At 42.7% G+C, this 47157-nt stretch carries 53 protein-coding genes (1 of these 53 running past the window's edge); 19 read left to right on the top strand and 34 right to left on the bottom strand.

The window, feature by feature from the left end:
* Nucleotides 1–702: 702 nt before the first annotated feature.
* The 18 genes from rplQ to IT970_RS01405 all read right to left on the bottom strand — a co-directional run bounded on the left by rplQ (nucleotide 703) and on the right by IT970_RS01405 (nucleotide 11404).
* Nucleotides 703–1104 carry a 50S ribosomal protein L17 gene (rplQ, locus tag IT970_RS01490; RefSeq protein ID WP_004589197.1) on the bottom strand — a complete coding sequence of 134 codons (402 nt, stop codon included), beginning with the start codon at nucleotides 1102–1104 and terminating at the stop codon, nucleotides 703–705.
* 39 nt (nucleotides 1105–1143) lie between these two features.
* Nucleotides 1144–2130: a DNA-directed RNA polymerase subunit alpha gene (locus IT970_RS01485; protein ID WP_004589198.1), complete on the bottom strand. Its 987-nt coding sequence runs from the start codon at nucleotides 2128–2130 to the stop codon at nucleotides 1144–1146.
* A 24-nt stretch (nucleotides 2131–2154) separates the two neighbouring features.
* Entirely contained in the window at nucleotides 2155–2775 is a 621-nt protein-coding gene (gene rpsD, locus IT970_RS01480) for a 30S ribosomal protein S4 (RefSeq protein ID WP_036974007.1), read from the bottom strand.
* A 21-nt stretch (nucleotides 2776–2796) separates the two neighbouring features.
* Nucleotides 2797–3183, bottom strand: coding sequence for a 30S ribosomal protein S11 (rpsK, locus tag IT970_RS01475; protein ID WP_036974009.1), 387 nt, complete (start codon nucleotides 3181–3183; stop codon nucleotides 2797–2799).
* 13 nt (nucleotides 3184–3196) lie between these two features.
* Entirely contained in the window at nucleotides 3197–3553 is a 357-nt protein-coding gene (gene rpsM, locus IT970_RS01470; RefSeq protein ID WP_036974011.1) for a 30S ribosomal protein S13, read from the bottom strand.
* Between the two features lie 128 nt (nucleotides 3554–3681).
* A complete protein-coding gene (rpmJ, locus tag IT970_RS01465; RefSeq protein WP_002959476.1) occupies nucleotides 3682–3795 on the bottom strand; it encodes a 50S ribosomal protein L36 in 114 nt (37 codons plus the stop codon).
* A 22-nt stretch (nucleotides 3796–3817) separates the two neighbouring features.
* The gene (gene secY / locus IT970_RS01460) at nucleotides 3818–5146 is read right to left on the bottom strand and encodes a preprotein translocase subunit SecY (RefSeq protein WP_036974013.1); all 1329 of its coding nucleotides are present in this window, start codon (nucleotides 5144–5146) and stop codon (nucleotides 3818–3820) included.
* A 10-nt stretch (nucleotides 5147–5156) separates the two neighbouring features.
* Complete coding sequence (gene rplO, locus IT970_RS01455; RefSeq protein WP_036974015.1) at nucleotides 5157–5591, bottom strand: 50S ribosomal protein L15; 435 nt, start codon at nucleotides 5589–5591, stop codon at nucleotides 5157–5159.
* Nucleotides 5592–5595: 4 nt separating this feature from the next.
* Nucleotides 5596–5778: a 50S ribosomal protein L30 gene (gene rpmD / locus IT970_RS01450; RefSeq protein ID WP_016710201.1), complete on the bottom strand. Its 183-nt coding sequence runs from the start codon at nucleotides 5776–5778 to the stop codon at nucleotides 5596–5598.
* 3 nt (nucleotides 5779–5781) lie between these two features.
* Nucleotides 5782–6288, bottom strand: coding sequence for a 30S ribosomal protein S5 (gene rpsE / locus IT970_RS01445; RefSeq protein WP_036974018.1), 507 nt, complete (start codon nucleotides 6286–6288; stop codon nucleotides 5782–5784).
* 9 nt (nucleotides 6289–6297) lie between these two features.
* Nucleotides 6298–6648 carry a 50S ribosomal protein L18 gene (rplR, locus tag IT970_RS01440; protein ID WP_036974021.1) on the bottom strand — a complete coding sequence of 117 codons (351 nt, stop codon included), beginning with the start codon at nucleotides 6646–6648 and terminating at the stop codon, nucleotides 6298–6300.
* A 9-nt stretch (nucleotides 6649–6657) separates the two neighbouring features.
* Nucleotides 6658–7191 (bottom strand): 50S ribosomal protein L6, encoded by a 534-nt coding sequence (gene rplF, locus IT970_RS01435; protein ID WP_036974024.1) that lies wholly within the window; start codon nucleotides 7189–7191, stop codon nucleotides 6658–6660.
* 13 nt (nucleotides 7192–7204) lie between these two features.
* Nucleotides 7205–7597: a 30S ribosomal protein S8 gene (rpsH, locus tag IT970_RS01430; protein WP_036974026.1), complete on the bottom strand. Its 393-nt coding sequence runs from the start codon at nucleotides 7595–7597 to the stop codon at nucleotides 7205–7207.
* 21 nt (nucleotides 7598–7618) lie between these two features.
* Nucleotides 7619–7924: a 30S ribosomal protein S14 gene (gene rpsN, locus IT970_RS01425; protein ID WP_036974028.1), complete on the bottom strand. Its 306-nt coding sequence runs from the start codon at nucleotides 7922–7924 to the stop codon at nucleotides 7619–7621.
* Between the two features lie 10 nt (nucleotides 7925–7934).
* Nucleotides 7935–8474, bottom strand: a complete 540-nt coding sequence (rplE, locus tag IT970_RS01420; protein ID WP_036974030.1) for a 50S ribosomal protein L5 — start codon at nucleotides 8472–8474, stop codon at nucleotides 7935–7937.
* Nucleotides 8475–8490: 16 nt separating this feature from the next.
* A complete protein-coding gene (gene rplX, locus IT970_RS01415) occupies nucleotides 8491–8805 on the bottom strand; it encodes a 50S ribosomal protein L24 (protein ID WP_036974032.1) in 315 nt (104 codons plus the stop codon).
* Between the two features lie 10 nt (nucleotides 8806–8815).
* Nucleotides 8816–9184: a 50S ribosomal protein L14 gene (gene rplN / locus IT970_RS01410; RefSeq protein WP_010378257.1), complete on the bottom strand. Its 369-nt coding sequence runs from the start codon at nucleotides 9182–9184 to the stop codon at nucleotides 8816–8818.
* 276 nt (nucleotides 9185–9460) lie between these two features.
* Nucleotides 9461–11404, bottom strand: coding sequence for an AsmA family protein (locus tag IT970_RS01405; RefSeq protein WP_118843939.1), 1944 nt, complete (start codon nucleotides 11402–11404; stop codon nucleotides 9461–9463).
* Between the two features lie 224 nt (nucleotides 11405–11628).
* On the opposite strand from IT970_RS01405, the gene IT970_RS01400 reads away from it, so the two are divergent.
* The 4 genes from IT970_RS01400 (at nucleotide 11629) to IT970_RS01385 (ending at nucleotide 14538) form a co-directional block, all read left to right on the top strand.
* Nucleotides 11629–12048: a hypothetical protein gene (locus tag IT970_RS01400; protein ID WP_036974036.1), complete on the top strand. Its 420-nt coding sequence runs from the start codon at nucleotides 11629–11631 to the stop codon at nucleotides 12046–12048.
* Between the two features lie 8 nt (nucleotides 12049–12056).
* Nucleotides 12057–12257, top strand: a complete 201-nt coding sequence (locus IT970_RS01395; RefSeq protein ID WP_036974038.1) for a helix-turn-helix transcriptional regulator — start codon at nucleotides 12057–12059, stop codon at nucleotides 12255–12257.
* A gap of 149 nt (nucleotides 12258–12406) precedes the next feature.
* Nucleotides 12407–13573 (top strand): hypothetical protein, encoded by a 1167-nt coding sequence (locus tag IT970_RS01390; RefSeq protein ID WP_036974040.1) that lies wholly within the window; start codon nucleotides 12407–12409, stop codon nucleotides 13571–13573.
* 287 nt (nucleotides 13574–13860) lie between these two features.
* Nucleotides 13861–14538: a TorF family putative porin gene (locus IT970_RS01385; RefSeq protein ID WP_036974042.1), complete on the top strand. Its 678-nt coding sequence runs from the start codon at nucleotides 13861–13863 to the stop codon at nucleotides 14536–14538.
* A 70-nt stretch (nucleotides 14539–14608) separates the two neighbouring features.
* On the opposite strand, the gene IT970_RS01380 is transcribed toward IT970_RS01385, so the two are convergent.
* Complete coding sequence (locus IT970_RS01380; RefSeq protein WP_196857559.1) at nucleotides 14609–15502, bottom strand: aldo/keto reductase; 894 nt, start codon at nucleotides 15500–15502, stop codon at nucleotides 14609–14611.
* Between the two features lie 169 nt (nucleotides 15503–15671).
* On the opposite strand from IT970_RS01380, the gene IT970_RS01375 reads away from it, so the two are divergent.
* The 8 genes from IT970_RS01375 to IT970_RS01340 all read left to right on the top strand — a co-directional run bounded on the left by IT970_RS01375 (nucleotide 15672) and on the right by IT970_RS01340 (nucleotide 22741).
* The gene (locus tag IT970_RS01375) at nucleotides 15672–16382 is read left to right on the top strand and encodes a YIP1 family protein (protein WP_074989828.1); all 711 of its coding nucleotides are present in this window, start codon (nucleotides 15672–15674) and stop codon (nucleotides 16380–16382) included.
* A gap of 47 nt (nucleotides 16383–16429) precedes the next feature.
* Nucleotides 16430–17596 carry an efflux RND transporter periplasmic adaptor subunit gene (locus tag IT970_RS01370; protein WP_036974048.1) on the top strand — a complete coding sequence of 389 codons (1167 nt, stop codon included), beginning with the start codon at nucleotides 16430–16432 and terminating at the stop codon, nucleotides 17594–17596.
* Nucleotides 17596–18303: an ABC transporter ATP-binding protein gene (locus IT970_RS01365; protein WP_036974050.1), complete on the top strand. Its 708-nt coding sequence runs from the start codon at nucleotides 17596–17598 to the stop codon at nucleotides 18301–18303. Before IT970_RS01370 ends, IT970_RS01365 begins: the two co-directional genes overlap by 1 nt.
* Entirely contained in the window at nucleotides 18296–19534 is a 1239-nt protein-coding gene (locus tag IT970_RS01360; RefSeq protein ID WP_036974052.1) for an ABC transporter permease, read from the top strand. The genes IT970_RS01365 and IT970_RS01360 overlap by 8 nt, the downstream gene beginning before the upstream one ends.
* A gap of 120 nt (nucleotides 19535–19654) precedes the next feature.
* Nucleotides 19655–20497, top strand: a complete 843-nt coding sequence (locus tag IT970_RS01355) for an endonuclease/exonuclease/phosphatase family protein (protein ID WP_196857558.1) — start codon at nucleotides 19655–19657, stop codon at nucleotides 20495–20497.
* Entirely contained in the window at nucleotides 20494–20868 is a 375-nt protein-coding gene (locus tag IT970_RS01350) for a DUF5329 domain-containing protein (RefSeq protein WP_036974056.1), read from the top strand. The genes IT970_RS01355 and IT970_RS01350 overlap by 4 nt, the downstream gene beginning before the upstream one ends.
* Before the next feature lie 37 nt (nucleotides 20869–20905).
* Complete coding sequence (locus tag IT970_RS01345) at nucleotides 20906–21583, top strand: nitroreductase family protein (protein ID WP_074989825.1); 678 nt, start codon at nucleotides 20906–20908, stop codon at nucleotides 21581–21583.
* 90 nt (nucleotides 21584–21673) lie between these two features.
* On the top strand, nucleotides 21674–22741 hold the full coding sequence (locus IT970_RS01340) for a hypothetical protein (RefSeq protein ID WP_036974060.1): 1068 nt from the start codon (nucleotides 21674–21676) through the stop codon (nucleotides 22739–22741).
* Between the two features lie 16 nt (nucleotides 22742–22757).
* On the opposite strand, the gene IT970_RS01335 is transcribed toward IT970_RS01340, so the two are convergent.
* The 3 genes from IT970_RS01335 to IT970_RS01325 are packed head-to-tail and all read right to left on the bottom strand — an operon-like array spanning nucleotide 22758 to nucleotide 27396.
* Nucleotides 22758–23810 carry an efflux RND transporter periplasmic adaptor subunit gene (locus IT970_RS01335; RefSeq protein ID WP_196857557.1) on the bottom strand — a complete coding sequence of 351 codons (1053 nt, stop codon included), beginning with the start codon at nucleotides 23808–23810 and terminating at the stop codon, nucleotides 22758–22760.
* On the bottom strand, nucleotides 23800–27087 hold the full coding sequence (locus IT970_RS01330) for an efflux RND transporter permease subunit (RefSeq protein WP_196857556.1): 3288 nt from the start codon (nucleotides 27085–27087) through the stop codon (nucleotides 23800–23802). Before IT970_RS01330 ends, IT970_RS01335 begins: the two co-directional genes overlap by 11 nt.
* A 3-nt stretch (nucleotides 27088–27090) precedes the next feature.
* Nucleotides 27091–27396, bottom strand: coding sequence for an ArsR/SmtB family transcription factor (locus tag IT970_RS01325; RefSeq protein WP_036974065.1), 306 nt, complete (start codon nucleotides 27394–27396; stop codon nucleotides 27091–27093).
* A 134-nt stretch (nucleotides 27397–27530) separates the two neighbouring features.
* Here IT970_RS01325 and IT970_RS01320 point away from each other — a divergent pair, with 134 nt between their 5' ends.
* The 3 genes from IT970_RS01320 to IT970_RS01310 all read left to right on the top strand — a co-directional run bounded on the left by IT970_RS01320 (nucleotide 27531) and on the right by IT970_RS01310 (nucleotide 29912).
* On the top strand, nucleotides 27531–27719 hold the full coding sequence (locus IT970_RS01320) for a YgaP family membrane protein (RefSeq protein ID WP_036974067.1): 189 nt from the start codon (nucleotides 27531–27533) through the stop codon (nucleotides 27717–27719).
* 1 nt (nucleotide 27720) lies between these two features.
* The gene (locus IT970_RS01315; protein WP_036974070.1) at nucleotides 27721–28065 is read left to right on the top strand and encodes a rhodanese-like domain-containing protein; all 345 of its coding nucleotides are present in this window, start codon (nucleotides 27721–27723) and stop codon (nucleotides 28063–28065) included.
* A gap of 62 nt (nucleotides 28066–28127) precedes the next feature.
* Nucleotides 28128–29912: an alkaline phosphatase D family protein gene (locus IT970_RS01310; protein WP_196857555.1), complete on the top strand. Its 1785-nt coding sequence runs from the start codon at nucleotides 28128–28130 to the stop codon at nucleotides 29910–29912.
* On the opposite strand, the gene IT970_RS01305 is transcribed toward IT970_RS01310, so the two are convergent.
* Genes IT970_RS01305 through IT970_RS01290 form a run of 4 tightly spaced genes read right to left on the bottom strand, consistent with a single transcriptional unit; the run spans nucleotide 29909 to nucleotide 31662 of the window.
* On the bottom strand, nucleotides 29909–30448 hold the full coding sequence (locus IT970_RS01305) for a PH domain-containing protein (protein ID WP_196857554.1): 540 nt from the start codon (nucleotides 30446–30448) through the stop codon (nucleotides 29909–29911). The genes IT970_RS01310 and IT970_RS01305 overlap by 4 nt on opposite strands.
* A gap of 11 nt (nucleotides 30449–30459) precedes the next feature.
* Nucleotides 30460–31077 (bottom strand): LysE family translocator, encoded by a 618-nt coding sequence (locus tag IT970_RS01300; protein WP_196857553.1) that lies wholly within the window; start codon nucleotides 31075–31077, stop codon nucleotides 30460–30462.
* On the bottom strand, nucleotides 31074–31256 hold the full coding sequence (locus IT970_RS01295) for a hypothetical protein (RefSeq protein WP_036974085.1): 183 nt from the start codon (nucleotides 31254–31256) through the stop codon (nucleotides 31074–31076). Before IT970_RS01295 ends, IT970_RS01300 begins: the two co-directional genes overlap by 4 nt.
* Nucleotide 31257: 1 nt before the next feature.
* On the bottom strand, nucleotides 31258–31662 hold the full coding sequence (locus tag IT970_RS01290; protein ID WP_036974086.1) for a DUF3224 domain-containing protein: 405 nt from the start codon (nucleotides 31660–31662) through the stop codon (nucleotides 31258–31260).
* A gap of 78 nt (nucleotides 31663–31740) precedes the next feature.
* Here IT970_RS01290 and IT970_RS01285 point away from each other — a divergent pair, with 78 nt between their 5' ends.
* Entirely contained in the window at nucleotides 31741–33513 is a 1773-nt protein-coding gene (locus IT970_RS01285) for an ABC transporter transmembrane domain-containing protein (protein WP_075594165.1), read from the top strand.
* Between the two features lie 69 nt (nucleotides 33514–33582).
* Here IT970_RS01285 and IT970_RS01280 read toward each other — a convergent pair whose 3' ends face one another.
* Together IT970_RS01280 and IT970_RS01275 are read right to left on the bottom strand one after the other, a co-directional pair.
* Nucleotides 33583–34215 carry an OmpA family protein gene (locus IT970_RS01280; RefSeq protein ID WP_036974089.1) on the bottom strand — a complete coding sequence of 211 codons (633 nt, stop codon included), beginning with the start codon at nucleotides 34213–34215 and terminating at the stop codon, nucleotides 33583–33585.
* A 69-nt stretch (nucleotides 34216–34284) separates the two neighbouring features.
* Nucleotides 34285–35088, bottom strand: a complete 804-nt coding sequence (locus IT970_RS01275) for a substrate-binding periplasmic protein (protein WP_196857552.1) — start codon at nucleotides 35086–35088, stop codon at nucleotides 34285–34287.
* Between the two features lie 98 nt (nucleotides 35089–35186).
* Here IT970_RS01275 and chrA point away from each other — a divergent pair, with 98 nt between their 5' ends.
* On the top strand, nucleotides 35187–36326 hold the full coding sequence (gene chrA / locus IT970_RS01270) for a chromate efflux transporter (protein ID WP_196857551.1): 1140 nt from the start codon (nucleotides 35187–35189) through the stop codon (nucleotides 36324–36326).
* Here chrA and IT970_RS01265 read toward each other — a convergent pair.
* Genes IT970_RS01265 through speA form a run of 4 tightly spaced genes read right to left on the bottom strand, consistent with a single transcriptional unit; the run spans nucleotide 36323 to nucleotide 41306 of the window.
* Nucleotides 36323–37576, bottom strand: coding sequence for a mechanosensitive ion channel family protein (locus IT970_RS01265; RefSeq protein WP_065978380.1), 1254 nt, complete (start codon nucleotides 37574–37576; stop codon nucleotides 36323–36325). The genes chrA and IT970_RS01265 overlap by 4 nt on opposite strands.
* Nucleotides 37573–38496 (bottom strand): acyltransferase, encoded by a 924-nt coding sequence (locus tag IT970_RS01260; protein WP_075594167.1) that lies wholly within the window; start codon nucleotides 38494–38496, stop codon nucleotides 37573–37575. The genes IT970_RS01265 and IT970_RS01260 overlap by 4 nt, the downstream gene beginning before the upstream one ends.
* A 29-nt stretch (nucleotides 38497–38525) precedes the next feature.
* The gene (locus IT970_RS01255) at nucleotides 38526–39404 is read right to left on the bottom strand and encodes an acyltransferase (protein WP_036974093.1); all 879 of its coding nucleotides are present in this window, start codon (nucleotides 39402–39404) and stop codon (nucleotides 38526–38528) included.
* 21 nt (nucleotides 39405–39425) lie between these two features.
* Complete coding sequence (gene speA / locus IT970_RS01250; RefSeq protein ID WP_075594197.1) at nucleotides 39426–41306, bottom strand: biosynthetic arginine decarboxylase; 1881 nt, start codon at nucleotides 41304–41306, stop codon at nucleotides 39426–39428.
* Between the two features lie 197 nt (nucleotides 41307–41503).
* Between speA and speE the strand changes: the two genes are divergently transcribed.
* Nucleotides 41504–42367: a polyamine aminopropyltransferase gene (speE, locus tag IT970_RS01245; RefSeq protein WP_074989836.1), complete on the top strand. Its 864-nt coding sequence runs from the start codon at nucleotides 41504–41506 to the stop codon at nucleotides 42365–42367.
* A gap of 78 nt (nucleotides 42368–42445) precedes the next feature.
* Here the strand turns inward: speE and IT970_RS01240 are convergent, their stop codons facing one another.
* On the bottom strand, nucleotides 42446–44047 hold the full coding sequence (locus IT970_RS01240; RefSeq protein WP_118843928.1) for a methyl-accepting chemotaxis protein: 1602 nt from the start codon (nucleotides 44045–44047) through the stop codon (nucleotides 42446–42448).
* Between the two features lie 237 nt (nucleotides 44048–44284).
* On the opposite strand from IT970_RS01240, the gene IT970_RS01235 reads away from it, so the two are divergent.
* The gene (locus IT970_RS01235; RefSeq protein ID WP_196857550.1) at nucleotides 44285–46327 is read left to right on the top strand and encodes a glycoside hydrolase family 97 protein; all 2043 of its coding nucleotides are present in this window, start codon (nucleotides 44285–44287) and stop codon (nucleotides 46325–46327) included.
* Nucleotides 46328–46384: 57 nt separating this feature from the next.
* Here the strand turns inward: IT970_RS01235 and IT970_RS01230 are convergent, their stop codons facing one another.
* A protein-coding gene (locus tag IT970_RS01230) for a cysteine desulfurase-like protein (RefSeq protein WP_074989839.1) crosses the window boundary here: on the bottom strand, nucleotides 46385–47157 show its 3' portion. The gene runs 469 nt beyond the window's last position; only the last 773 of its 1242 coding nucleotides appear in the window; its start codon lies beyond the right edge, outside the window; its stop codon occupies nucleotides 46385–46387.

Genomic DNA, 47157 nt, shown 5'->3' with positions numbered 1-47157 from the left:
TGCGTATGTTCGATTTAGTTACGTGTTCGATGTAGTTACACGTTCTATATCGTTATAAGTATCGACAATGATAAGTTCATCAAAACTAATCTATTCACTACCATGAGCTTCTGCTATTTACTGATCGTTGTAATACGACTTAGCGAGCTCAACGCTCTATAAATAAGACCATTAAACAGACTAAACTTTAAAGCCGATGATTGTTCTAATGGTAAAGATTCATTACTCGCCTTGATCTCATTTTTATACCATTGTGCTTAATTAAGTGGTCTACTTTGAGGCAATAAAACCGCGTTAATAACAAGGCAAAAAAATGTCGTTATTGAGGTGTTCTCGGCAATTGCTCCTGCATTGCTCTACCTCCTGCATCTATGCAGTCGTAAATCAGACATTTTTAACGCAGCTAGCGACTGGTTTAATGACTCAAAATGATTAAGTATTATTGCGGATTAAAATAAGTACCAAGCAGAAATGTGGCTATTAATAATAAATGGTAAGCGTTATCGAATGTCTAAAAGAGCTAACTGTCGAAAACAATCTGCTGGTGAAAAGAATAGAGTGGACGAAACGTGCCTAAAAAAGAGGGGGCTGCTGTTTATAAGATACCTGACCACAATTTACTGAGAAATTAGATGGCAATAGATCGCATACCAAGAAAGTAAAAAGCCGAGCATAAGCTCGGCTTTTTGGTGTCTTTACGACTTACTCTGCAGACTGTGCGTCTTCTTGAACTTCTTCGTTTGTCGCTGGGCGACCAACTAGTTCAATATAAGCCATTGGTGCATTGTCACCAGCACGGAAGCCACACTTAAGAATACGAGTGTAACCACCTGGACGGTCTGTATTACGAGGACCGATTTCGCTGAACAATTTGCCAACTACTTCATTATCACGCGTGCGAGCAAACGCTAAACGGCGGTTTGCTACACTGTCAGTCTTAGCCAGTGTGATTAAAGGTTCAATTACACGGCGCAACTCTTTCGCTTTAGGCAAAGTTGTTTTGATGATTTCATGTTTCACCAAAGAACCAGCCATGTTGCTGAACATCGCTTTGCGATGGCTGCTGTTACGGTTTAATTGACGACCACTCTTACGATGGCGCATGACCCTATCCTTCTAACTAAACTAATATAGTGATTTAGATTATTCAGCTAGGCTTGCAGGCGGCCAATTTTCTAGGCGCATACCTAGAGATAGACCACGTGAAGCTAGCACGTCTTTAATTTCAGTTAGAGACTTCTTACCTAAGTTAGGCGTTTTAAGAAGCTCAACTTCAGTGCGCTGAACTAAATCACCGATATATTGAATTTGCTCGGCTTTCAAACAGTTTGCTGAACGTACTGTTAGTTCAAGATCATCAACTGGACGAAGTAGAATAGGATCGAATTCTGGCTTCTCTTCTTTCTCTTCTGGCTCAGTTACATCACGTAAATCTACGAATGCATCTAATTGCTCAGCTAAGATAGTAGACGCACGGCGGATCGCTTCTTCAGGATCTAAAGTGCCGTTCGTTTCCATATCAATGATTAACTTGTCTAAGTCTGTACGTTGCTCAACACGGGCTGATTCAACCGAGTACGCAATACGTTCAACTGGGCTGAATGATGCATCAAGCAGCAATCGACCAATTGGACGCTCATCGTCATCAGAGGATAAACGACTAGATGCCGGCACATAACCGCGACCGCGCTCAACACGAATACGCATGCTGATCTCGCTGCTATCTGTCGTTAAGTGACAGATAACGTGATCTGGGTTGGCGATAGTTACATCACCATCGTGCTGAATATCAGCCGCAGTCACAGGGCCTACACCAGATTTAGTCAGGGTCAGAAAAACTTCATCTTTGCCTTCTAAAGTTACTGCTAGACCTTTAAGGTTTAACAGAATTTCAATGATGTCTTCTTGTACGCCCTCTTTCGCGCTGTACTCATGCAATACACCGTCGATTTCTACTTCAGTTACTGCACATCCAGGCATAGATGATAACAGTATACGGCGTAAGGCATTACCCAGAGTATGACCGAAGCCACGCTCTAATGGTTCTAAAACTACTTTAGAACGCGTTGGGTTGATAGCGTCGATATCGACTAACCTTGGTTTTAGGAATTCGGTAACAGAACCCTGCATTTTATCCTCTCTTAACTCTTAACTTTACTTAGAGTAAAGTTCGACGATTAGTTGTTCGTTAATGTCCGCAGACAGATCTGAACGCTCAGGTAGGCGCTTGAAGCTACCTTCCATTTTCTTACCGTCAACTTCAACCCAAGTCGGCTTTTCACGTTGCTCAGCCAACTCTAGAGCAGCGATGATACGTGCTTGTGTTTTAGACTTCTCACGAATTACAACAGTATCTTCTGGTGTAATTACGTATGAAGGAATATTCACAACACGACCATTAACTAAGATCGCTTTGTGGCTAACTAACTGACGTGCTTCTGCACGTGTGCTAGCAAAACCCATGCGATATACAACATTGTCTAAACGTTGCTCTAAAAGCTGTAACAAGTTTTCACCTGTATTACCTTTAAGGCGAGCAGCTTCTTTGTAGTAGTTACGGAATTGCTTTTCTAATACACCGTAGATACGACGTACTTTTTGCTTTTCACGTAACTGTAAACCGTAATCAGATAAGCGACCTTTACGAGCGCCGTGCTGACCAGGTGCAGTCTCAAGTTTACACTTAGAGTCGATAGCTCTTACGCCGCTCTTAAGGAACAGGTCAGTACCTTCACGACGACTCAGCTTGAGCTTAGGGCCCAAATATCTTGCCATGTTATTTCTCCTAACCTATTGTTAAACGCGACGTTTCTTCGGTGGACGACAACCATTATGAGGGATTGGCGTCACGTCAGTGATGTTGGTGATACGGTAACCAGCAGCATTCAAAGCACGTACAGCAGATTCACGACCTGGACCTGGACCTTTAATGAAAACTTCTAGATTTTTTAAACCGTATTCTTGAGCAGCAGTACCTGCACGCTCTGCAGCAACCTGAGCAGCAAATGGAGTAGATTTACGTGAACCACGGAAACCTGAACCACCGGCAGTAGCCCATGATAGTGCATTACCTTGACGGTCGGTAATTGTTACAATAGTGTTGTTGAAAGAAGCATGAACATGAGCCATACCATCAGCAACTTGCTTTTTAACCTTCTTACGACGAATTGGTGCTTTAGCCATAATCTACCCCACCTTATTTCTTGATAGGCTTGCGAGGACCCTTACGAGTACGCGCGTTAGTCTTAGTACGTTGACCACGTAGTGGTAACGAACGACGGTGACGTAGGCCACGGAAACAACCAAGGTCCATAAGGCGCTTGATATTTAATGTAACTTCACGACGAAGGTCACCTTCTACAGTGTACTTGCCAACTGCTTCACGCAATACGTCAAGTGTTTCGTCTGAAAGCTCACCGATTTTTGTGGTCTCGGCGATACCAGTCGCTGCTAAGATAGCCTTAGAGCGAGTCTTACCTATGCCATAAATAGCAGTTAAACCGATAACTGCATGTTTATGATCAGGGACGTTAATGCCAGCGATACGGGCCACTAACACATCTCCTATATTTGAATTTGGTTATCATCTGTTTGAAAAGCCCGTAAGGATACTCAAACGAAGACCAAATCACAACTAAAAACACAGGCCGAGTAAATAACTCAGCCTGCACGACTGTTTAATTAGCCTTGCCTTTGCTTATGCTTAGGCTCACTGCAAATTACGCGTACTACACCAGCACGTTTAATAACTTTACAGTTACGGCATATTTTCTTAACGGAAGCACGTACTTTCATTGCTCAACTCCGTAAACTGACCTTATCGGCCGTAGCCTTTAAGGTTTGCTTTTTTCAGCACAGAATCATACTGATGTGACATCAGATGCGTCTGTACTTGTGCCATAAAGTCCATGATTACAACAACGATAATCAAAATTGATGTACCGCCGAAATAGAATGGCGTTTGCCATGCCATAGTCATGAATTCGGGCACCAGACAGATAAAGGTTATATACAAAGCACCTGCCAATGTCAGGCGTGTCATCACTTTATCAATGTATTTAGATGTCTGCTCACCTGGACGAATACCTGGGATAAATGCGCCAGATTTTTTCAGGTTATCTGCTGTTTCACGCGGGTTAAATACCAACGCGGTGTAGAAAAAGCAGAAGAAGATAATAGCCGCAGCTAAAACCATCGCATATAACGGTTGACCTGGAGTCAATGTTGTAGCGATTGCTTGTAGCACATCAGCGACCGGACCTTCACCCTGGCCGAACCAGCTTGCAATTGTACCAGGGAACAGAATTATACTGCTAGCAAAGATTGGTGGAATAACACCCGCCATGTTTACTTTCAGCGGTAAGTGCGTGCTTTGAGCAGCAAATACCTGACGACCTTGTTGACGCTTAGCATAGTTAACGACGATACGACGTTGACCACGCTCGAAGAATACAACGAGGTAAGTAACAGCGAATACGATTACAGCAATCAATAACAGTACAAGTACATTCAGATCACCTTGGCGCGCCATTTCGGCTGTCGAACCAATAGCAGACGGCAGGTTTGCTACGATACCAACAAAAATCAGAACTGAAATACCGTTACCGATACCGCGTTCTGTAATTTGCTCGCCCAACCACATAAGGAACATAGTACCGGTAACTAAACTCACTACAGCAGTGAAGTAGAAACCGATACCAGGGTTAACAACTAACCCGTCCATCATACCCGGTAAGCTTGTGGCAATACCGATTGATTGGATAGTAGCAAGCACAAGCGTGCCATAGCGTGTATACTGGCTGATTTTCTTACGCCCTTGCTCGCCTTCTTTCTTAAGCTCTATAAACGGCGGATACATATGCGTTAATAGTTGCGTAATAATCGAAGCCGAGATATACGGCATAATACCCAGTGCCAACACTGAAGCGCGCTCAAGCGCACCACCGCTGAACATGTTAAACATTTCAACAATGGTGCCCTTTTGTTGCTCGAAGAAATCGGCAAGTACAGCGGCGTCAATCCCAGGGATCGGCACGAATGAACCTAGACGGTAAATAATGATAGCACCTAATACAAATAGTAATCGACGCTTCAATTCCGAAAGCCCACTTTGTGCACTTTTCATATCTTGACCTGGTTTAGCCATTAGTACTTCCTTAGTCTTCTACCTTGCCTCCGGCAGCTTCGATAGCTTCGCGAGCACCTTTGGTCACTTTAAGACCTTTAACGGTAACTGCGCGTGAAACTTCGCCAGATTTTACTACTTTAACGAACTGGATGTTCTTTTTAACTAGACCAGCTGCTTGTAACGCGTTTACGTCTACTACATCGCCTTCAACTTTAGCGATTTCAAAAAGGTTTACTTCAGTAGATACTAATGATTTACGTGAAGTGAAACCAAATTTAGGTAGACGACGTTGCATAGGCATTTGACCGCCTTCAAAACCAACGCGTACTTTACCGCCAGAACGTGATTTTTGGCCTTTATGACCACGGCCACCAGTCTTACCAAGACCAGAACCAATACCACGACCTAGACGTTTCTTTTCAGTTTTTGCACCAGCAGCAGGTGAAAGTGTATTCAAACGCATCGAATTAACCCTCAACCTTTACCATGTAAGAAACTTGGTTAATCATACCACGCACACATGCTGTGTCTTCTAACTCAACAGTGTGATTGATACGACGTAAACCAAGACCGCGTAATGTAGCTTTATGCTTCGGTAAACGACCGATAGAGCTCTTTACTTGTGTTACTTTAACAGTTTTATTAGCCATGGTTTACCCCGTGATTTCGTCTACGCTAAGACCACGTTTAGCAGCGATTGACTCTGGAGAGTTCATGTTCTCTAGAGCTGCAATCGTTGCACGAACGATATTGATCGGGTTAGTTGAACCGTATGCTTTTGACAATACGTTCTGTACACCAGTTACTTCTAGTACTGCACGCATCGCACCACCGGCGATGATACCTGTACCTTCTGAAGCAGGCTGCATGTATACTTTAGAACCCGCGTGGCGACCCTTGATTGGGTGCTGTAGCGTGTTACCGTTTAGGTCTACACTGATCATGTTACGACGTGCTTTTTCCATTGCTTTTTGAATAGCAGCTGGAACTTCACGTGCTTTACCATAACCGAAACCTACTTTACCTGCGCCGTCACCAACTACAGTTAGTGCAGTGAAGCTAAAGATACGACCACCTTTAACCACTTTAGACACACGGTTTACCGCGATTAGCTTTTCAGCCAAATCAGGCTGTTGTTGCTTTGCTTCTACGTTAGCCATTGTCTACTCCTAGAATTGCAAACCGGCTTCACGCGCTGCATCAGCAAGCGCCTTCACACGGCCGTGATATTTAAAGCCACTGCGATCAAAAGCAATCTTTTCGATGCCTTTGTCAGCTGCACGTTCAGCAACCGCTTTACCAACTGCTTGAGCAGCTGCTACGTTACCTGTGCCTTTAACTGTTTCGCTAATTGCTTTTTCAACAGTAGAAGCAGCAGCCAGTACAGTACCCTCAGCAGTAACTACTTGAGCGTAAATGTGACGTGGCGTGCGGTGGATAACAAGACGCGTTGTGCCTTGTTCAATGTAATTTCTACGAGTGCGCTTAGCACGACGTAGACGAGCTGTTTTTTTATCCATCGTCTTACCTTACTTCTTCTTAGCCTCTTTACGGCGTACATTCTCGTCCGCGTAACGAACACCTTTACCTTTATAAGGCTCAGGTTTACGGTATGCACGGATGTTAGCAGCTGTTTGACCAACTAACTGCTTGTCTACGCCCTTAACTAGAACTTCTGTTTGGCTTGGTGTTTCAATCGTAATACCTTCAGGTACTTCGAAATTCACTGGGTGTGAGAAACCAAGAGTTAAGTCTAAAACTTTGCCCTTAGCCGCTGCACGGTAACCAACACCTACTAACTGAAGCTTCTTCTCGTAACCTTCATGCGTACCAACAATCATATTGTTGATTAGAGCGCGAGCAGTACCTGCTTGAGCCCATGCATTGACTACGCCTTCACGAGGTAAAGTTGTAATAACGTTGTCGTTAACTTGTACTTCAACAGCATCGTTGATAGTGCGAGTTAATTCACCGTTTTTGCCTTTAACTGTGATGTCCTGGCCTTTTAATGTAACTTCTACACCGGCAGGAACATTGATTGGTGCCTTTGCTATGCGAGACATAGTTCCCCTCCGATTAAGCTACAAAGCCAATGATCTCACCACCAACGCCGGCACTACGTGCTGCGCGGTCTGTCATTAGGCCTTTAGAAGTTGATACGATAGCGATACCAAGACCACCCATTACCTTAGGTAATTCGTCACGTTTCTTATAGATACGTAGACCAGGGCGGCTAACACGCTGGATATTTTCAATAACAGCTTTGCCTTCGAAATATTTTAATTCGATTGCTAGCTCAGGCTTCGCTTCACCGCTTACAGCGTAATCTGCGATATAACCTTCATCTTTTAATACTTTAGCTACTGCTACTTTCAGTTTTGAAGTTGGCATCGTTACTGATACTTTCTTCGCTGACTGACCGTTACGGATACGTGTAAACAAATCCGCAATAGGATCTTGCAAGCTCATAGTCTTACTCCCGTGATACTATTACCAGCTAGCCTTTTTAAGGCCAGGAATTTCACCGCGCATAGCTGCTTCGCGAACTTTAATACGGCTCATGCCGAATTTGCGAAGGTAACCATGTGGGCGGCCCGTAACGTTACAACGATTACGTTGACGTGAAGAGCTAGAATCACGTGGTAAAGCTTGTAGCTTTAATACCGCGTCCCAACGATCATCGTCAGATGTTTTCACATCACTGATGATAGCTTTTAGTGCAGCACGCTTTTCAGCATACTGAGCAACTAATTTAGTGCGCTTTGCTTCGCGCGCTTTCATAGAATTCTTTGCCATAACCCTACCCTTATTTCTTAAATGGGAAGTTAAACGCTTCTAACAACGCACGGCCTTCCTCATCTGTTTTCGCAGAAGTAGTGATAGTGATATCCATACCGCGTACACGGTCTACTTTATCATAATCAATTTCTGGGAAGATGATTTGCTCACGTACGCCCATGCTGTAGTTACCACGTCCATCAAAAGACTTAGCACTTACACCACGGAAGTCACGGATACGTGGGATAGCGATTGAAACCAAACGCTCAAAAAAGTCCCACATACGCTCGCCACGTAGGGTTACTTTACAACCAATTGGGTAACCTTCACGCACTTTGAAGCCAGCAACAGATTTGCGTGCTTTAGTGATTAGAGGTTTCTGACCAGAGATTGCTTCTAGATCTGCAACAGCATTATCTAGGATCTTCTTGTCAGCTAGAGCTTCGCCCACACCCATGTTTAATGTGATCTTTTCGATCTGAGGGACTTGCATGACAGAGCTGAAACCAAACTTCTCTTGAAGTTCAGCCACTACTTTGTCTTTATATACTTCATGCAGTTTCGCCATCATTCTACTCCAACTATTAGATAGTTTTACCAGTAGATTTAAAGATACGTAATTTCTTACCATCTTCAATCTTGAAACCTACACGATCTGCTTTACCCGTTTCCGAGTTGTAGATCGCAACGTTTGATACGTCGATAGACGCTTCTTTCTCAACAATACCGCCAGCTTGGTTCAACTGAGGAACAGGCTTTTGGTGCTTCTTGATTAAGTTGATGCCTTCGACAAATACTCGACCAGACTCAGTAACAACTGAAAGCACTTTACCGCGCTTACCTTTGTCTTTACCGGCTAGTACGATTACTTCGTCATCACGACGGATTTTTGCTGCCATGATAGACTCCTTATAGTACTTCTGGTGCTAGTGAAACGATTTTCATGAACTTTTCAGTACGAAGTTCACGAGTCACAGGGCCGAAGATACGAGTACCAATTGGCTGTAAGTTATCATTTAAGATAACAGCCGCATTGCTATCGAAACGGATCAAAGAACCGTCCGGACGACGAACGCCTTTTTTAGTACGCACAACTACTGCGTTTTTAACATCACCTTTCTTCACTTTACCGCGAGGAATCGCTTCTTTTACAGAAACTTTGATGATATCGCCAACCGCTGCATAGCGACGGTGCGAACCGCCAAGGACTTTAATACACTGCACTTTGCGAGCGCCGCTGTTATCAGCAACGTCCAGCTGAGTTTGCATTTGGATCATGTTAATGACCTCCGGTGTAGATATTACAACACGCCTTAATTTTGTTTAAAATCAAGACATTTCGGTTAAATTCCACTCAAAAAACACACGAGTTGTCTCTTAAGGGCGGGCAATTGTATCAGCAATAGCAATGAAGTGGTAGGTTATTTTTTAATTAATTTATAATAAAGGGTCGCTATATCAAGGTGGGCTTACAACCGTTGACTGGTTTGTTATTGATTATAAAACAAACAGGGCGCCGATGCGCCCTGCTTTAAGGATTAAATTAAATTTTTATTAATTTCCAAATAAGCCTTTAAGCTTATCTTTTATTTTATCTTTCGCTTTTTCTTTCACTTCTTCTTTGGCCGCATCACTCACATCGAGGCTATAACCCACATCATGGAATGGGCCTTTAATACGCAGTGGAATTTTAAAGCCTGTGCTGTCATCTGTAGTACCTTGCCCTTCAATTGAATCAACGATGCCTGTCACGAGACGATAATCAACGTTGGTCATCGGTAAATCCACCTTACCAGCCCCCGAAATTCGAATAAGCGGGCTTAATAATGACAAGTCACGGTTTTCACCCACCCCATTAGTGAAATTAAAGCTGCCTGTTAACGCTGAGAAATCTGTTTGCTCAGAGTTATCGAAGCCTGTATCAAGACCTTCTGATACGGCCCCTATGTTACCTTTGATTAGCTCTTTTGCTTTACGGACCATTTCAGCAATGTTTGCGCCTTTAACTGCCCCATCTGCAAATTCAAATGCTAATTTACCATTCAACGCATTAATAAAGCTTTTCTGGCTTTGACCCGTTGTCGTTAAATTCCAGTTTAATGAACCTTTACCCATTAACTTATCAAAACCTGCTGCGTCAGTTAATAATGGCTGCGCATCTATTTTATCTAAAGCGAAGTTAGTTGAGATTGTATAAGGAGCTTGCTTTGCATTGAGTGTAATAACACCTTTACCATTGCCCTCATAAGCAACAAATTTGTCTAGGCTTACTTTCGCTACAGCATTTTTAAGGTTTACAGTGAATTGGTTCTCACCGAGTGTGATCTTCTTGGCTCTTAGACCACTTGAGCGAACAACTACACTCGCATCCAAGGCATTTAAACCACTTAAATCAATTTTAGTATCATCCCATACGATAGGCTGAGCGGGTGCATCTTCTGCAGGTAAAGGTTGTGCCTCTTTTGCAACGCCTTCTGGAAGGTACGGATTTAAGTCGAGCATGCCTAAATCAATATCCGCATTGACCGCTAAACGATTACCAAGATTAATGTCGCTTTTACCTTTGATTTGTAATTCATCTAATGTTGCCAAAAGCTCTGTTAGTTTGAATTTGTCACCTTGTAGATGCATGGCCCCTTTAACATTAAAGGCATTAAAAGCATTGTCTTTGGCATTTAAGTCCACACCTTGCCAATTAGCAATATTTTTAACCGAATCACCACTGATAGACAATTGACCTTGTACATCTTGACCCATTTCAGCAATCGCACCTTTAAAAGTCATATCCACCAAACGTGAATCAACCTCTGTACTAACATTAAAAGTCGCTCCTTCAATCACTTTCACGGGTGTATCAAGGGTTACATCAAGTTCAAAGCGCTCCCCCATATAGGTAATCCCGCCTCTAAGCTCTAATGTTTTACGCAGTGATGGGAGTAAAATAGCCAGCTCTAAGTCACTGATCTGTTGTTTTGCGCCCGTTTTACCATCTAGATACGTGAAGGTTCCGCCATAAATTGCCACTTCACCTAACTGAATATCAAAGTTATCAGGCAAATTTACAGCTCCTGAGCTCTTTTGTTGCTCAGTCTCTGGTTGTTCGGCTACGCCATCAAACAACTGCCAGTTAGCTTTGCCATTTTTATCAGTTTCTAACAAAATTGTTGGCTCGTTGATAACGAACTTATCAAGTTTAAACTCACCACCGAAAAGCGACATCCAGGGAATATGAATGGCCAACTGTTGCATGCTTGCCATGTCTTTTTGTGAACCCGTTTGCATATTAGCAAAATGCACATCATTCAGTTCAAGCTTCAACGAAGGGAAAACCGACAGTTTTTTATCACCGTTAATGGTGAGGCTTCGACCCGTCGTTTGTTCAACTTGCTGCGAGACTTTGTTAAAGATTGCATCAGTTGGGATAAGAAACGGTGCGGCGATTACTAAGGCAATTAGTAATACGAATATGACACCAATAATCTTTAGTAAGGTTTTCATAATCATCCTTAAAAATGGGCAAACATTGTTCATATCATAGCGGGTGTTAAGCCGAAAATCATTGCTAAACAAATAAAAAGGCTATTCAGCAAGCTTAGGTAGACAAATATGAATCGTCGCTGAAATATTTTGAAACCTTTAGGTTACATTAAATAGTTGACTAGATGATACCCAAAGGTTACATTGATACCTAGAGGTTACAATTAAAATTAAAAGGAAGATTTATGTCAAAGCAAGATATCCAAACGGAAGAGAAATTTATGAGCCAAAATGCATGGTTTTCAGTGTTTATGGGGATCACTCTACTCATTATCAGTGTTTACCCTGCGCTTAATCAAACATCGGCCCCCTTGTTGTTTTTAGGCAGTGCTGCTTTTCTGGGATCATTCTGTATGTTTGTGATAAGAGGTGGATTTACATGGAAAATGAAATATCGCCTTACTTATAAAGATGAGTTTTTAAATACGATTGACACCATTGCCTATAAACATGTTGTACTTGGTTTACTCTTTAGTATGGGTGCGGTGTATTTATTGTCTGATGAGTTAGCTTTAGATGTTTCTCATAGCATGATGGCTACCTTTTACCTGGCTGAAATGAGTTTAATATATGGCATCTCAATTCTTTGGCAAAGTAGAGACTAGGAGCAATAGTGCAAAATCATATTGCAAAATATCGCAAAGCCGCAGGGCTTTCGCAACAAGAGCTAGCCGATGCTATCGCTGTTTCACGTAAAACAATTAGTACGGTCGAAACGTCTCGCTTTACGCCTTCAGTGATCATTGCATTAAAGATAGCCCGGCAGTTTAATACAACTGTCGAGCAATTATTTTCACTAGACGAAGCAGATTAACGCCTTTAAATGCAATCTTGTGCAGATTTAACTTATCAAGATTGCATCCCCTGTATTCTTCGGTATGATGCACGCCCCTGTTGCTGTTAGCTTATTTAAGCTAAAATAAAGTGACTAAAAAATATATCAAACTGGAGAGTCTACAAGGCATGAAGAAACTGCTTATTTCACCGTCAAAAATGGCGCTTAGCGAGCAAGAAAGTCAAATTTATCAAAATATTCTCAAGCAATCTTCAGAGCTAAGCCTCAACCTAATGGCCGTGAAAGTAGACAACCACCCAGAAGACTTTTTAGGTTGGTGCTATGAGCTACTCAGTGCAAGCCGCGATCGTATTAACTATGATTTATTAGAAGATAAGCAGTTACCGACATTAAAAAAACTTCACGACTTACTGATCTCTGCCATTAGCTTCTTGCAATTGAAAACGCTGCGCGTTGCACCTTGGCCTGTTGTTACTGGCTTTATTGAGCAACATAAAGAGCTCATTGCGCTTGATGAGCAATTACGTTTAGCTAACTACATTGGCGCAATTAAATCACAAACTTTAAAAGAAATGATTCCAGAAGACCGCTTGGCTTTTGCAGGCAAACACACGGCTTCTCTTGACCCAAGTAGCTATAACTTTGATGTTGAATGGTTTGCTTCAACCAAAAGTGCCAAAGGGTTTCATCAAATGCTGAGCGACCTGCCTGCGGCTTTTGACGAGGCCCTAGCGCACATTCCCCTAGAAGGCGATGTGACGCAAGAACACTATCAACATTTTATGGTTGCTTACTTTATGGCCTTTACAGGCAGCGAAGAAAAACCAACGCTTGCGCCTGCAACACGCTTATTAGCAATGCGCCGCCCAGATGTATTTACGCCTATTACAAATAGTAAGCTTGATGCGCTTTGCGCTTCGTTGGGAGTTCCTAAATTAAACAACCGTGATTTTGAACGTTATTGGCAAGACGTGGTTACTGCAATTCATAGCATGCCTTGGTTTAAAATGGCTGCTGCAGCAAATGATCATGAACAATCACTTATTGAGATAAAAGCGTTACTACCGTGCTTCTTCTATTATGCCGATAACACCACGGCTGATAACTCTAACTACATTAAACTGCTTAGCAAACCGAAGAGCACGGGCAGTTCTGCAGGCAAAAAAACCGTGCGTCGCGGCAAAGAGTCTGCTGAGATTTTAGTAGACCGCGCGCTTGCAAGTGACGATATCCCCGAGCATATAAAAGCAAAACGAGACTCTATCGTTAGCGAAGTTGAAAAAGGACGTAGCGTTGAAGAAACAATCAGCCTAATGCGTGCCATTTTTGGCTAAGTCTCTATCAAACAAGAAAAACCTGGTTGCTTCGCGATTGTGCAACCGGGTTATTTTTTGCACCACAGGTGTGCGCATGAACAATTCAAATAAATCTAAACTTTAAAAAATAACACGCTTAAAAGGCTGTTTTTAAAGCAGTTAAACATAAAATATCCCTTTCAGAATTAACTTGGCACAACCAGTGCTACATCGTATCCAGACAACACATAAAAACTGTCCTCAAATAATAACCAGACTGCAATCTGAAATGGGGCAAATCAACATAACAACAGGATACGAGAAACATGCTAAAACTAAAAAAAACGGTCGTAGCAAGCGCCATTGCGCTATTAACTTTGAGCTCAACATATAGTTATGCAGAAGTAACAGCAAACGCTGCGGCTACTTCAAACTATTTATGGCGTGGTCAAGAGCAAACTGGGGGTGATGCTGCAATTCAGGGCGGTATTGATTACGCAAGTGAATCTGGCTTTTACGCAGGTACTTGGGTATCGAATGCCAGCTGGGCTGACGACATGACTTACGAGCTAGACCTTTATGCAGGTTTTGGCGGTGATATCAATGAAACATTTAGCTACGATGTTGGCTACATTTATTATGCTTACCCTGATGCAGCATCTTATACTGACGCTGACTTTTCAGAGATCTACGGTAGCATCAGCATGGGTAGTTTCACTTTTGGTGCTGCAATCCTTGCTACATCAGCAGCCAGCGGTGACGGTACAGATTTTGGAGATTCTTTATACTTAAATGCTGACTATAGCTTCCCAGTTGGCAGTACCGGTGCAGAAATGGCTCTTCATCTGGGTCATTACTCAGGCGATTTCATTGGTGATGATAATATCATTGACTACGGTGTTTCTGTGTCAAAAGACGGCTTTACATTTGGCGTGTCTGACACAGACATTGATGGCTCTGATGTAAAAGTGTATGTCGCTTACGCAGTTGACTTTACGCTTTAAAAAAGAATGTGTTACTTGCTGCAACACGAAGGGCCGAAAGGCCCTTTTCTCGTTAAAGCGCACTTTAAAATTATGGCACACTGTGGCCTGTAGAGCCTTGCCAAATACGATACCATTGCTCACGATTCATTGTGAATTCTTTCGCTGCAACGGCTGATTTAACCCGGGCAATGTTGCCTGTACCCAATACTACTGATGGCAAACTTGGGTGCATGAGTAACCAAGTATACACAACTTGATCGATAGAGCTGGCTCCAATTTCGTTGCCAACTTGCTCCAACACCGCACGCAAACGCACTGCTTTTTCATCGTCATTTGAAAATAAACGCCCGCCCGCTAAAGGTGACCAAAGCATGGGTTTAATATCAAGTAATTGGCATTGATCCAAAGTCCCATCATCAAGCGCTTTCATCTCATAAGGCGAAAACTCTATTTGATTCGTGACTAAATCAAAGTCTAAACGAGACTGCAGTAAGCTGAGTTGTGACGGCGTGAAGTTTGAAACACCAAAGTCAATAACATCACCATTTGCTTTTAAAGTATTGAATGCTTCAGCTACTTCTTCTGCATTCATTAAATAATCAGGGCGATGGATCAATAACACATCTAATCGGTCGGTATTAAAGTGTTTAAGCGATTGCTGAGCGGATGCGATGATATGGGCTGCACTCGAGTCATAATGATTCGCTTTGCCTTGCAAGCCTAAACTGGGAAATGCGGGTTTAATTCCACATTTAGTGATTATTTTTATTTCATCACGAATACTCGGCTTTAGTTGTAACGCTTTACCAAATTCAGCTTCGCAGCCGTATTCACCATAAATATCAGCATGGTCAGTGTGTGTAACCCCTACTTCAATGGCTTGCTCTAAAAAGCTTAAGCATTGCTGTGGTGATATTTGCCAATCTAGCAAGCGCCAAAATCCCAGTACTAATTCATCAATACAACGCACATTGTTATTCACTATATATACCTACTTAATCTTGATTATTACACCTATCTTACTCTTTAAAGAATAACACAATTTCCCTATTCACAACTGTTAACATATAGTTACAAATCAGACTTCTAATTAATAATAAATCAGGGTATTTTAGTACCTAAAAATAAATGTTACTTAACAAGGAATAATAATGAAATCGTCGAATGCAGTGACAGCACTAGTTGATATTTTTATCAGCCCAAGCAAAGCGTTTAATGGAGTGAAGGAGGCAAAAGGCTGGTCTTTTGTTGCTTTCATATTACTTGCAGGCATGCTCGCGGCAAGTATGCTCGCTTTTTATAACAAAGCAGATCCTCAGTTTTTAATCGATCAGCAAGTCGCTGCAGCCAGTGTTGATGCCACAATTGCTGAGCAAAAAATGATCCGTCAAAGCATGGAGCAAACGCTTGATATGCAGGTATGGTTTGCGCTCTTTGGTGGTATTATTGGCTTAGCTGTTATTAATGCATTGATGGCCGGTTACTACCTATTTGTATCAAAGCAAGATCCAGAGGCTAACTATAGTTACGGTGCGTGGTATGGGTTTGGCGTGTGGACCATGATGCCAATGGTTATTTCAAGCTTGGGTATATTGATCCTCGTTTTAACTGCCAGCAACAACCAGCTTTCACCAACCCTCTTTAATTATGCCTCAATCAATCAATTGCTCATCGGCCTTGAGGTCGGTCATCCTTTTTATACCATGCTTGAAAGCCTAAACATTTTCTCTATCTGGGGCATTGTACTAGCGGCAGTCGGTTTAAAGTGTTGGACTAACTTCAACTTTAATAAAGCACTCCTGTTTGCTGCCCTACCCAGTATCGCGATCTACGGTATTTGGACAGTTATTGCAATCATCTAGCTATCAAATGAGCGGCATTGCCGCTCTTACTCCCACAAGGAAGTAACATGAAAAAAGCCATCATTATTGGCCTTGCTATCACGGCATTTGCAGCATTACTCATATCTAAGCAAATAACAAACAGCAAAAAAGTGCCTGAAATGCATGTAGCAAGCGTTGAACAAGGTAGTATTGCTGATTCAATTTTGGCCTCTGGTAATCTGGTATTTAACACCCAAGTACAGTTACGCTCAGAAGTCACTGGGCGGGTTGCGAAGGTATTTGTTGAAGAAGGTGAAAGTGTCACCGAAGGCGATATTTTAATGCGCCTTGATACCACTGCATTTGAATCTGAGGTGGCGCGAAACAAAGCGGTGTTGCGTGCAACCGAGATTGATATTAAACACAGCGAAACACGCCTGAAAAATATTGAGCGACAATTAAGTCGACAAAAAGAGCTCTACGAAGTCGGGCTTGCAGGCCAAGAAGTGTATGAAAACCTACAAAACGCGCGTGATTTAGCCGAAATTGATATTGAAGCGAAACGTGAAGCCTATCATCAAGCACAAGCGTCGTTACTGATTGCCGAAGACCGTTTAAATAAAAGTGTGTTTCGCGCACCCATGAGTGGGCTACTCGCTTCGGTCAACATTAAAGAAGGTGAGACCGTGATAGCCGGTACGACAAACATTATTGGTTCAGACCTAATGCTAGTCGCCGACCCCAGTGCAATTTTAGCGGAGTTACGGGTTGATGAAACTGATATTGCTGGCATAAAGTTAAATCAACATGCCGACATTTATGCAGCAGCCTACCCTAATCAACCCTTTACAGGAAAAGTCATAAACATTGGCACTTCAGCAAAAAACCAACCAGGTTCGCAAGGGCTATCGTTTAAAGTCAAAGTGCTGCTTGATGCCACTGAGCGTCAACTTTATGCTGGTATGAGTTGCCGAGCTGAAATTGCCACAAGCATTACCGAAAATGGTTTAAAACTCCCCATTGAAGCAATTCAAAAGGAAGACGATACCTACTTTGTATGGAAGCTAAACGCCGATAACACCGTCACTAAATCGCCTGTTAAGGTGGGAATTTCATCAGATATAGAGCAAGCGATAACACAGGGTGTAACGGTGGGTGAGCGCATTGTGATTGGTCCTGCAAGACCGCTTAGTTCATTAAAAGATGGCGATACCGTGGCAATTAAAGACAGCCTTGTAAAAGGGGCATCCTGATGTCTGTGGTAATCAAACTGACTAATATTAATAAACAGTACAAAATGGGCGAGCAAGTTTTCAAAGCCCTGGATGACATCAATATCGAAATTGCACAAAATGAGTATGTTGCCATCATCGGCCCATCGGGTTCAGGTAAATCAACCTTAATGAATTTGCTTGGCTGTTTAGATACCCCAACCAGTGGTGATTACTATTTAAAAGATAAGTTAGTTAAACAAATGAGTGAAACTGAGCTTGCTCATCAACGCAATGAAAGCGTGGGTTTCATATTTCAAAGTTTTAACTTATTACCCCGCGCTTCCGCACTGGAAAATGTTATGCAGCCGCTCGTTTATCGTTTTATCTCCGCGAAAGAACGCAAAAAAAAAGCGCTTGAGTCATTACAGCGTGTTGGCCTTGGCGATAAAGTGAACCATTTATCTAGCCAGCTATCTGGCGGTCAACGACAACGTGTAGCCATTGCCCGCGCGCTCGTAACCAAGCCACACATTCTACTTGGTGATGAGCCAACCGGTAACTTAGATAGCAAAACGACCACCGAGATCATGGCCCTATTTGATGAATTACATAACGAAGGCCACACCATTATTTTAGTGACTCACGAGCAAGATATTGCCGACCATTGTCAACGCGTTATTCGACTCGTCGATGGGAAAGTGGTGAGCGACACTCGTAAAGGTGAAGGAGCAAGGCTGCATGTTTAGATCTGCTATTGCAATAATGGAAGGAAGTAAAGCGGCACTCATGGCAATTAAAGCCAATGCCATGCGCAGTGCCCTCACCTGTTTAGGGATCATCATCGGGGTCGCTGCGGTTGTCACTGTGGTGGCCGTTATGCAGGGTTTTACCAAACAAATTAATGACCAACTCGCTGATATGTCTCCAGATGTAACCAATATAAAGCCCTATACCAGTGTTGAAAAAGAAATGGTGGGACAGCAAGCCAAGCTAACTTATAGCGACTTCTTAACCTTAAAGGCGCGAATAAAAGAAGCTGAAACCTTCACTGCATTAATGTTTACATGGCGATTTTCTGGCGCTGCTGAGTATGGCAACAAAAGCCACTCGTCACGAGTGATGGGCACCGAACAAGATTATCAAAGAGCCTACCGTACCTACCCTGAATTAGGCCGATTTATTCGCGCAGAAGATGACGAAAAGCGCCGTCGCGTTGCTTTTATTGGTCCATCGATAATTGAAAAGCTTAACTTACCCGACAACCCCGTTGGCGAGTACATTAAACTGGGCGGTGAGTGGTTTCGCATTATTGGTGTTGCTGAAAAGCAAGGGAGCTTACTTGGCTTTGATCAAGACGATTATATTAATATTCCGATCAGCACCATGAGTGCCCTCGAAGGGGGTAGCGTTGATACGAATGTACAAATGATGTTCCGCTTAAAAGACGACGCTAACGAAGCACAAGTGTTGGCTAAAATTCGTCGAATTCTCAGACAGCTTCATAAATTAAAAGACGGTGATGAAGACGACTTTGAATTTGAGACCGCGGAAAAAGTCCGTGCTAATGTTGATAAATTTACAGGTAGCGCAACTGCCATTACCGCTGGAATTGTAGGTATAAGCCTAGTCGTCGGTGGAATTGGTGTGATGAATATCATGCTGGTTTCGGTAACGGAACGTACCCGCGTTATCGGCACCTTAAAAGCCTTAGGGGCAACACCTGGTTTTATCATGCTGCAATTTCTAGTTGAAGCTGTCGTGCTATCGCTGTTTGGCGGCTTAATTGGTTTAGCGATTGGTTATGGCGCTGCCGCACTGATTTCAATATTAGTGCCGAGCATGCCAGAAGCCTACATACCGGGTTGGGCGATTATGCTGTCGTTTGGCTTTACTTCATTGATTGGTATTGTGTTTGGTTTAGCGCCCGCTATTAAGGCTGCGCGTTTAAACCCAATTGATGCGCTGCGTTATGAGTAAAACATCGCAGTGTTTATATGTGATTGAGTACCAGAAAAGCATCTCTTTTTTAGCATGCTTACTTTGAACTAAACTTAAGTTGTCTTCAACTAAGGGTTAGGTCAGCAATTTAGGGGCATTATGGCACCGTATCTGCACTTATTGTTTTTGAGTTTATTATCTTGGCACAGTCTTTCAAGTGAGCCACTTTCTGATGAACAACAAGGGATCACAAAAACGGCGGCTAATTTAGCTGGCTGCCAGCAACAATTAGCACAAAGCCGTCTGCAAACTTATGCGGGACACTATATATTGCCATATCAATTTGAACTGCTCAGTTGGAATATTTATAAAGCCCAAATTGACGGCTTACTCAACGACTTAAACACACTCAATGAAAGTGCAGATATTGTCTTATTACAAGAAGCCATTAAAGACTCAACCCTTACCAATCTAAAGCCTTATTGGCGTTTTGCCAAAGGCTATAAAAGTGGTAACGTGCAATCTGGTGTCATGACCTTAAGCCGCTGGCCAGCTACAGTACACTGTACATTAACGCATGTAGAACCGTGGCTGCGCAGCCCAAAAGCGACCAATATCGTTGAATATGCCTTACCAAATCAACAGTTATTACTCAGTGTTAACCTACACGCTATAAACTTTACCTTTGGCATTAGCGACTTAAAACAACAACTCGATGATGCTGCAGACATTATGCGCCATCACACCGGCCCCATTATATTTGCTGGCGACCTCAACACCTGGAGTGATGAAAGACAACAACTCGTCACACAAACACTCAAAAACCTTGGTTTACATGAAGCCATCTATTTAGACGATAAACGCACCAAAGCATTTGGATTAGCACTTGACCAAGTGTGGGTACGTGGTGTCAAAATAGAAACAACGGTTGTGCCTGAGCTTGAAAGTTCAGATCACAATCCCATAATTGCAACCCTCACGATAGAGCAAGAAGCACGATGAAAGTAATGATCAAAGGATATTGGCTACTGAGCCTGATGTTACTATCTGTTAGTCAATTAAGTTATGCCAACACTGCAGAGCAAGAGATTAATCATTTAATAGACTTTGTGGCGCAGAGCGATGCTATTTTTATTCGCAACGGGACCGAACATTCAAGTAAAGATGCCGCCGAGCACTTGGCGATGAAATACAGTAAAGCAACTCGTTACGCTAAAACCGCCGAAAAGTTTATAGAGAATCTCGCCAGTAAAAGTTCATGGAGCGGTAAGCCCTATAAAGTCAGACTTAGCAATGGCACGTTACTTACATCAAAAGACTGGTTAAGTAATGAGTTAGAAGACTACCGCCGAAACCTGCATACACAACTATAATGTGATGACATCATTAACAGATAAGAAGCGAAAAGCCATGCAAGAACACAAAAATAAGCCACTCAATGATTTTATTGAATACCCTCACGACGAAATGCTCAAGCGTGCAGAAGAATTTTTAGCCGTGAGTCAGCGACGACACAGTATTCGCAGTTTTAGTGACCGCCCAGTCCCAAAAGAAATAATTGCAACCTGTATTAAAGCCGCAGGTACTGCACCGAGTGGCGCAAACCATCAACCTTGGCACTTTGTTGCGATACACAGTCATGACGTTAAAAAACAAATTCGTGATGCGGCAGAAAAACTGGAACGCTCCTTTTACGAAGGCCGTGCTGGCGAAGAATGGCTGAACGCTCTAAAGCCACTTGGCACCGATGCCAGTAAACCCTACCTTGAGCATGCCCCTTGGCTTATTGCTGTATTCAGTCAAAAGAAAGGCGGTATTACATCCGATGATAAAAACACCAACTATTATGTGCATGAATCTGTCGGCCTTGCCACAGGCTTTTTGATTCAAGCCCTGCACAGAGCAGGACTTGCCACACTAACGCATACGCCAAAACCAATGAGCTTTTTAACCGAGGTTTGTGGTCGAGATAAAGATAACGAACGCCCTTATATGCTCCTTATCGCAGGCTACCCGAGTGCTGATGCAACCCTGCCTGAGCATGCCTTAGTGAAAAAGCCACTGGACGAGATAGCAACCTTTATTTGATTGACAAGATAAAAGTGCGCTCACTTTTTTATAATAAAAACACACTCACAAAGTTAACATCATAAGATTAAATCAAAGCAAGGAGCTACGATGAAACTATTCTTTTTTTATTTTTTACTTTTGACTCTTATAAGTAACACTGTAAGTGCTATTGAAAAAGATATTACTCTGCATTTATGTGAAAACTGCAGTTATAACGAAGCTAAGTATTATGCAAATCAAGAGTCACCACACATGCGTTGTGAGTCATCGAATCCAAAGCACGAAATAACTTTAGGAAATGAAGCGTGTTATGCCGACAGTAAAAAAGTAATTATTGCAGACACACAAAGCGATAACCACTTTGTTTTTTTGATTAGTTATAAAAACCAAGGCCTACCGGCTTTGAACCTTGAGAAATATAGTCAAAATATCTCACCAGCAAGTAATGATTTATCAGTTATAAACAAAGTCAAAATAACTGATAAAAACTTTTCTACTTTTATAAAAGAAGCTCAAGCGCAAATTAAGCAGCAACCTGTAAGCAGCTCTTCCGACACCACGAATAACTTCATGTCAATAAGCGAAACTAACTCTGAGACATGTCCTTCACACATAAAAAGCGCAGTTAATGCTGCATATGGCGGAAAAACAGCTTCAGAATTACAAACGAAGTTAAATCATAAAGTTTATCGAGATTTTAAAAACCCAGAATCTGCCTTCATGACAGATAAAATGGATTCAACGGGATTTTCGCTGTTTGCTTTAGGGTTTTCATATCAAGGTAGCTGGAAAAAAGTATCACGCAACTTCAATACCATAGTTGATTTACCTACCCACTCTGATGTACCTGACAGCACAGGTTATAAAGTGGTTTTTAATGTAAAGTGGATTAAAGAATTCAGGGGATTAGATGTCGAATTAAATCCATTATTTACGAAGTTCGAAGGATATACACTCTCTCTGCTAACTAAAGGGGGAGTGAAGGAGATCTCTTCTTGCCTGGAAGAAGCACTGGATCAAAATTTATCTCATTCATCTAAAACTCCCATAGGCAGTGGCAGCAGCCACTCACCTATTTTTGGAGGAAGTTCAGGAGGTTGGGATAATCATTTATGTGAAAAACACTATCATGACATTCAAGGCGAAAAAATAGCGACGGTTAAAGTCCCATGCTAAATATAAACTGGTTACATTAATAATCGACAGCCAGCACATCACCAGGGTTTAAGCCTGCAACGATGTGCTGCTTATTACCCACCATTTCGCCTAAGCGTACGTAGCGACGCACAATATGACCGCCTTCTTTCACATACACCATACTTAATTGACCATATTGATGCACCCAGCTTGGGTCAATCAATACGCCTTTGGCAGTGACCAATGGTAAACGTAATTGCGCATACAATCCCGGCATTAACCCTATTTGAGCCTGCGTTTCTAAGCGGATTTCCATACTGCGGGCTGCGCTATCAGCTACGGGAACAATTTCGGTTACCGTTGCGCTCATAGATGTCGATAATGCTGGAAGCGTTACTGTTAATGTTTGCCCAACAGCCAACTTAATAGCTTGCTGCTCCCTGACATTAAACGCCAATTGCAATTGTTGTGGGTTATAAAGCGCAAGTAACGGTTTGCCCGGAGTAGCGGTATCACCCGGTTCAGCAAATCGCTCTACGACCACGCCTGAAATAGGCGCTTTAATTTTTGTAAAACTCAATGCCACTTGCGCTTGAGTTTGCTGCTGCTTAGCAATGGCTAGATTTGCGCTTAAATTATCAAACCTTGCTTTCGCATCATCATAATCACTGACTGACACTAAACCTTGTTTGAAAAGGTCATTAACTCGCTTGAGCTGCTTTTCAGCTTGGGTAAGCGAGGCATTAATAGCATTAATTTGTGCGTCACTTTGAGCAAGCTGTGCTTTAAAATCGTCTTGTTGCAAGGTAATTAATACATCACCTTGACGCACAGTGTCACCAGCACGCACATTTAAACGCTCAACTTGCGCCATAACGCGCGATGATATTTGGGTATTTTGCTTAGCAATAACGGTCCCTGGCACAATTTCATCACGTGCAATATCAGCCAATGTCACGGTTAGTAACTGACCTGTGTACTCACTCGCCGCGGGATTTTTTATGCCTGGGGCTTGTTTATCAGAAAAGCTGCCAGCCATGTAAAGTACCGCAACAATAATGACCATTAACGCGATAATTGAACCAATAAGTTTCGATTTACCCTGCATGAGCGTGTTCCTCTTTGGCTGCATCCTTTGCAAACACTAAATAATAAACCAATGGCACAACAAACAATGAGAACAGTGTTGATGCCACAATACCAAAAATAATCGCAATCGCTAGGCCACTGAACACAGGGTCTAAAGTGATTACCAAGTTACCTAATAAAGTGGTGCCTGCGGTCAGTAAAACAGGTCGCATACGCACAGTACCCGCTGCAATAAGTGCTTCTTTAATAGCCATACCTTGCCCGCGCGCTTGATTAATAAACTCAACTAAAATAAGTGAGTTACGCACAACTATCCCCGCAAGCGCAATCATGCCTATCATGGCCGTTGCAGTGAACAGCACAGGCTCAGGGGCGCCAGCAATACTGCGCTCACCAAATTGATTCAATAACCAAAAACCCGGCATGATACCAATGACTGTCAAGGGAATAGCCGACATAATAATCAGTGACAAACTGGCAGAGTGTGTTTGAATACGCAGAATGATAAAAATGGCCGTTAATGCAAACGCAAACGCAATCCCCATGTCACGGAATACATCAATCGTTATGCGCCATTCACCTTCACCACTGAAAGTGACCTCTGTCCCCGCAGGTAATTGCCATGACGCGGTGCCACCGTTACTAAAAAAATGCCTGCTTTGCCAATCACTTTGCTTGAACGCATTACTGCTAACAGCTAAATCTGCATTAACATCGGCAATTACCTCAGCGGGTGTCCGGCCATTGAGTTCAGCCATGACGTAAATCACATTTCGCTGATCTTTACGCATAATCGGTTTTGCAACATCGCGATATTTAAATGCCCCTAACTCAGATAATGCCACCAGCGGACGTGGCGCACTTTGCAGCCCAAACTCATCGCTGGTTTTTGCAAGCTCTCTGTCGCCACGAACTTGCAATGCGAGTAACTGAGCAAATTGGTTACGATCTTGATATGGTAGCTGCAATTTAATAGCGACAGGGTTAGTTTCTCCACTAACATACAGCACACCGACATTTTCACCGTGCGAGGCAATCGCTAAAGCGTGTGCGATATCTTGGGTTGAAACAGCCGATAACGACGCTTTGGTTTTATCTGTTATGAAGCGTTGTAATGGCGCATTAGCAGCCATACTGGTATCAACTTCGACTACATGCGGTTCTTGTTTAAGTCTATTTGCAACAGCAGCTGCAGCCTGATGGTGCGTGTGTGTATCAACAAATGGATCACTGTATACTTCGGCCACCAAGGTGCTTAGGACAGGAGGCCCTGGCGGTACTTCAACCACTTTTAGCACAATACCCTCGGTTGCCAGAGGGGCTAATGCAGCACGTAAGCGCATAACCACACCATGAGATTGATGGTCACGCTCGGTTTTATCAACTAGTAATACTCTAAGCTCAGCAAGGTTTGCGGCTTCTCTTCGGTAATACCCACGGACCATACCATTAAAGTCCATGCTTGATGGCTGGCCAACATACGCTGCCGCTTCGCTCACTTCATTTAATTGCCAAGTGACCGATTGCACTTTTCGGGTAAAAGCGGCTGTTTGCTCAAGACTGGTGCCTTCTGGCATATCGATTAAGACTTGGAGTTCGTTTTTATTATCAAACGGTAGCAACTTTAATGGGACAGCGCGCATTACTGGCAACATGGCACTGGCGATAAACAACCCTAAGGTGATCCATAGTACTAGTTTTGCACGGCCTTTAGATTCAAGTAATGGCGACAAAATACGCTCATATAAACTATGAGGGTTGGCCTCTAATTGCATGTTGTCATCAACGGGGGCTTTGAGTAATTTCATGGCCAGCCATGGCGTCACAAAAAACGCCACCATAGTTGAAACCATTACACTAACAGGCACATTGAATGCCATAGGTGCCATGTAAGGGCCCATCATGCCAGTGATAAACGCAAGCGGAATGAATGCCACCATAATGGTTAGAGTCGACATAAATAGAGCCACTCTAATTTCACTCATGGCATCAACAATATTTTGTTTTTTATCACCTTTTTTAGTGATAAAACGGCTGATATTGTCGATTCCTGTAATAGGGTCATCAACAAGTAAGCCCAGAGATAAAATCAGTGCAAACAGGGTTACTCGGTTAATGGTATACCCAAATGCGAAGTCGAGCGTTAAAGTAATACCGTAGCAAATAGGCACCGCAAGACCGACCACAATAGCGGGCCGCCAGCCTAAAAACACGCCAACAAAAATAACCACTGTAAATACTGCAAACACCAAACTAGAAGTGAGGTTATTCACTTTTTCATTGGCAGTTCGGCCATAGTCACGCAGTACCGTGTAGCCAACTTCATCAGGCAATAATGTCACCGATAGTTGGTTCATCACATCATGCACTTGATTCGCAACAGCCACCGCATTTGTGCCTGCTTGCTTGGCAACACTAATCGTCACTAATGGCAGTTGCTGCTCAGTATCTGATTGAGCAAGCCATTGATAACTTTGGGCTTCGCTGGGGCCATCGGCGACAGTCGCCACATCATTCAAATAAACACTTTTACCATTTACTACGTTAACAACGAGGTGTTCAATTGCCGACTGAGTACGTAATACATCCCCCACTTGCAAAGCAATGTGCTGTTTACCATCTACAACACTGCCAACATTAACTAGCTGGTTAGACACCTTGAGGGCATAATATACGTCGTTTAAAGTGGTTTGGTGTGCCGCTAATGCGCTGGCATCAAGGTCGATAGTGAGCTGCCGAGTTCGACCTGCTATCACTTTGACTTCGCTGGTATTTTCAATGCGCTGTAAGCTTGTGGCAATTTCATTCGCAAAACGCGTTAACTGGTAGTCATCATAGAGTTTTGGGTCTTTGCTGAACAACCCAAGCATCACAATTGGCACATCATTCACCTCAACGGGGCGAATTTGCCACGATGTAATCACTGACGCCATAGTGTGCTGGTAACTGTAAAGCTTGGCATACGTATCGAGTATCGCTTTTTCGCGATCATGGCCCACTTCAAAGCGCAATGTAACCACAGCATTATTACTGTGTGTCGTCGAGTAGATGTGTTCAACACCGGTTAATTGCGCTAATAGCTTTTCTAATGGTTCTGTCACTAACCGAGCGACTTCTGGGGCTTCAACATTCGGGGCAGCAACATAAATATCGAGCATGGGCACCACTATTTGTGGCTCCTCTTCGCGTGGTGTTTGCTTTAGCGCCATGAGACCAAGCAGTATCGCCATTATAAAAATAATGACTGGAATTCGCCCACTTAAGCTATTTTTTACGGCATTATCGATAGCATTCATCCCTTAACTACCTTTACAAAATAAACCATGAAGTGTTTCTAAAATAGCCATCACACTTTTATCAACGACACGATAGTAAATTGTTTGGCTTTCACGACGAGTCGCCACAATTTCAGCTTTTCTCAGTGCAGCTAAATGCTGAGACAAAGCAGACTGTGCCAGAGGAACCGCTTCATTAAGCTCACTGACACTCAGTTCTCCCTCTTGCAATGAGCATAGAATCATCAAGCGATTTTTATTCGCTAAGATCTTTAATATTTGCTCTGCTTGTTCAACATTGTCGGCCATTGCCGCAAAATCGATGTTCATAATCACACCACTCTATATTCTTAAATATCCGTAAAGTATAGATAGATATATTAGAAAAGTCTAATATTAGAATTTACTAATGTAGAATTTTCTAATATATTAATTACATCACCCTTTGTTATTGAGGTTTAATTATGAAACTAAATGACGCGCTCCGCCTTATTGCTGGTGTAATGATCTGTATTTCATTGTTGCTCCAACAGTTTCACAATCCTATGTGGATTTGGTTTACGGTATTTATTGCTCTAAACTTAATTCAATCGGCATTCACTAAGTGGTGTCCTATGATCACCCTATTACGCAAACTTGGCATGGAGGATTAGTATGCTAACCCCAATTCCTGACCTAATGAAAATTGTTGCCCCTAATCAGCGCCGCATTAGTGCAGAGCAAGCAAAACAAGAATTAAGCGAAAATCATGGTTTATTAATTGATGTACGTGAGCCCGCCGAGCATGCCACAAAAGCCGCAACAGGTGCGATTAATATCCCGCGCGGTGTGCTTGAAATGAAACTAATGGAAATTGAAAAAGACCCTGCTCGGCCAATCTATTTGCACTGTGCAAGTAGCGCCCGGGCCACACTCAGTGCTGAAGCGCTAACCCGCGTAGGTTACGAGAATGTCACAGTAATTACGTGTAATGCTGAACAAATCTGCCACGTTTTTTAGCTTCACAGAACAGTAACACTGGTCGGATAAGCTCTTACTTTTCTTTTAACAGGTACAGAGCAATGACATTTACACGAAGACATTTTTTAAAAGCATCGGCGGCCGGATTTGGGGTCGCCGTTTTATCTTTAGGCTTAACGGGCTGCACTTTAGACGACGATGAAGATGTCAGCACCCATGTCAGTTTTGAGCATGGAGTTGCAAGTGGTGACCCACTGGCCGATAGCCTTATAATTTGGACCCGCGTTACGCCTCTTGATACCGCAACCTCCAGTATTAAAGTCAAGTGGCAAGCATCTACCGATGCTAATTTTGACACGATTAGCCACGATGGCGAGACCGACGTAACAGCGGCAACTGATTTCACCTTAAAAGTTGATCTACAAGGATTAACTGCAAACACCACCTATTATTTCCGCTTTATAAGTAATGGCAAAACATCACCTATTGGGAAAGGTAAAACACTCCCTACGGGCACCATTGAGCAAGTAAAATTTGCAGTTGTGTCATGTGCCAACTACCCCGCAGGCTTTTTCCATGTGTATGGTGAAATAGCAAAGCAAACCGATTTAGATGCGGTACTGCATTTGGGTGATTACATTTACGAATACGGTAATAACGGCTATGCCACAGAGGATGCAGCCTTACTTGGACGCTTACTGCCCAATGATAACAGTGAAGAAATTATTTCGCTTACTGATTACCGCAAACGCTATGCCCATTACCGTACAGATAAAGACTTACAAGCCGCACACGGTAATTGCGCATTTATAACGGTGTGGGACGACCACGAAATTACCAACGACACGTGGAAAAATGGTGCTGAAAACCATAACGAAGGAGAAGGCGATTTTACCGAACGTAAGCTGCACGCCTTACAAGCCTATTTTGAATGGATGCCAATACGCAATGTCGCCGATAAAGAACGAATTTATCGCCGTTTTGAATTTGGTAATTTAGTGTCATTGCACATGCTCGATACGCGTGTTTTAGCCCGTGATGAACAACTAAACTATGCCGACTTTGATTTAACAAGTGCACAAGGACAAAGCGATTTTGCCGCTGCAATCAGTTCACCATCGAGAGCCCTATTAGGAAACGAGCAACTCACTTGGCTTACCGACGGGTTAAGTACGGCAACAACACAATGGCAAGTACTGGGTCAGCAAGTATTAATGACTAAAATGCACTTACCTTTTGAAATACTGCAACTGTTAATGTCAATTCAAATAGCACAAGCCGGAGGCAATGATCCCAGTGAGTTACTTGCAAAAGCCAATGTATTATTCAGCGAACTTGCGCAAATTAAAGGACGCATTTTAGCGGGGGATCCAAGTGTGACAGCACAAGAACGAGCACGGGTAGAAACAACAGCACCTTATAACCTAGATGCATGGGATGGTTATGCTTACGAGAGAGAAGTGATACTTGGCACGGCAATCACTGCAGAGAAGAACCTCGTGGTCCTCGCTGGCGACACTCACAATGCATGGGCAGGCCAACTCGTTACCGATGCGAGTAATCCGTTTGCAGCGTCACTCACTGCCGGCGTTGAGTTTGCAACGTCTTCTGTATCATCACCTGGCCTTGAAAACTATTTGGCACTCAACAGCCAATCAGCCGAAACAGTTGCACAGATGGAACAAGTGATCGCATTACTGGTTAATGACTTGGCCTATAATAACCTAGTTGAACGCGGTTATTTAACAGTCACTTTCACCGAACAGCAAGCGCATGCAGAATGGCAATTTGTAAGCAGTATTAAAACGGCCAGTTACACCATGCTCAATGATCGCAAAAAAGCCTTTACGCTAAAAGCTGGCAGCACAACGTTGCAATCTGTTTAACGCTTTTCATCTAATAGCGTAACTAACATTTGCTCAATGTTTTTTACGCTATAGGTCAGTGAACGCAAAAGCGCTAACTGGTTATCCTCAGATTGTGGCTCAGCCTTAGCGCTTGTTTGGCTTATTTCATCCTTTTGCTTTAGGATGGCTTCACGAAATTCAGCAGCATCAATCACGCCGAGTAAAGACACCAAAGCCCCCTGACCAGATTGCCCAGCCGTTTCGAAGCTGAGTCGGTACAAACCAAACTGGCGCATTAAAGGCCCTTGGCTTAATGCCACATCAGTGATTTTTTCAAGCGGTATTGATTTTTCTTCTTTGAAGAACACACCCCGTTTAACGACCAGTTTTCGCGTTAATAGCTGTGCCGACATAGCAGCTAGAATACGCCCTGCCACCAGCCAAATAATAAGAGCAACAATAGGGATAAAAGGAATACCTATCATACTAATCACACAGGTAAACATACCCAGTAATAACCAATACTGTTTTACTTTAGGATTAAAGCGGGCGCTCAATATACTTGTCTCTGACATCACAGGCTCCTTTAAAGTGTTTTCACGACACGCACTGCAAGTGCGATAAAGATCATGCCGAGTAGTTTTTCAAAAAGTGGATTCGCTTTAGTAAAACCAAAGCGCTTTTTTGATATTTCTGTGAGTAAGGCAACCAACAAATACCAGCCAGTATCCAGTACAAATACAGTTAAGCACATGATCAAGCCAACCTGTAACGTGAGATTTTCTGGGTCAATAAACTGTGAGAAGAGCGCTAAAAAGAACACCGCAAGTTTGGGGTTCAAAAACGCAATAGCAAAACCATCTTGTAACGCAGCGCGTTGACTAGGTATGGCTTGTTCAACTTTCACGGCTTGCGAACTGGGTTTTGCCAGTAATATACGTATACCTAAATAAGCAAGGTAGGCGGCACCACCATACACGAGTACGTTATAAAGTGTAGGTAACTTGGTCATCAGTGCACCTAATCCAAGCAAAGAGGCGCTCGCATAAAACCCCACTCCCACACCATGACTCACGGCCGCCAGCATGCCGTTTTTCATACCACCGTGAAGGCTATGCTTTAACACAACCGCTAAACTTGGCCCTGGCGACATAGCACCCATGATACAAATTAACACTAAACTCAACCACTCTGTGAGTGTCATAATTCATTATTCTCTACTAACAATAAAACGGCCGTTATTTGACCATAAAAACCGGTGGCTGTGGTGATTGTTTTAACCTGCCAGCCAGATTGGCCTAACTCGTACACTTTCTGATTTAACGCAGTGATATCAAGTCCACCCAGAAAACGTTTCTTTTTAAATTCAATAATTTTTTGCATATTAGCTTGTTAACTCATACTCAAAATCATAGTAATGAATTCCCGCCTCAATGCGGATTGCCATTTTACCCGTAAGCCCCACCAATTCACCAGCGCCTGAATCTGGCACGACTTCTAAAATTAACCTGTCTGTGCCTTTATCCATGGTGCCAAAATGTTGTAATACAAAGCTACCTTGTTTGCCATTCAGACTACCAACCACTTGTTCAATAGCAACATATCCTGCACTGCCTTGGGTTGCCGTCATTGCGCTCAGCATCTCTCCTTGGCTAGTTGCTTCCAGAGCGCCTGTAAACGTTTTATCTATCGACATACGGCCAAGATTCACGCCATCTTGACCTGTCGCATACCCCCCAATTGGGTTTAATTTCACGTTAAATTGACCGCTTATCACTGTTGATTCCATACTAATCCCTTATTTTACTGTTGATTTTTAAAGCGATGATAACCATATCTATACCCTATTCACAAATAAGAATCTAGCATGGCAATTAACAAAGAAAAGGCCGCGTTCAGTAGCCTGTTACCCGTTTTAGCGTTTATTAAGCCCTACAAATGGGTGGTATTTGCAGCCCTTGGGGCATTATTACTCACCGCAGGCGTTAACTTGTCACTCGGCCAAGGAGTGAAGTTTGTTATTGATCATGGCTTTATTGCAGGCTCTCAAGAACAACTTCAACAAGCAGTGATGGTTCTTATTGGCCTTATCAGCCTATTAGCAATCGGCACATTTTGTCGTTTTTATTTAATGTCGTGGATAGGTGAACGAGTCAGTAATGATATTCGTAACGCGATTTTCGAGCGAATTGTAACGTTACACCCAAGCTACTTTGAAGAAAACCGTAGCGGCGAGCTGATGTCACGACTCACCACCGACACCACATTGCTGCAATCGATTATTGGCTCATCATTTTCTATGGCGCTTCGTAGCAGCTTAATGTTAGTGGGTGGCCTTGCTATGCTGCTAATTACTAATTTAAAACTAACCTTAGTGGTCGTTGCCTGTGTACCTATGGTGTTAGTTCCTATGCTAATTTTTGGTCGTAAAGTGCGTAAACTAGCAAGTTCGAGCCAAGATGCCATTGCCGATATCAGTACTTATGCAGGCGAAATTATTCAAAATATTAAGGTCGTACAAAGTTTTAGTCATGAAGCGCGCGAAAAAGCGGCTTTTGCTGAAGAAACGAATAAAGCATTTTTAGTCGCAAAAAGTCGTATTAAACAACGCTCACTTTTAATTGCTGCAGTGATCTTTCTAACCTTTAGTGCCATCAGCGTGATGCTTTGGGTAGGCGGCAGTGATGTGCTCGCGGGTACCATGACGGGCGGCGAGCTAGGTGCCTTTGTATTCTATGCCATTATGGTGGCTATGTCGGTTGCAACAGTTGCCGAAGTGTACGGTGAGTTACAACGCGCAGCAGGTGCGGCAGCAAGACTGTTAGAGCTGCTCGCTGTTGAAAGTATGATTCAAAACCCCGCACACAATAAAGATGATCAGCTCGAATTAAATAAAGCTGACCACCCTGCTATTCGTTTTGACAATGTATCATTTAATTATCCATCTAGACCCGATAATGCAGCACTTAGTACACTTAATTTAGAAGTAAAACAGGGTCAAACAGTCGCCATTGTTGGTCCCTCTGGTGCAGGCAAAACAACATTATTTGAATTATTGCAACGATTTTACGATCCGAGCGCAGGGAGTATTTCATTAGCTGGCATTAATATTAAAGAATTATCTCTTCACTGTTTACGCCAACAAATGGGCATGGTGGCACAAAACCCCATTTTGTTTAGCTGCGATGTAATGCATAACATTCGCTATGGCAATCCCCATGCGAGTGACGAGCAGGTATACACGGCAGCCAAATATGCACACGCCGATGAATTTATCACGCAGCTACCGCAGGGCTATCACAGCTTTTTAGGTGAACAAGGGGTACGTCTTTCTGGTGGGCAAAAGCAGCGGATTGTGCTTGCTCGCGCTATTTTAAAGGATCCAGCTATTTTATTACTCGATGAAGCAACCAGCGCACTTGATGCACAAAGCGAGTCTCATGTGCAAGCGGCACTCGAGCACTTAATGAAAGACAGAACAACACTCATTATTGCCCACCGCTTAGCCACCGTAAAACATGCTGACGTCATCGTGGTAATGGACAAGGGTGAAATTATAGCGACAGGTACACACCAGCAGCTATTGACTAGTAACCCACTGTATAAGCAGCTTTGCGAATTGCAATTTAATCGGGATTAATATCCAAGGAGGGATGTCAGGTTTGAAAGGGCATATCAAACCTGACCACAAATCTAGACTACATTAAGCCTAACCTTGTGTGTTTGGTACGATTTGAATCTCTACACGGCGGTTTAAAGCACGACCATTGGCTGTATCATTACTCGCTACAGGGCGTGTTTCGCCATAGCCACGTGTGCTAATACGTGCCGACATAATTTGATGATTAACTAAATAATCTTTAACACTTTGCGCACGTTGCTGCGACAGTGTCATGTTATAGCTGTCTTTACCTGTGCTATCAGTGTGACCTTCAACACTTAAGTAGGTTTTTTCGTATTTGTTCATCACTTGTGCAATGGCATCAAGGGTGCTGTGAAAGCCTGATGAGATATAAGATTGATCTGTCGCAAAAGTGATGTTTGATGGCATAACTAAGCGAATATTATCGCCTTCACGTACCACTTCAACACCCGAGCCTGCTAGCTCGTCACGGAATGCTTCTTCTTGCTTATCCATGTAGTCACCGACAGCAGCACCCGCTAACGCACCAATGGCCGCACCAATAAAGATACGCTTATCATCATGATCGCCTGTTGCTTTACCTAATACCGCACCTGTTGCGGCACCGATTGCAGCACCTTTACCTGTGTTAGTTGTTTCACACCCCGTTAATAAAACGGCTAAAACACCCACTGTTAAAATCGACTTGCTGAAACTCATGTGTCTCTCCATGGCATTTAGTAATTTTGATCTATTAACAATTATGAACACTAAATCATGAACATTAGGTTAATAGTTCTCTTTAATAAGTGTAACAGCTGGTAGGTTATACGCTTTAACTAATTCTGTTAAACGTCCATTACGTACAAGAGCGTGTAACTGAGATTGAATTTCCTTTGCTAACGAGGTGTCGGCAAACTTTTTACTAACAGCCATATGGCCGTAAATAATGTCTTTATAGCGATAAGGCATTTTGACGATCTGCTGTGAAGGGAGTTGTAAATAACCCGAGGCATGATCCGCGGTATCTTCAACTGAAATAACGAGTTCGACGCGATCTTTAAGCAGCATTTCAAACGCATTACCTTCACTCAAAGCCTCCACTTTAGTGAGTGAGCTGTCATTATCAAAACGCGAAAAATAAGCGGCTCCTCGCATGACCGCGATGCGCTTTCCTAGCAAGTCTTGGTAACGATTTATAACGATGTCACGGTCTGCTCTTGCATAGAACCCAAAAGAAGAAGACAACATCATGTACGGAGGAGACATAAACTGCATTTTTTGCTCACGCTCGCTGGTACGAATTAACCCGCCCATCACATCCACTTCATTTTGTTCGAGCATTTTTAAACAGCGAGAAAATGGGCAAGCGACAAATTCTAATTTCATCGGTATGGTACGTTGCAGCTCACGCATAATATCGACCACTGCGCCACTCACATGCCCTTTTTCAGACACAACGCCGTAGGGAGGAGAATGATCAACCGCAACAATAACCCTCTGCACAGGTTCTGCATACAAGGAGCTTGATATAAGTACTAATAATAGGCTTACGATACTCAGTCTCATAGGGTTACTCGTTACTACGTTCATACCTTACTATATATCCTAGCGATGTGTATGTCATAAAAACCACAAAAATGTCATAGAAATTTGTCATAATTAGGTGATTAGATTCGATGGCGAAAACAATGTTACTAGTTATATTTAAGCAATTTTTTTTATTAGGCTGCATGAGTTTCGGTGGCCCCGCAGCGCACTTAGGCTATTTTAAACGTCACTTTGTCGATAACTTAAAATGGTTAAATAGCGAGCGCTACGCACAACTAATAAGCTTAAGCCAAGCATTACCAGGTCCGGGTTCAAGCCAAGTAAGCTTTGCGATTGGGGTTGAGAAAGGCGGTCTATTGGGCGGTTTGTGTGCCTTTATTGGGTTTACTCTACCGTCTTTTTTAATTATGTTTTTTTTGGCACTGAGTGCCCACCAATTTGGTAACATTTATTTTGCTGTTATTGCGGGACTTAAATTATTTGCTATCGTTATAGTCGCTGATGCAACTTACAGTATGGCGGTGAGCTTTTGTAAAACACATTTACTTAAACTTATCGCGGTATTAAGCACGTTATCGTTGATTATTTTTTCACAGTTTTCCAGCCAAATTTTTGTGTTAATTATTGCTGCGATTATTGGCTGGCTTTATCCACAACATAAACTCCCTCAGCATGAGAATGTAAGTAAACCCGTTAAAGTATCGTGGTTACCTTTTATCATTTTTGCAGTACTGCTTATCGCGAGCTTTTTACCCTTTGGCGAATGGTCCTCACTATTTGCTCCATTTTATCAAACAGGGGCAATGGTGTTTGGTGGGGGGCACGTTGTGCTACCTATTTTGCAAGCAAGCATACCAAGCCTTGAAACCGAGCAGTTTTTGTCAGCCTATGCCAGTGCTCAAGCAATTCCTGGCCCTCTGTTTACAATAGCGACCTACTTAGGGGCTGAACTAACACCTCATTCTCCCCTATTGGGAGCACTTATTGCGACGCTATTGATTTTTTTACCGGGCTTTTTATTGATGCTTGCATTTTTAAAAAGCTGGCTACAATTGGCTGATAAACCACGCTTTGCTGGCAGTATTGCCGCTCTCAATGCTGCGGTAGTCGGGTTTTTAGCGGCAGCACTCTACTCGCCGATTTGGCTCAGCACAATCAACAACATATGGCAGATTGTATTAGTGGTTACAGCCTTCACATGGTTAAGGGTCGCTAAGCCCCCTATTTGGTGGTTATTACTTGGCTTTATTGGTATCGCTTTGGCAGTGCAGTCGCTCTAGTCTTTACTTTTAGGCGCCGCGTTAACCACTTTAATACTTGGTTTATCTACGACATGCTGCTCATTAGCCGAAAATTGCCCCGTCACACTCTGATATGGGCGCAATCCAAAAATAGGCAATACTGCAAGCAGGTGATCCATGATCTCTGCTTGTAGATGTTCGTACGATATCCAACGTTTGTCTTCGCTAAAGCAATAAAACTCAATTGGTAAGCCATGATTAAATGGCTGAAGTTCTCGCACCATGAGGGTCAAATCACGGTTAATTCTTTCATGCTGTTTCAAGTATCCTTCAGCATAACGACGAAATAAACCTAAATTCGTAACAGGATCAGGTAACGTTGTCACACGAATGTAGTCGTGCAGAGGTATCGCGCTATTTATTTGCGTATGGAAAGCCTCATCAACTAAACGAATGCTGTTCATATCTATATTTAAAGAGCGTTTAATTCGACGACCACCCGACTCCTGCATACCCCGCCAATTTTTAAATGAACCGGCCACCAACATGTAGGTAGGAATGGTGGTAATCGTGTTATCCCAGTTACGCACTTTTACCGTGTTCAAACCAAGGTCGATAACCTCACCATCAGCGCCATAGCTATCAACTTGAATCCAATCACCATAAGTAACTAAGCGATTAGCAGCAATTTGAATACTGGCAACAAACCCCAAAATAGTGTCCTTAAACACTAACAAGGTCACCGCTGCAATGGCACCAAAACCAGATAAAATATAGGTGGGCGACTTTTCAAGTAATATACTGACGATCAAAATAGCGCAGATCATGAAGGTGATCAGTTTCACAACTTGAATCAAACCTTGTATGGGCACTTCTCGGGCAAACTCCAGCTGGTTATAAATGCCCCCAGCAATACTGACAATGCTGCTGATGATAAAACCGCCATAAATAATCAGAACAATTTGACCAATGGTTTTTAAAACTAACGCTGCCACCTCTGTGACAGGGTAAACATTGTCGAATGTTGCTAAATACAACACGCAACATAAGGTGCCTGCAAAACGTCTATTAAGTTTAGTTAGCATGGGTGCTAATGCACCAATGCGTTCTGGCGAAAGGCGCGTTACAACACTTTGTATTCCAGGAAGCATTAAGCGCCGAGTAAAGACATACACCAGCAATAAAGCACTCACACCAATTGCGGTGGCTGTCAGCGCACTGAAAAGCTCCGCATCTGGCATTGCTTCAAACCAAGGCATAACCAATTGTTGCAAGTGAGTTTGCTTCATGGTGCTTCAACTTCCTTACTGATATTTGCTACCAGACTACCTTGTTTGGCCTGATAATAATTAAATAATTGCGCGTCTTTTTGAAGCCAAATTTCATTGATTCGTTGCTGAAATGCGGTTCTAAATTCACGGTCATGTTGATAATCACCAATCATCTCAGCACTGATAGCCTGCACATGTATATCTACTTTAATGAGCGCTAATCGGCCACGCATTAAGTTGCGACAAATATGACTGCCCTCACCTTGGTAAATAATAGAAGTATTAAGTAACGCATCAAACTGTTCACCCAGCACTTCCAGCGCAAACGCAATCCCTCCCGCTTTGGGCTTGAGTAAATAACCAAATGGACTGTTCTGTTTTGTATGCTTTTGCGGGGTAAAACGTGTCCCCTCAACAAAATTAATAATGGTGGTTGGGTGATTACGAAAATCACGACAGCTTCGCTTGGTACGTTCAACATCAAGGCCTTTAAGCTTTGGGTTTTTAGCCAGCTGCGACTTACTGACACGCTTCATAAAAGGCATTCCCATCGCCCACGCACCCGTGCCTATGAAAGGCACATATTTTAGCTCATCTTTTAGAAAAAACTTTGGCGCCGGTAATACATCAATCGCACTAAGCACCACAATATCTAACCAACTCATATGGTTAGAAATAAGTAAGTACCAGCTATCGCGATTAACATTGCCTTTAATATTAATTTCAATATTCGGGCAACCTAGCCACAGAGCAAAACGATTTCCTTTGCACCATCCCCGATAAGCACCATGCAAAATGTGACTAATGATGTTGAATGGTAAAATAAGTTTCAACACACCAAACAGCAACACAAGGGTTCCCCAAAGAATGACATTGGCAAACAGCACAATACTGACCAACAATCCGGTTAACCAATTTGGTAAAAATTTCTTTAACATATGTGTGCTCTCAGCTGTGCCAGCAGCATCTACTCAGCTTGCGATTCAAACTGGGCAAGCTGCTGGTTTTTCTCTTCCCAAATACGATTTAACTCCGCTTGAAAATTCACTCTAAAGTCTGCATCACCAGTGTAATCACCTATTAAATTAGGACTGACATCCATCACTTCAACGCGAACATCGATTTGCTTCACTCGGCCACTGGCAAAATCCACAAAACTTGGAATACCACCCGGGTAGTGAATGGTGACATTTACAACTTTTGAGATCTGCTCACCCATAGCTTGCATAACAAACGCCACACCACCCGCTTTCGGTTTTAATAAGTACTGAAAAGGGCTCTTTTGACGCGCATGTTTTTCAGCGGTGAAGCGCGTGCCTTCCACAAAATTTACGATGCTTACAGGCATTTCTTTAAATTTTTCACAGGCTTTACGCGTTGTTTCTAAATCTTTTCCGCGCAACTTTGGATTTTTCTTAAGCTGTGACTTGCTAGTACGCGTCATAAATGGAAAGTCTAACGCCCACCATGCAAGCCCTAGAAAAGGAACGTATATCAATTCCTTTTTCAAGAAAAAGTTTAAAAACGGGATACGGCGATTAAAAATACGCTGCATAACTAAAATATCAACCCAGCTTTGATGATTAGCAATCACTAAGTACCAGTCTTTTGAACGAAGTTGCTCAAGGCCCGTTACATTCAGTTGATAAGAAGCAAATACATTTTGGTTTATACCATTGCACGTAACCCACACTGTGGCACATTGCTTAGCAATCCAACTCATCAACTTTTGTAATGGTTTAATTGGAATGAGTTTAACCAAACCACACAAAAAAATAGGCACGAACCAAAACAGCGTATTTAGGGTGTAAAATAAAATACTCAATACACAACGAATAACGGACATTACTACTTATTCCTTTAACCTTTAATCTTCAAAATACGTATAGCCAGCAAGGCCCGCATTTAATTCAGACAAATATTGTGCCTTAGATTGCGCATCAATTTCCAGCTCATCCACACGTTTTGCGAAGTTGGCAGCCAGAATATCGCTATCATAATCAACGAACTTTAATACGTCCTTAACACTGTCGCCTTTAATCGCATTGGTTAATTGGTAGCCAGCCTCTGTCAGCTCTACATGCACTGAATCGGTATCACCAAATAAATTATGTAAGTCGCCTAAGATTTCTTGATAAGCACCAACTAAAAACATGGCAATGTGGTACTGCTGACCTGATTTATACTCAGGGATAGGTAAGCTGCTTTCAATGCCTGTTCCCTCAACATAATTGCGAATTTGACCGTCTGAATCGCAGGTAATATCTTGAATGATCGCGCGTTGAGTGAGTGGTTTATGTAAATTTTCAACAGGCATTACAGGGAATAATTGCTGGATCCCCCACACATCTGGCAACGACTGAAACAGTGAAAAGTTAACAAACAACTTATCGGCAAGCTTCTCATTTAAATCGTCGAGCACTTCACGGTGTGCACGCGCATTGTCGCTCAGTGAAGCGCGAACGCGATGTAAAATAGTAAAATAAAGTTGCTCAAGCTTCGCCCATTCCAGCATCGTCAGAAGACCATGGACATATTGATCATGTGCTTCGCTAAATAAATGCATTGCATCATGATAAATCTCCAGCGCCATGCGAGGTGTTAAGCGCTGTAAGCATTGCCACATTTCATCTAGCACTAAAACATTGTTTGACTCTGGCGGAGTTGGATTTACATGATTTGGCGCACGCTCGACATCAATCACATCGGTAATCAATACCGCGTGATGCGCCGTTAGCGCACGCCCTGATTCGGTGATTATTGCAGGCTGCTTTAAGCCATGTTGTTGGCACACTTCTGCAAATGCATTCACAACATTACGCGCATACTCATCAACACTGTAGTTCATAGAACACGCACTACGTGAACCAGACCCTTCGTAGTCAACGCCTAGACCCCCACCTACATCAACGGTATTAAGTGGTACACCTAACTGGGTTAGTTCGGCAAAATGACGTGCACATTCACGAAGTGCGCGATGAATGTCACGAATATTGGCAATTTGAGAACCGATATGAAAATGCACCAATTGCATTAAATGTAATTTGTTTCGCGACTGAAGTAATTCAACCGCAGACAGCACCTGCCCAGCAGTTAAACCAAACTTACCTTTTTCACCCCCCGTGTTCTGCCACTTGCCTTTGCCCACAGAGTTTAAACGAATACGAATACCAATCGATGGTTCAATGCCCAAGTCATCAATTTCAGCTAATAAGGTGCTAAGTTCTGACAGTTTTTCTACCACAATATGCACTTTGTGACCTAAACCTTGACCGATACACGCTAAACGTAAAAATTCACTGTCTTTGTAGCCATTACAAACAATGGTAATCGGTTCTTTGGCAACACCTAAAATTGCCATTAATTCAGGTTTAGAACCCGCCTCAAGACCCACTAAACCACTTGGGTGAGCAAGTAGCTTTGTTACGACCGAACGTTGCTGGTTCACTTTAATTGGGTAAACACACGTATAAGTGCCTTGGTAGTCGCGAGCTTGACGAGCTTTAGTAAAAGCGCTTGTCAGCGTATCAACACGATTTTGCAAGATATCAGTAAATCGAACTAAAACAGGTAAGGTAAGACCTTGCTTCTTAAATTGCTCGGTGAGTTCAGATAAAGAAATTGCAGATTTAGTTTGATCACCGTCAGGGTAAGCGACCAGCTCACCTTGTGCGTTAATATCAAAATAACCGTCACTCCAATGAGCAACATTATACGTTTCGCGTGCTTTGTCTAAACCCCAAGTCATGGCCATGTCTTCTGTAAATTCGTTAAATATAAACGCGCATTTTAATACGCTCGCGCCTACCACGCTAACAAAAATTGCCCTATATGCCAAAGTGATAAAAAATATTCGCTATACTGATTAAAATTTGATTGAGCAATTGGCCAAGCACTGGCAGAATTGCCCCCTTTTTTACCATTAACTAAAAGTGTATAAGCAAGATGGCTAATTTAGATCAAAACAACTGGTTCACTGAAATTAGTGACCGTGATGGTAGCGCCTTTTCACTGCGTATAAACAAAAAGCTTGATGAACAGCAATCGCCGTTTCAAAAAGTAGAGATGTATGAAACAACTGACTTCGGTAATCTTATGATTATTGACGGTTGTACAATGGTAAGTAGCCGTGAGAACTTCTTTTATCACGAAATGATCAGCCATCCTGCTCTTCTTGCGCACCCTAATCCTAAAAATGTAGTGATTATCGGTGGCGGTGACTGCGGCACATTGCGTGAAGTATTAAAGCACCCTGGTGTTGAAAGCGTCACGCAAATTGATATTGATGAAGTTGTAACGCAAATGTCGCTTAAATACTTCCCTGAATTATGTGAGTCAAACCAAGACCCGCGTGCCACAGTGATGTTTGATGATGGCATTAAATACATGCGTGAAGCTGCGCCAGAATCAATTGACGTGGTTATTGTTGATGGCACCGATCCGGTGGGCCCAGGTGAAGGGTTATTCAACCATGCTTTTTATACAAGTTGTCTAACAGCACTTCGTCCTGGCGGCATACTCATTCAACAAAGTGAATCACCGCTTATGCACATGCCTTTATTAGTTGAGATGCGTGACGCGATGAAAGACGTGGGCTTTAATGACCTACAAACGCTGCCATTTCCACAACCAATTTACCCAAGCGGTTTATGGTCAGTTACTCTTGCACGTAAATCACAGGCATTTGATGGCTTTCGTGAAGACGACGCGAATACACTAGCTGAAGGAACTGAATACTACAACGCTGGTATTCACTACGGCGCACTAGCAACACCTAACTACATGAAGCGCGCTTTTGAGAAAAAGTAATGTAAGGTTGTTTATTGATTAAAAAGGGCTCGCTGAGCCCTTTTTTAATTCCTTTAGAATAGTTTACGCAGAGGGGCATTACACCTTAAAACGGTTCACTAAATGATTTAGCTCATTGGTGAGCTGATTCATTCGGTTTGCCACTTCTTGTGTTGAACTTGCCAAGCCGCCTCCTTGTTGGGTTTGATCATTTAAATCAGATAAATTCTGGCTAATTTCATCTGCAACAGCCGTTTGCTCTTCAGTGGCCTGTGCTGTTTGCATTGCCATATCATTCACTTTTACCGATGAGGCTTGCATCGCATTAAGCACGTCATTCGTTTGTGTGAATGATTCAACAGCTTCATCGGCAAAACGCTTACCACTGTTTATAGCCTGCAAAGATTGCTCAACGCTTGAAGCAAATTGTTCAACCATGGTTTGAATATCGTTCGTGCTTTCTTGAGTACGCGTTGCCAATGTTCTTACTTCATCGGCAACCACTGCAAAGCCCCGACCTTGCTCACCGGCACGCGCAGCTTCGATTGCCGCATTCAGTGCCAGTAAGTTAGTTTGCTCTGCGATTGCACGGATCACTTCCAGTACCTTCGCTATATTATCTGAGCTTTGTTGTAACTCGGTAGAGCGCTGCGTTGCGTGATCCATATTCTCAGACAAAGCAACGATTTTCTTACTGGAATTATCAACCGCTGATAACCCCTTCTTAGCCAATTGCTGAGAATTATCTGCTTCATGAGAAGACTGTTGCGCCACATTTGCGACTTCACGACTTGCAACACTCATTTCGTGTACTGCACTCACAATTGACTCGGACGCCTGACTAAGCTTTTGATTAACTTGATGGTTCTGATTTGAAAACGAATCTAGATCATGCCCGAGACTTTGTAATTCTTTGGCTTGTTCGAGTATGTCTTTTATCAATTGCTGTAAATTATCCAAGAAGCGATTAAACGCGGTTGCTAAATCTGCAAACTCATCTTGGGTTTTAACATTAATACGCCCAGTTAAATCACCATCACCAGACGCAATTTCGTTTATTCGTTCAGTAACATAATTCATTTGGGTCGTTAACTGTCGTGGAATGACATAACTAAACCAACCCGCAACCACTAATACCACGGCAATCATTATCATTAGTAATGCTTTAAAACCTGTGATTTTATCCATTAGCTTTTCAGTTTCGGACTGCGAGGTTTGTTCTGCCACCTCACCCGCTTTATCTAAAATGTCACGAAGCGCCGAAAAGGACTGTTCTGCCATTTGATTTTGAGACGCACTGGTTGCGCTATTAATATAGGCTGTCGATGCCGAATACCATGCATCAAAAGCACTATTAAAATTACGAAACTGCGCTAACACTTCTGGATAAGGTGACATGTAAGATAAATATTGTTCAAAGCGCTCTTGCACTTGGTCAGCATTTTCTCGATGTTCCGCTAGAAAAGACTGATCACCTTTATCCATTGTCACTAAGTGCAACTCTGCCACTTTCGCTTGATACAAATCTCGATCTGCATTCACGATAACTGACACCGCATTTAAAAATCGCTCCGATTGCGTATCTATGGCTTCTTTTTGTAAGTTAATTAAATAACTGTAGCCAGCTATTAATATAATAATAGCGACCCCAAGCAACACAATGGGCAGTGAACTTTTGACACGAATACTCTGTAACTTCATACGTTTTCCTAATTCAAATTCGAAACCAGCTCATTCCTTAAGATCTTAGTAGAAAAATAGTAAAAGTGTGCGAAATTAAAAATACAAAATGAGGCGATTTAATTAAGGCGGCTATTACAACCTGAAAATTGAATACGTATGCAGATCACTCGTATTAGCAGGCAAGTCAATTTATGCTTAAAGCTTATAGGAACATATACGACAACAATCCATATTCTGCATCGCCAAGGAATAATAATGAAATATACAGCCTTACTACTCGCTGCCTTCTCAGGGACGTGTTTAGCACACACTACCACGGTCAGTTCGCCTGATGGGCAAATTAAAGTCACGATTTCTGATGAACAACACACCCCTAGCTATGAAATCAGCTTTGCGGGAAAGCAAGTTATTGCACACTCTGCTTTAGGACTTGTTTTTAAACAACAACCTGCAATGAGTGAAGGCTATAAAATTAGCAGCCAAACGACTAATTCTGTAAAAAGCAGCTGGGAACAACCTTGGGGTGAACGCCAAACGGTAGTTGATAACCACAACGAAGTTGCTGTCACCTTTAAAAAGCCACAACCCCAAGGTGGCACCTTTACCGTGCGTTTTCGTGCCTTTAATGATGGGGTAGGTTTTCGCTACGAACTACCGAATCAATCAGGTTTTGAAGATGTAGAGATCACCAAAGAGCTCACTGAATTTGCAATCACCGATTCAGCCAATGCAACTGCATGGTGGATACCTGCTCGCGGTTGGAATCGATACGAATATGTTTATAACACCACGCCTGTTCACAAAGCCCCTTTAGTACACACTCCGTTTACTATTAAAAACAAAGATGGTGTTCATATCAGCATCCACGAAGCTGCGCTGGTCGATTACGCGGGTATGGTATTAAACCAACGCCGTGATGGTACTTTCCAAGCTGACTTAACACCGTGGTCCGATGGGGTTGCCGTTAAGAAACATGGCGCATTCAACACGCCGTGGCGTACTATTCAAATTGGGGATGAAGCGGTTGATTTAATTAACTCTGACATCATTCTCAACCTTAATGAACCAAATAAACTCGGTGATGTATCTTGGGTTAAGCCCGGTAAATATGTGGGTATTTGGTGGGGTATGCATATTAATGAAAATACGTGGGGAAGTGGAAAAACTCACGGCGCAACGACCGCAAACACCAAATACTATATGGACTTTGCCGCACAATATGGTTTTGACGGTGTACTTGTCGAGGGATGGAACATTGGTTGGGATGGCGACTGGTTCTATAACGGTGATGTATTTAGTTTTACCAAACCCTATGACGACTTTGATATTGCAGAGCTTACTCGCTACTCCAAAGAGAAAGGTGTACAGCTAATTGGTCATCACGAAACCTCGGGGAATGTCACTAATTATCGTAACCAAATGGAAGATGCCTTTGCACTGTATGAAAAATCAAACGTAAGCCAAGTAAAAACGGGCTATGTTGCAGACGGTGGCAATATTAAACGTGTTGATGAAAATGGCATAGTGCGTAAAGAGTGGCACGATGGTCAATTCATGGTGAATGAATACCTTTATAACGTGAAACTTGCAGCAAAGCACAAAATCAGCATCAACACTCACGAACCCATTAAAGATACTGGCTTACGCCGCACTTATCCAAACTGGATTGCACGTGAAGGCGCGCGAGGCCAAGAGTTTAATGCTTGGGGCACACCGCCCAATCCACCAGAGCATATTCCAATGCTTGCCTTCACACGTATGTTAGCGGGACCTATGGATTTCACCCCAGGTATTTTTGATATGGGGTTCAATGGGTTGGGTGCTGATAGTAATCGTCCACAAACAACACTTGCAAAGCAACTGGCGTTATACGTAGTACTGTACAGCCCTATTCAAATGGCTGCTGACTTACCACGCAATTACTTAGCAAAACCGGATGCGTTCCAATTTATTCAAGATGTGCCTACAGATTGGCAACACAGTATTGCGCTGCAAGGTGAAGTAGGTGATTACGTTGTCTTTGCACGCAAAGAGCGTAAACGCGATCACTATTCAGGCAATGACTGGTACCTAGGTGCAGTCACTGATGAAAATGCACGTACACTGCAAGTTAAACTCGACTTTTTAGAGAAAGGTAAACGCTTTGAGGCGCAAATTTACCGTGATGGCGATAAAGCTGAATGGGTTAACAATCCCTACGACTTAAAAGTAGAGAAACGCCTTGTGTCTGCAAGCGATAAACTCACTTTAAAACTTGCCACAAGTGGTGGTGTCGCGATTCGTTTTAAAGCGCTGTAAAAGAAAGTCACAAGAAAATGATGCTACAACCACGTTGTAGCATCATGTTTAAAGGTATTAATTTATTTTTAATAACTGATCAAACAAATCGAACACCTGATCAAGCTCTTCAATTGTGTTGTAATGCATACAACCAATACGCACTACACCCCCTGTGTCTAATACACCTAATTGCTTGCATAAACCTTGTGCATAAAAGTTGCCATCCCATACACAAATGTGATGTTTACCTAAAAATTCAGATACAACACGCGGTTCAATGCCTTCAAAGATTAATGCAAAGGTTGGAGTACGCATTGATAAGCGCGCAACGTCATTAATACCAAACAATTTAATACGTGAGTAATCGGCTAAGCGAGTTAAGAAATGCTTACTGAGCGTCATTTCATGTTGTTTAGTAATAGCAAAAGCAGCCGCTAATTTTTCTCGGCGCGAATGACTATCATCCAACTCGCTAATAGCAGCAATGTAATCAACGGCAGCAATTAAGCCAGCTAAAGCTTCAAAGCTTTGTGTCCCCGTCTCCCAACGGCCTGGGATGACGTCTTTCGCGGGTTCTACTTTATACGGGGTGAAACCTTCTAAATGCTCACGCTTACCGTATACAAGACCCAAATGAGGACCAAAAAACTTATAGGCAGAGCATGCTAAAAAGTCACAATCAAGTGCTTGAACATCAATCAGCTCATGCGGTGCAAAGTGAACTGCATCCACGTATACAAGAGCACCAACAGTATGGGCAAGCTCGACAACTCGTTTAATATCGTTAATTGAACCAGTGGTGTTTGATGCATATGTCACGGCAACGAGTTTTGTCTTACTTGATAATA

This window comes from Pseudoalteromonas sp. A41-2, assembly GCF_015767615.1.
Lineage (GTDB): Bacteria > Pseudomonadota > Gammaproteobacteria > Enterobacterales > Alteromonadaceae > Pseudoalteromonas > Pseudoalteromonas lipolytica.
Note: the sequence above shows the minus strand (reverse complement) of the source record. Positions and strands in the feature narration are given on the sequence as shown.

What these genes read in the sequence shown, in the direction of transcription:
- rplQ (WP_004589197.1), bottom strand. Translation starts at nt 1,104, where the DNA reads ATGCGCCATCGTAAGAGTGGTCGTCAATTAAACCGTAACAGCAGCCAT.
- IT970_RS01485 (WP_004589198.1), bottom strand. Translation starts at nt 2,130, where the DNA reads ATGCAGGGTTCTGTTACCGAATTCCTAAAACCAAGGTTAGTCGATATC.
- rpsD (WP_036974007.1), bottom strand. Translation starts at nt 2,775, where the DNA reads ATGGCAAGATATTTGGGCCCTAAGCTCAAGCTGAGTCGTCGTGAAGGT.
- rpsK (WP_036974009.1), bottom strand. Translation starts at nt 3,183, where the DNA reads ATGGCTAAAGCACCAATTCGTCGTAAGAAGGTTAAAAAGCAAGTTGCT.
- rpmJ (WP_002959476.1), bottom strand. Translation starts at nt 3,795, where the DNA reads ATGAAAGTACGTGCTTCCGTTAAGAAAATATGCCGTAACTGTAAAGTT.
- secY (WP_036974013.1), bottom strand. Translation starts at nt 5,146, where the DNA reads ATGGCTAAACCAGGTCAAGATATGAAAAGTGCACAAAGTGGGCTTTCG.
- rplO (WP_036974015.1), bottom strand. Translation starts at nt 5,591, where the DNA reads ATGCGTTTGAATACACTTTCACCTGCTGCTGGTGCAAAAACTGAAAAG.
- rpmD (WP_016710201.1), bottom strand. Translation starts at nt 5,778, where the DNA reads ATGGCTAATAAAACTGTTAAAGTAACACAAGTAAAGAGCTCTATCGGT.
- rpsE (WP_036974018.1), bottom strand. Translation starts at nt 6,288, where the DNA reads ATGGCTAACGTAGAAGCAAAGCAACAACAGCCTGATTTGGCTGAAAAG.
- rplR (WP_036974021.1), bottom strand. Translation starts at nt 6,648, where the DNA reads ATGGATAAAAAAACAGCTCGTCTACGTCGTGCTAAGCGCACTCGTAGA.
- rplF (WP_036974024.1), bottom strand. Translation starts at nt 7,191, where the DNA reads ATGTCTCGCATAGCAAAGGCACCAATCAATGTTCCTGCCGGTGTAGAA.
- rpsH (WP_036974026.1), bottom strand. Translation starts at nt 7,597, where the DNA reads ATGAGCTTGCAAGATCCTATTGCGGATTTGTTTACACGTATCCGTAAC.
- rpsN (WP_036974028.1), bottom strand. Translation starts at nt 7,924, where the DNA reads ATGGCAAAGAATTCTATGAAAGCGCGCGAAGCAAAGCGCACTAAATTA.
- rplE (WP_036974030.1), bottom strand. Translation starts at nt 8,474, where the DNA reads ATGGCGAAACTGCATGAAGTATATAAAGACAAAGTAGTGGCTGAACTT.
- rplX (WP_036974032.1), bottom strand. Translation starts at nt 8,805, where the DNA reads ATGGCAGCAAAAATCCGTCGTGATGACGAAGTAATCGTACTAGCCGGT.
- rplN (WP_010378257.1), bottom strand. Translation starts at nt 9,184, where the DNA reads ATGATCCAAATGCAAACTCAGCTGGACGTTGCTGATAACAGCGGCGCT.
- IT970_RS01405 (WP_118843939.1), bottom strand. Translation starts at nt 11,404, where the DNA reads ATGAAAACCTTACTAAAGATTATTGGTGTCATATTCGTATTACTAATT.
- IT970_RS01400 (WP_036974036.1), top strand. Translation starts at nt 11,629, where the DNA reads ATGTCAAAGCAAGATATCCAAACGGAAGAGAAATTTATGAGCCAAAAT.
- IT970_RS01390 (WP_036974040.1), top strand. Translation starts at nt 12,407, where the DNA reads ATGAAGAAACTGCTTATTTCACCGTCAAAAATGGCGCTTAGCGAGCAA.
- IT970_RS01385 (WP_036974042.1), top strand. Translation starts at nt 13,861, where the DNA reads ATGCTAAAACTAAAAAAAACGGTCGTAGCAAGCGCCATTGCGCTATTA.
- IT970_RS01375 (WP_074989828.1), top strand. Translation starts at nt 15,672, where the DNA reads ATGAAATCGTCGAATGCAGTGACAGCACTAGTTGATATTTTTATCAGC.
- IT970_RS01370 (WP_036974048.1), top strand. Translation starts at nt 16,430, where the DNA reads ATGAAAAAAGCCATCATTATTGGCCTTGCTATCACGGCATTTGCAGCA.
- IT970_RS01365 (WP_036974050.1), top strand. Translation starts at nt 17,596, where the DNA reads ATGTCTGTGGTAATCAAACTGACTAATATTAATAAACAGTACAAAATG.
- IT970_RS01360 (WP_036974052.1), top strand. Translation starts at nt 18,296, where the DNA reads ATGTTTAGATCTGCTATTGCAATAATGGAAGGAAGTAAAGCGGCACTC.
- IT970_RS01355 (WP_196857558.1), top strand. Translation starts at nt 19,655, where the DNA reads ATGGCACCGTATCTGCACTTATTGTTTTTGAGTTTATTATCTTGGCAC.
- IT970_RS01350 (WP_036974056.1), top strand. Translation starts at nt 20,494, where the DNA reads ATGAAAGTAATGATCAAAGGATATTGGCTACTGAGCCTGATGTTACTA.
- IT970_RS01345 (WP_074989825.1), top strand. Translation starts at nt 20,906, where the DNA reads ATGCAAGAACACAAAAATAAGCCACTCAATGATTTTATTGAATACCCT.
- IT970_RS01340 (WP_036974060.1), top strand. Translation starts at nt 21,674, where the DNA reads ATGAAACTATTCTTTTTTTATTTTTTACTTTTGACTCTTATAAGTAAC.
- IT970_RS01335 (WP_196857557.1), bottom strand. Translation starts at nt 23,810, where the DNA reads ATGCAGGGTAAATCGAAACTTATTGGTTCAATTATCGCGTTAATGGTC.
- IT970_RS01330 (WP_196857556.1), bottom strand. Translation starts at nt 27,087, where the DNA reads ATGAATGCTATCGATAATGCCGTAAAAAATAGCTTAAGTGGGCGAATT.
- IT970_RS01325 (WP_036974065.1), bottom strand. Translation starts at nt 27,396, where the DNA reads ATGAACATCGATTTTGCGGCAATGGCCGACAATGTTGAACAAGCAGAG.
- IT970_RS01320 (WP_036974067.1), top strand. Translation starts at nt 27,531, where the DNA reads ATGAAACTAAATGACGCGCTCCGCCTTATTGCTGGTGTAATGATCTGT.
- IT970_RS01315 (WP_036974070.1), top strand. Translation starts at nt 27,721, where the DNA reads ATGCTAACCCCAATTCCTGACCTAATGAAAATTGTTGCCCCTAATCAG.
- IT970_RS01310 (WP_196857555.1), top strand. Translation starts at nt 28,128, where the DNA reads ATGACATTTACACGAAGACATTTTTTAAAAGCATCGGCGGCCGGATTT.
- IT970_RS01305 (WP_196857554.1), bottom strand. Translation starts at nt 30,448, where the DNA reads ATGTCAGAGACAAGTATATTGAGCGCCCGCTTTAATCCTAAAGTAAAA.
- IT970_RS01300 (WP_196857553.1), bottom strand. Translation starts at nt 31,077, where the DNA reads ATGACACTCACAGAGTGGTTGAGTTTAGTGTTAATTTGTATCATGGGT.
- IT970_RS01295 (WP_036974085.1), bottom strand. Translation starts at nt 31,256, where the DNA reads ATGCAAAAAATTATTGAATTTAAAAAGAAACGTTTTCTGGGTGGACTT.
- IT970_RS01290 (WP_036974086.1), bottom strand. Translation starts at nt 31,662, where the DNA reads ATGGAATCAACAGTGATAAGCGGTCAATTTAACGTGAAATTAAACCCA.
- IT970_RS01285 (WP_075594165.1), top strand. Translation starts at nt 31,741, where the DNA reads ATGGCAATTAACAAAGAAAAGGCCGCGTTCAGTAGCCTGTTACCCGTT.
- IT970_RS01280 (WP_036974089.1), bottom strand. Translation starts at nt 34,215, where the DNA reads ATGAGTTTCAGCAAGTCGATTTTAACAGTGGGTGTTTTAGCCGTTTTA.
- IT970_RS01275 (WP_196857552.1), bottom strand. Translation starts at nt 35,088, where the DNA reads ATGAACGTAGTAACGAGTAACCCTATGAGACTGAGTATCGTAAGCCTA.
- chrA (WP_196857551.1), top strand. Translation starts at nt 35,187, where the DNA reads ATGTTACTAGTTATATTTAAGCAATTTTTTTTATTAGGCTGCATGAGT.
- IT970_RS01265 (WP_065978380.1), bottom strand. Translation starts at nt 37,576, where the DNA reads ATGAAGCAAACTCACTTGCAACAATTGGTTATGCCTTGGTTTGAAGCA.
- IT970_RS01260 (WP_075594167.1), bottom strand. Translation starts at nt 38,496, where the DNA reads ATGTTAAAGAAATTTTTACCAAATTGGTTAACCGGATTGTTGGTCAGT.
- IT970_RS01255 (WP_036974093.1), bottom strand. Translation starts at nt 39,404, where the DNA reads ATGTCCGTTATTCGTTGTGTATTGAGTATTTTATTTTACACCCTAAAT.
- speA (WP_075594197.1), bottom strand. Translation starts at nt 41,306, where the DNA reads ATGACTTGGGGTTTAGACAAAGCACGCGAAACGTATAATGTTGCTCAT.
- speE (WP_074989836.1), top strand. Translation starts at nt 41,504, where the DNA reads ATGGCTAATTTAGATCAAAACAACTGGTTCACTGAAATTAGTGACCGT.
- IT970_RS01240 (WP_118843928.1), bottom strand. Translation starts at nt 44,047, where the DNA reads ATGAAGTTACAGAGTATTCGTGTCAAAAGTTCACTGCCCATTGTGTTG.
- IT970_RS01235 (WP_196857550.1), top strand. Translation starts at nt 44,285, where the DNA reads ATGAAATATACAGCCTTACTACTCGCTGCCTTCTCAGGGACGTGTTTA.